This is a genomic window from Pseudomonas hygromyciniae (assembly GCF_016925675.1).
Classification (GTDB): domain Bacteria; phylum Pseudomonadota; class Gammaproteobacteria; order Pseudomonadales; family Pseudomonadaceae; genus Aquipseudomonas; species Aquipseudomonas hygromyciniae.
Genome location: NZ_CP070506.1, coordinates 3,682,635 through 3,740,305, shown reverse-complemented (window position 1 = coordinate 3,740,305; position 57,671 = coordinate 3,682,635). Strand labels below are relative to the sequence as shown.

General features: G+C 61.5%; 37 protein-coding genes and 6 pseudogenes (2 of these 43 cut by a window edge). 25 read left to right on the top strand and 18 right to left on the bottom strand.

Annotated features, from left to right (window positions below):
* Together ocd and ctlX are read right to left on the bottom strand one after the other, a co-directional pair.
* Window positions 1-590, bottom strand: partial view of an ornithine cyclodeaminase gene (gene ocd, locus JTY93_RS16465; RefSeq protein WP_205478357.1) — the 5' portion only. 457 nt of this gene lie to the left of the window's left edge; only the first 590 of its 1,047 coding nucleotides appear in the window; the start codon lies at window positions 588-590; its stop codon lies off the left edge, out of view.
* Between the two features lie 11 nt (window positions 591-601).
* Entirely contained in the window at window positions 602-1,528 is a 927-nt protein-coding gene (gene ctlX / locus JTY93_RS16460) for a citrulline utilization hydrolase CtlX (RefSeq protein ID WP_169994761.1), read from the bottom strand.
* Between the two features lie 286 nt (window positions 1,529-1,814).
* Between ctlX and JTY93_RS16455 the strand changes: the two genes are divergently transcribed.
* Window positions 1,815-2,705 (top strand): GNAT family acetyltransferase, encoded by an 891-nt coding sequence (locus tag JTY93_RS16455; RefSeq protein ID WP_205478355.1) that lies wholly within the window; start codon window positions 1,815-1,817, stop codon window positions 2,703-2,705.
* Window positions 2,706-2,830: 125 nt separating this feature from the next.
* Here JTY93_RS16455 and JTY93_RS16450 read toward each other — a convergent pair whose 3' ends face one another.
* The 5 genes from JTY93_RS16450 to JTY93_RS16430 form a co-directional block, all read right to left on the bottom strand.
* Window positions 2,831-3,850, bottom strand: coding sequence for a branched-chain amino acid aminotransferase (locus tag JTY93_RS16450; RefSeq protein WP_205478353.1), 1,020 nt, complete (start codon window positions 3,848-3,850; stop codon window positions 2,831-2,833).
* 196 nt (window positions 3,851-4,046) lie between these two features.
* Window positions 4,047-5,426, bottom strand: coding sequence for a dihydrolipoyl dehydrogenase (lpdA, locus tag JTY93_RS16445; protein WP_205478351.1), 1,380 nt, complete (start codon window positions 5,424-5,426; stop codon window positions 4,047-4,049).
* 4 nt (window positions 5,427-5,430) lie between these two features.
* Window positions 5,431-6,699, bottom strand: a complete 1,269-nt coding sequence (locus tag JTY93_RS16440) for a dihydrolipoamide acetyltransferase family protein (protein WP_205478349.1) — start codon at window positions 6,697-6,699, stop codon at window positions 5,431-5,433.
* On the bottom strand, window positions 6,700-7,758 hold the full coding sequence (locus JTY93_RS16435) for an alpha-ketoacid dehydrogenase subunit beta (RefSeq protein WP_169994754.1): 1,059 nt from the start codon (window positions 7,756-7,758) through the stop codon (window positions 6,700-6,702).
* 1 nt (window position 7,759) lies between these two features.
* Window positions 7,760-8,995 (bottom strand): 3-methyl-2-oxobutanoate dehydrogenase (2-methylpropanoyl-transferring) subunit alpha, encoded by a 1,236-nt coding sequence (locus JTY93_RS16430; RefSeq protein WP_169994752.1) that lies wholly within the window; start codon window positions 8,993-8,995, stop codon window positions 7,760-7,762.
* A gap of 196 nt (window positions 8,996-9,191) precedes the next feature.
* Between JTY93_RS16430 and bkdR the strand changes: the two genes are divergently transcribed.
* From bkdR to JTY93_RS16415, 3 genes are all read left to right on the top strand, one after another.
* Window positions 9,192-9,677, top strand: coding sequence for an Lrp/AsnC family transcriptional regulator (bkdR, locus tag JTY93_RS16425; protein ID WP_205478347.1), 486 nt, complete (start codon window positions 9,192-9,194; stop codon window positions 9,675-9,677).
* Between the two features lie 418 nt (window positions 9,678-10,095).
* Window positions 10,096-11,721, top strand: a complete 1,626-nt coding sequence (locus tag JTY93_RS16420) for a methyl-accepting chemotaxis protein (RefSeq protein ID WP_205478345.1) — start codon at window positions 10,096-10,098, stop codon at window positions 11,719-11,721.
* A 46-nt stretch (window positions 11,722-11,767) separates the two neighbouring features.
* On the top strand, window positions 11,768-12,991 hold the full coding sequence (locus JTY93_RS16415; RefSeq protein ID WP_205478359.1) for an HD-GYP domain-containing protein: 1,224 nt from the start codon (window positions 11,768-11,770) through the stop codon (window positions 12,989-12,991).
* A 15-nt stretch (window positions 12,992-13,006) separates the two neighbouring features.
* Here the strand turns inward: JTY93_RS16415 and JTY93_RS16410 are convergent.
* Window positions 13,007-13,871: pseudogene (locus JTY93_RS16410) on the bottom strand (MBL fold metallo-hydrolase).
* Window positions 13,872-14,042: 171 nt separating this feature from the next.
* Between JTY93_RS16410 and JTY93_RS16405 the strand changes: the two are divergent.
* The 5 genes and pseudogenes from JTY93_RS16405 to JTY93_RS16385 all read left to right on the top strand — a co-directional run bounded on the left by JTY93_RS16405 (window position 14,043) and on the right by JTY93_RS16385 (window position 21,540).
* On the top strand, window positions 14,043-15,287 hold the full coding sequence (locus tag JTY93_RS16405) for an NAD(P)/FAD-dependent oxidoreductase (RefSeq protein WP_205478342.1): 1,245 nt from the start codon (window positions 14,043-14,045) through the stop codon (window positions 15,285-15,287).
* A gap of 9 nt (window positions 15,288-15,296) precedes the next feature.
* Window positions 15,297-16,101 (top strand): annotated as a pseudogene (locus JTY93_RS16400) (sulfite exporter TauE/SafE family protein).
* A gap of 656 nt (window positions 16,102-16,757) precedes the next feature.
* Window positions 16,758-17,934, top strand: a pseudogene (locus JTY93_RS16395) (porin).
* 212 nt (window positions 17,935-18,146) lie between these two features.
* Window positions 18,147-19,310: a nitric oxide-sensing protein NosP gene (gene nosP / locus JTY93_RS16390; RefSeq protein ID WP_205478339.1), complete on the top strand. Its 1,164-nt coding sequence runs from the start codon at window positions 18,147-18,149 to the stop codon at window positions 19,308-19,310.
* Entirely contained in the window at window positions 19,279-21,540 is a 2,262-nt protein-coding gene (locus JTY93_RS16385) for a hybrid sensor histidine kinase/response regulator (RefSeq protein WP_240344520.1), read from the top strand. Before nosP ends, JTY93_RS16385 begins: the two co-directional genes overlap by 32 nt.
* A gap of 202 nt (window positions 21,541-21,742) precedes the next feature.
* Here JTY93_RS16385 and JTY93_RS16380 read toward each other — a convergent pair whose 3' ends face one another.
* Both JTY93_RS16380 and JTY93_RS16375 read right to left on the bottom strand, forming a co-directional pair.
* The gene (locus JTY93_RS16380) at window positions 21,743-22,408 is read right to left on the bottom strand and encodes a response regulator transcription factor (RefSeq protein ID WP_029296512.1); all 666 of its coding nucleotides are present in this window, start codon (window positions 22,406-22,408) and stop codon (window positions 21,743-21,745) included.
* 27 nt (window positions 22,409-22,435) lie between these two features.
* The gene (locus tag JTY93_RS16375) at window positions 22,436-22,990 is read right to left on the bottom strand and encodes a PQQ-dependent catabolism-associated CXXCW motif protein (RefSeq protein WP_205479948.1); all 555 of its coding nucleotides are present in this window, start codon (window positions 22,988-22,990) and stop codon (window positions 22,436-22,438) included.
* A gap of 275 nt (window positions 22,991-23,265) precedes the next feature.
* On the opposite strand from JTY93_RS16375, the gene JTY93_RS16370 reads away from it, so the two are divergent.
* The 4 genes from JTY93_RS16370 to JTY93_RS16355 all read left to right on the top strand — a co-directional run bounded on the left by JTY93_RS16370 (window position 23,266) and on the right by JTY93_RS16355 (window position 33,234).
* The gene (locus JTY93_RS16370) at window positions 23,266-23,892 is read left to right on the top strand and encodes a response regulator transcription factor (protein ID WP_205479946.1); all 627 of its coding nucleotides are present in this window, start codon (window positions 23,266-23,268) and stop codon (window positions 23,890-23,892) included.
* Window positions 23,893-24,110: 218 nt separating this feature from the next.
* Entirely contained in the window at window positions 24,111-26,357 is a 2,247-nt protein-coding gene (locus JTY93_RS16365) for a two-partner secretion domain-containing protein (RefSeq protein WP_205519038.1), read from the top strand.
* The gene (locus JTY93_RS16360) at window positions 26,263-31,572 is read left to right on the top strand and encodes a beta strand repeat-containing protein (RefSeq protein WP_205518885.1); all 5,310 of its coding nucleotides are present in this window, start codon (window positions 26,263-26,265) and stop codon (window positions 31,570-31,572) included. Before JTY93_RS16365 ends, JTY93_RS16360 begins: the two co-directional genes overlap by 95 nt.
* Window positions 31,573-31,575: 3 nt before the next feature.
* On the top strand, window positions 31,576-33,234 hold the full coding sequence (locus JTY93_RS16355; RefSeq protein ID WP_205479942.1) for a ShlB/FhaC/HecB family hemolysin secretion/activation protein: 1,659 nt from the start codon (window positions 31,576-31,578) through the stop codon (window positions 33,232-33,234).
* A 110-nt stretch (window positions 33,235-33,344) separates the two neighbouring features.
* Here JTY93_RS16355 and JTY93_RS16350 read toward each other — a convergent pair.
* Window positions 33,345-33,994, bottom strand: a pseudogene (locus JTY93_RS16350) (pentapeptide repeat-containing protein).
* Between the two features lie 61 nt (window positions 33,995-34,055).
* Complete coding sequence (gene exaA, locus JTY93_RS16345) at window positions 34,056-35,993, bottom strand: quinoprotein ethanol dehydrogenase (RefSeq protein ID WP_205518884.1); 1,938 nt, start codon at window positions 35,991-35,993, stop codon at window positions 34,056-34,058.
* Window positions 35,994-36,247: 254 nt separating this feature from the next.
* Here exaA and pedF point away from each other — a divergent pair, with 254 nt between their 5' ends.
* From pedF to JTY93_RS16305, 8 genes are all read left to right on the top strand, one after another.
* Window positions 36,248-36,709 (top strand): cytochrome c-550 PedF, encoded by a 462-nt coding sequence (gene pedF / locus JTY93_RS16340; protein ID WP_029298463.1) that lies wholly within the window; start codon window positions 36,248-36,250, stop codon window positions 36,707-36,709.
* Between the two features lie 3 nt (window positions 36,710-36,712).
* The gene (locus tag JTY93_RS16335) at window positions 36,713-37,468 is read left to right on the top strand and encodes a quinoprotein dehydrogenase-associated SoxYZ-like carrier (protein ID WP_205480292.1); all 756 of its coding nucleotides are present in this window, start codon (window positions 36,713-36,715) and stop codon (window positions 37,466-37,468) included.
* On the top strand, window positions 37,465-38,391 hold the full coding sequence (locus JTY93_RS16330; RefSeq protein WP_205480300.1) for a quinoprotein relay system zinc metallohydrolase 1: 927 nt from the start codon (window positions 37,465-37,467) through the stop codon (window positions 38,389-38,391). The genes JTY93_RS16335 and JTY93_RS16330 overlap by 4 nt, the downstream gene beginning before the upstream one ends.
* Window positions 38,392-38,419: 28 nt before the next feature.
* Window positions 38,420-39,940: an acetaldehyde dehydrogenase ExaC gene (gene exaC, locus JTY93_RS16325; RefSeq protein WP_205480302.1), complete on the top strand. Its 1,521-nt coding sequence runs from the start codon at window positions 38,420-38,422 to the stop codon at window positions 39,938-39,940.
* A 632-nt stretch (window positions 39,941-40,572) separates the two neighbouring features.
* Window positions 40,573-40,644: a pyrroloquinoline quinone precursor peptide PqqA gene (gene pqqA, locus JTY93_RS16320; RefSeq protein WP_003243383.1), complete on the top strand. Its 72-nt coding sequence runs from the start codon at window positions 40,573-40,575 to the stop codon at window positions 40,642-40,644.
* 103 nt (window positions 40,645-40,747) lie between these two features.
* Complete coding sequence (gene ercA, locus JTY93_RS16315; protein WP_029298454.1) at window positions 40,748-41,911, top strand: alcohol dehydrogenase-like regulatory protein ErcA; 1,164 nt, start codon at window positions 40,748-40,750, stop codon at window positions 41,909-41,911.
* On the top strand, window positions 41,895-43,286 hold the full coding sequence (locus tag JTY93_RS16310; protein WP_205480304.1) for an ATP-binding response regulator: 1,392 nt from the start codon (window positions 41,895-41,897) through the stop codon (window positions 43,284-43,286). Before ercA ends, JTY93_RS16310 begins: the two co-directional genes overlap by 17 nt.
* 369 nt (window positions 43,287-43,655) lie before the next feature.
* A complete protein-coding gene (locus tag JTY93_RS16305; protein ID WP_092239001.1) occupies window positions 43,656-45,134 on the top strand; it encodes a DASS family sodium-coupled anion symporter in 1,479 nt (492 codons plus the stop codon).
* 401 nt (window positions 45,135-45,535) lie between these two features.
* Here the strand turns inward: JTY93_RS16305 and JTY93_RS29750 are convergent.
* Window positions 45,536-46,690 (bottom strand): annotated as a pseudogene (locus JTY93_RS29750) (integrase core domain-containing protein).
* A gap of 360 nt (window positions 46,691-47,050) precedes the next feature.
* On the opposite strand from JTY93_RS29750, the gene JTY93_RS16295 reads away from it, so the two are divergent.
* Together JTY93_RS16295 and JTY93_RS16290 are read left to right on the top strand one after the other, a co-directional pair.
* A complete protein-coding gene (locus JTY93_RS16295; protein WP_205480663.1) occupies window positions 47,051-48,712 on the top strand; it encodes an MFS transporter in 1,662 nt (553 codons plus the stop codon).
* Window positions 48,709-49,860: an HlyD family secretion protein gene (locus tag JTY93_RS16290; RefSeq protein ID WP_205480652.1), complete on the top strand. Its 1,152-nt coding sequence runs from the start codon at window positions 48,709-48,711 to the stop codon at window positions 49,858-49,860. The genes JTY93_RS16295 and JTY93_RS16290 overlap by 4 nt, the downstream gene beginning before the upstream one ends.
* Window positions 49,861-49,971: 111 nt before the next feature.
* Here the strand turns inward: JTY93_RS16290 and copD are convergent, their stop codons facing one another.
* A complete protein-coding gene (gene copD / locus JTY93_RS16285; protein WP_205480647.1) occupies window positions 49,972-50,820 on the bottom strand; it encodes a copper homeostasis membrane protein CopD in 849 nt (282 codons plus the stop codon).
* 3 nt (window positions 50,821-50,823) lie between these two features.
* Window positions 50,824-51,189, bottom strand: coding sequence for a copper homeostasis periplasmic binding protein CopC (gene copC / locus JTY93_RS16280; RefSeq protein ID WP_205480644.1), 366 nt, complete (start codon window positions 51,187-51,189; stop codon window positions 50,824-50,826).
* A gap of 114 nt (window positions 51,190-51,303) precedes the next feature.
* On the opposite strand from copC, the gene JTY93_RS16275 reads away from it, so the two are divergent.
* Window positions 51,304-51,924: a TetR/AcrR family transcriptional regulator gene (locus JTY93_RS16275; protein ID WP_029298440.1), complete on the top strand. Its 621-nt coding sequence runs from the start codon at window positions 51,304-51,306 to the stop codon at window positions 51,922-51,924.
* Window positions 51,925-52,035: 111 nt separating this feature from the next.
* Here JTY93_RS16275 and preA read toward each other — a convergent pair whose 3' ends face one another.
* The 3 genes and pseudogenes from preA to hydA all read right to left on the bottom strand — a co-directional run bounded on the left by preA (window position 52,036) and on the right by hydA (window position 56,266).
* Window positions 52,036-53,310, bottom strand: coding sequence for an NAD-dependent dihydropyrimidine dehydrogenase subunit PreA (gene preA / locus JTY93_RS16270; RefSeq protein ID WP_205480627.1), 1,275 nt, complete (start codon window positions 53,308-53,310; stop codon window positions 52,036-52,038).
* Window positions 53,311-54,679 (bottom strand): annotated as a pseudogene (locus JTY93_RS16265) (NAD(P)-dependent oxidoreductase).
* A gap of 147 nt (window positions 54,680-54,826) precedes the next feature.
* Entirely contained in the window at window positions 54,827-56,266 is a 1,440-nt protein-coding gene (gene hydA / locus JTY93_RS16260; protein WP_154908045.1) for a dihydropyrimidinase, read from the bottom strand.
* A 600-nt stretch (window positions 56,267-56,866) separates the two neighbouring features.
* Between hydA and JTY93_RS16255 the strand changes: the two genes are divergently transcribed.
* Window positions 56,867-57,671, top strand: partial view of an NCS1 family nucleobase:cation symporter-1 gene (locus tag JTY93_RS16255; RefSeq protein ID WP_205480527.1) — the 5' portion only. Its footprint extends 683 nt past the window's final position; only the first 805 of its 1,488 coding nucleotides appear in the window; it begins with the start codon at window positions 56,867-56,869; its stop codon lies off the right edge, out of view.

Sequence of the window (57,671 nt, the reverse complement as noted above, 5' to 3'; positions counted from 1 at the left end):
ATATCGGCGCCTTTGACCGCTTCGGCAACGCTCGCGGCCAGGATTACTTTGATCGCCGGGAAGGCCTTGAGGTTGTTCGCCAGCTTGTGCATGGCCTTGGTATCGATATCGAACAGGCGGACTTCGTTGATGCCCAGCAACGCATGGAACGCCACGGCCTGGAATTCACTTTGCGAACCGTTGCCGATCAGCGCCATGCTGCGGCTGTTGTCGCGGGCCAGGTAGCGGGCGACCAGGGCCGAAGTCGCGGCGGTGCGGATCGCGGTGGTCAGGGTCATCTCGCTGAGCAGTACCGGCTTGCCGGTGTCCACATCCCCCAGGGCACCGAACGCCATGACGGTGAGCATGCCGCTCTGGGTGTTTTTCGGGTGGCCGTTGACGTATTTGAAGGCATACAACGAAGCATCCGAGACCGGCATCAGCTCGATCACGCCCTCGGGCGAGTGGTTGGCCAGGCGTGCGCATTTTTCAAAGTCGTTCCAGCGCAGGTAGTCGGCGCGGATGTACTCGGCCATCTCGGTGATGCAGGTTTGCAGGCCTTTTTGCGATACCAGGTAGCTGAGGTCGTTGACGTCGATATAACGGGTCATGGAAAAACTCCTTATTGGAATGAGGCGCGGGCCGGAAGATGCACTTCGGCCAACATGCAGCGGGCACTGCCGCCGCCGATGCGTTCGATATTGTCGATATTCACCACCACCGGGTGGGTGTGGCGCTCCACATGCTGGCGCTGCGCAGGCTTGAGCGAGCGCCAGGCGCTGGCGGACATCACCAGCAGCGGCTGGCCGTCGCGGTCGTGGACCTCCAGCATGTTGCCGGCGAAGGCTTCCAACTGGTCGAAGTCCAGGGCCAGGATGTCTTTGCCGGTGTCGCGCAGGGAACGTTCCAGGCCCTGGCGTTCGTGGGCCTCAGGCAGCGCGTCCAGGCACACCACGGATAGGTCGCGGCCCACGCTCATCATCACGTTGCTGTGGTAGATCGGTGCGTGATGGCGGTCGACGGCATGGAAGGCGCAGACCTGATAGTCCAGGCGCTCGGCGAACTGGCGCAGGGCATCGCGGTGGGTGCGCCCGGAGTGACAGGCGTAGCTGATGCGATGCTGGCGGTCGAGGACCATGCTGCCGGTGCCTTCGAGGAACATGTTCTGTTGTTCCAGGTGGCTGAAATCGATGGTGTGTTTGATCGCGAAGCGTTGCTCCAGCACTTGCAACACGCCTTTGTTGCGCTCCAGACGGCGGTTCTGGCCTTCCATCGGGTACAGCACCAGGCTGCCGTCGGCATGGCTGCTCCACCAGTTATTGGGGAAGATCGAATCCGGGGTATGGGGCGCGGGCGTGTCCTGTACCACCAACACTTCCACGCCATGCTCGCGCAGGGTGTCGACGTAACCGTCGAACTCCTCCAGCGCTTTGTGCTGTGCGGCGACTGGATCTAATGGCGCGCGCTGGAAACGGTTGTTGATCGCGGTGTCCGGGTTAAAGGCAAAGTGCGCCGGGCGGATCATCAGGACAGTATTGGTGGTTTGCATGGGGGGCACGGGTCCATGGGGGTTGGGCATGGAGGCTATTTTGTGCGCTCTGGCGGCAGAATCCCGGCTGAAACAGGGAGCGGCCCAGCCGGGAAAGCTGAAAAGAGGGGTATGGCAGCGGAATCGGCTGTAGCGTCGAGCGCCGCTCAAAATGTGGGAGCGGGCTTGCTCGCGAATACGGTGGGTCAGTGGTGGATATGTTGACTGATCCACCGCATTCGCGAGCAAGCCCGCTCCCACATTGTTATCGTGGGTGCCGTTATAACGCTGTCCGTCAGGAGGAGTCATGTCTACCGCCGTTCGCCTTGCTCAAGCCTCGGATGCCGAAGGCATCAGCCAGGTCATCCTTGCCGCCCTGCACAGTAGTAACGCCGGCGACTACCCGGCGGACGTGATTGCCCGGGTGGCGAGCAACTTCACACCGCAGGCGGTGCTGCACTTGCTTGCCCGCCGCACCGTGCTGGTGGCAATCCGCGAGCAACTGATCGTCGCCACGGCCGCCCTGGACGCCAATGTCGTGCGTTCGGTGTTCGTCAACCCGGCGCTGCAAGGACAGGGTATCGGCCGCCAACTGATGGTCGATATCGAACAGCGGGCCCGTGAAGCGGGGGTCACGGTATTGAGCGTACCGTCGTCGCTGACCGCCGAGCCGTTCTATACCAAGCTGGGGTTCCACACCGTACGGGATGTGTACCACGGCAACGAGCGCACCCTGGTGATGGAGAAGGCATTGTCGTCGCGCCACCCCATCGGGGTTTACCGCGATCGCCTGCATCGTGCCCAGGTCGCGGCGTTATGGCAGGCGGCGTTTGGCTACGACACCGCCCATAACCGGCCGGAGTTGGCGATTGATAAAAAGCTGGCGGTGGCTGATGGGCTGTTTTTTGTCGCCACCCACGGCAAGGCTGTGATCGGCACCTTGATGGCAGGTTACGACGGGCATCGTGGCTGGTTGTATTCGGTGGCCGTGCATCCCGACTATCGCCGGCAGGGCCTGGGCGCGTCGTTGGTGCGCCATGGGGAACAGGCATTGATTGCCTTGGGTTGCCTGAAGATCAACCTGCAGGTCAATCCGGGCAATGAGAAGGTGGTGGGGTTCTACGAGGCGCTGGGGTATGGCGTGGAACCGAGGATCAGCATGGGCAAGAAGATTGCGCAGAACCTGCCCAAATCCTGAAACCACCCGTAAGCAAATGTGGGAGCGGGCTTGCTCGCGAATGCGGTGGATCAGTCAACGTCATCAGTGACTGACCCACCGCATTCGCGAGCAAGCCCGCTCCCACATTTTGTTCTGCGCTCGGCTTAGACCTTGACGATCCAGCCCGTCGGAGCTTCAACGTCGCCGGACTGCACGCCGGTCAGCTCTTTGTAGAGCTTCTGGGTGACTGGGCCGACTTCTTTTTCGCTGTAGAACACGTGCAGCTTGTCTTTGTACTCGATCCCGCCGATAGGCGTGATCACTGCCGCCGTACCGCAGGCGCCGGCTTCCTTGAAGTCTGCCAGTTTGTCGATCAGCACGTCGCCTTCGACCACTTCCAGGCCCAGGCGGGTCTTGGCCAGTTCGATCAGCGACAGGCGGGTGATGCCTGGCAGTACCGACGGCGAGTTCGGGGTGACGAACTTGTTGTCGTGGGTGATCCCGAAGAAGTTGGCCGAACCGACTTCCTCGATTTTCGAGTGCGTGGCCGGGTCCAGGTAGATGCAGTCGGCGAAGTTGGCTTTTTTCGCCAGGGAGCCGGGCATCAGGCTGGCCGCGTAGTTGCCACCGACCTTGGCGGCGCCGGTGCCGTTTGGCGCGGCGCGGTCGTAGCCGGAGATCAGGAAGTTGTGTGGGGTCAGGCCGCCCTTGAAGTAGGCGCCGACCGGGATGCAGAAGATCGAGAAGATGAACTCGGGCGCGGTACGCACGCCGATGTTGTCACCGGTGCCGATCACGAACGGGCGCAGGTACAGCGCGCCGCCGGTGCCGTACGGCGGGATGAAACGCTCGTTGGCGCGGACCACTTCCTTACAGGCTTCGATAAAGGCTTCGGTCGGCACTTGCGGCATCAGCAGGCGCGCGCAGCTGCGTTGCATGCGGGCGGCGTTCTGGTCCGGGCGGAACAGGTTGATCGAGCCGTCCTTGCAGCGATAGGCCTTCAGGCCTTCAAAGCATTGCTGGCCGTAGTGCAGGGCAGTGGAGCCCTCGCTGATGTGCAGCACGTTGTCGTCGGTCAGGGTGCCTTCTTGCCAGGCGCCGTCTTTCCAGGTCTGGAGGAAGCGCTTGTCGGTCTTGATGTAGTCAAAACCCAATTTGTCCCAATTGATGCTTTCGTTACTCATGACACCCTCTATCTCTTCGCAACCGCCTGGTCGAAGGCAGGCTTTCGGTTTATTTCCGGATGGGCGCAACAATACTTCATTCTTGGCTTGTGTGGGAGCGGGCTTGCTCGCGAATACGGTGGGTCAGTGGTGGATATGTTGACTGATACACCGCATTCGCGAGCAAGCCCGCTCCCACATTTGGATCGCATTGACTTTACAGGTGCAGCGCATGCCCCAGCGCCCGCAGGGCGGCTTCCTGCACCGCTTCACCCAGGGTCGGGTGGGCATGGATGGTGCCCGCCACATCTTCCAGGCGCGCGCCCATCTCCAGGCTCAGGCCAAACGCCGTGGACAGCTCGGACACGCCAACCCCCACCGCCTGCCAGCCGACAATCAGGTGATTGTCGCGGCGTGCCACCACCCTTACGAAGCCCGCTTTGGACTCCAGGGTCATGGCCCGGCCATTGGCCGCGAAAGGGAAGCTCGAGACGATGCAGTCCAGGCCCGCGGCCTTGGCTTCGTCCGGGGTCTTGCCGACCACCACCAGCTCCGGGTCGGTAAAGCACACCGCCGGAATCGCCGCCGGGTTGAATTCCCGGGATTTACCGCTGATCAGCTCGGCCACCATCTCGCCCTGGGCCATGGCCCGGTGCGCGAGCATGGGTTCGCCGCTCAGGTCGCCGATGGCCCATACGTTGCGCATGCTGGTCTGGCAGCGGTTGTCGATCTTGATCGCCGCACCGTTCATCGCCAGGTCCAGGGCTTCCAGGTTCCAGCCCTGGGTGTTGGGTTTGCGACCCACGGCGACCAGCACCTGGTCGGTGTCCAGGGCCAGGGTGCCGCCCTGCGGATCGCGCACTTGCAGGCTGCCACCTTCAAACCCGGTGACGCTGTGCTTGAGGTACAGCTTGACCCCCAATTGCTTGAGGGATTCGGCCACCGGTTGTGTCAGTTCGGCGTCGTACGCTGGCAGGATGCGGTCCTGGGCTTCGACCACGCTGACCTCGGCACCGAGCTTGCGATAGGCAATCCCCAGTTCCAGGCCGATATAACCGCCACCGACCACGATCAAGCGTTTTGGCACACGGGTCGGCGCCAGGGCTTCGGTGGAGGAGATGATCGGCCCGCCAATCGGCAGCATCGGCAGGTTGACGCTTTTCGAGCCGGTGGCCAGCAGCAGGTGCTCGCACTGGATGCGTTGGTCGCCTACGTCCACGGTCTTGCCGTCGACGATCTTGGCCCAGCCATGGATGACCTGGACCTTGTGCTTTTTCAGCAGCGCGGCAACCCCGGTGGTCAGGCGATCGACGATGCCGTCCTTCCACTCGACGCTCTTGCGGATGTCCAGGGTCGGCACGTCCACGTCGATGCCCAGGGCCGAACCCTGGCTCAGGTGCACGGTTTGCTGGAACTGTTCGGCCACGTGAATCAGCGCCTTGGACGGAATGCAGCCGATGTTCAGGCAGGTGCCGCCCAACGCCTGGCCTTCTACCAGGATGGTCGGGATGCCCAGTTGGCCGGCGCGAATGGCTGCCACATAACCGCCAGGGCCGCCGCCGATAATCAGCAGCGTGGTTTGCAATGTCTGAGTCATGCCCTTACTCCAGGAACAGGCTGGCGGGTTGTTCGAGCAGGCCACGGATGGCCTGGATGAATTGCGCCGCGTCCATGCCATCGACCACCCGGTGATCGAAGGAGCTGGAGAGGTTCATCATCTTGCGGATCACGATCTGCCCCTTGATCACCATTGGCCGCTCGACGATGCGGTTGACCCCGACAATCGCCACTTCTGGCAGGTTCAGCACCGGGGTGCTGACAATCCCGCCCAACGCGCCGAGGCTGGTCAGGGTGATGGTCGAGCCCGACAACTCGTCACGGCTGGCCTTGCCATTGCGCGCGGCAGTGGCCAGGCGGGTGATTTCCTCGGCGGTGCCCCACAGGCTGCGCGCCTCGGCGTGACGCACCACCGGCACCATCAGCCCGACATCGCTCTGGGTAGCGACGCCCACATGTACCGCGCCGAGGCGGGTGATGACCTGGGCTTCGTCGTCGTAACGCGCATTGATCTGCGGGAAGTCGCGCAACGCCACGACCATCGCCCGCACCAGGAATGGCAACAACGTCAGCTTGCCGCGGCTGGCGCCGTGTTTTTCATTGAGGTGTACGCGCAAGTCGTCAAGTGCCGTCACGTCGATCTCTTCGACGTAGCTGAAGTGCGCAGCGCGGCGGGTGGCATCCTGCATGCGCTGGGCGATCTTGCGGCGCATGCCGATCACCGGAATCTGCTCTTCGTCGTTGCGTTCGGCGTACGGGTTGGCGCCCGCCGAGGCACGCGTGGTGCCCTGTTGCAGATAGGCCTCGAGGTCTTCATGCAGGATGCGCCCGGCCGGGCCCGAGCCCTGGACCAGGCGTAACTGGATCCCGGCATCCAGCGCATGCTTGCGCACGGCGGGGGAGGCCAGCGGACGCTCATCGGCGTCGCGGGCCACCGGGGCTTGGGCCGCAGCCACCACCGGCTTGGCGGCCGGTTTACTGTCCACCACGGGCGCCTTGATTTCGGCTTTTGGTGCCGGCGCGGCTTGTTCAACCACCGCCGACAATGCCGACTCCTTGGTATTGCCCGCGCCTTCGACTTCAATGCTGATCAGGATGCTGCCCACCGCCATGACTTCACCCGGCTCACCGCCCAGTGATATCACCTTGCCGTGGACCGGCGAGGGAATATCCACCATCGCCTTGTCGGTCATGACATCCGCCAGCACCTGGTCTTCCACGACCATGTCGCCGACCTTGACGTGCCATACCGACAGCTCAACCTCTGCGATGCCTTCGCCAATGTCCGGCATCTTGATAACGTGCGTGCCCATTCAGACCTCCATGACCCGTTGCAAAGCCGCGCCCACACGGGACGGGCCAGGGAAATACGCCCACTCTTGCGCGTGCGGGTAGGGGGTGTCCCAACCGGTCACACGTTCGATCGGCGCTTCCAGGTGGTGGAAGCAGTGTTCTTGCACCAACGACACCAGCTCGGCACCAAAACCGCAGGTACGCGTGGCTTCATGCACCACTACGCAACGGCCGGTCTTTTTCACCGACTTGACGATGGTTTCCAGGTCCAGCGGCCACAGGCTGCGCAGGTCGATGACCTCCGCGTCGATCCCGGTTTCTTCGGCGGCCACTTGCGACACATACACCGTAGTGCCGTAGGTCAGCACGGTGACGGCCGAACCTGGGCGCACGATGGCGGCCACATCCAGCGGCACGGTGTAGTAACCGTCCGGCACCTGCGCTTGCGGATGCTTGGACCATGGCGTTACCGGGCGGTCGTGGTGGCCGTCGAACGGGCCGTTGTACAGGCGCTTGGGCTCGAGGAAGATCACCGGGTCATCGTTCTCGATGGAGGCGATCAGCAGGCCCTTGGCGTCATAGGGGTTGGACGGCATCACCGTGCGCAGGCCGCAGACCTGGGTGAACACCGCTTCGATACTCTGGCTGTGGGTCTGGCCGCCGTAGATGCCGCCGCCGCAGGGCATGCGCATGGTCAACGGTGCGGTGAACTGGCCGGCCGAGCGGTAACGCAGGCGCGCCGCTTCGGAGATGATCTGGTCGGTGGCCGGGTACACGTAGTCGGCGAACTGGATTTCGGCCACCGGGCGCAGGCCATAGGCACCCATGCCCACGGCCACACCGACGATGCCGCTTTCGGAGATCGGTGCGTCAAACACCCGCGAGGTGCCGTACTTGCTCTGCAAGCCTTCGGTGCAACGGAACACGCCGCCGAAGTAGCCGACGTCCTGGCCGAACACCACCACATTGTCGTCGCGCTCAAGCATCACATCCATGGCCGAGCGCAGGGCCTGGATCATGGTCATGGTGGTCGTGGTCATGGCGGTTTCCAGCTCGATTTTGTTGTTGTGATCGTTCATGTCAGATCCCCAACTCTTGACGCTGGCGCTTCAAGTGCTCCGGCATCTCTTTATAGACGTCTTCGAACATGCTCGCGGCGCTCGGGATCTGGCCACCGGCCAGGGTGCCGTACTGTTCGGCTTCTTTCTGCGCGCTGAGTATTTCGGCTTCAAGTTCGGCAGTGACCGTGGCGTGTTCCTCTTCGGACCACTGGCCAATCTTGATCAGGTGCTGCTTGAGGCGGGCAATCGGGTCGCCCAGCGGGAAGTGGCTCCAGTCATCGGCAGGCCGGTACTTGGACGGGTCATCGGAGGTGGAATGCGGGCCGGCGCGGTAAGTGACCCATTCGATCAGGGTCGGGCCGAGGTTGCGGCGCGCACGTTCGGCGGCCCAGGCAGAGGCGGCGTACACGGCAATGAAGTCGTTGCCGTCCACGCGCAGGGAGGCGATGCCGCAACCCACGCCGCGTCCGGCAAAGGTCGTGGCTTCACCGCCGGCAATTGCCTGGAAGGTGGAGATTGCCCACTGGTTGTTGACCACGTTGAGAATCACCGGCGCGCGATACACGTGGGCGAAGGTCAGAGCGGTGTGGAAGTCCGATTCGGCGGTGGCGCCATCGCCGATCCAGGCTGAGGCGATCTTGGTATCGCCCTTGATCGCCGAGGCCATGCCCCAGCCCACGCCCTGTACGAACTGGGTGGCGAGGTTGCCCGAAATGGTGAAAAAGCCATAGTCCTTGACCGAGTACATGATCGGCAACTGGCGGCCCTTGAGCGGGTCGCGCTCGTTGGACAGCAGTTGGCAGATCAGGTCTACCAGCGGCACTTCACGGGCCATCAGGATGCTTTGCTGACGGTAGGTGGGGAAGCACATGTCGTCGATGTTCAAGGCCAGGGCCTGGGCGCTGCCGATGGCTTCTTCGCCAAGGCTTTGCATGTAGAACGACATTTTTTTCTGGCGCTGGGCGACCACCATGCGGTTATCGAAGATCCGCGTCTTGAGCATGGCACGCATGCCTTTACGCAGGATCTCCACCGGTACACCTTCAGCCCATGGGCCCAGGGCTTGGCCCTGATCGTCGAGCACGCGAATCAGGCCCTTGGCTAGGTCGGCGGTGTCGGCGGGTTCTACGTCAACGGCGGGTTTGCGCACCGTACCGGCGTCGGTCAGACGCAGGTAGGTAAAGTCGGTCTTGCAACCTGGACGGCCAGAAGGCTCGGGAACGTGCAGGCGCAGCGGTTCGTATTGCTGGGTCATGGCTTTCTACGCTCGATCTTGTGGATTTCTTATAGTGGGCGCGCTTAGCTGACAGTCATTCCCCGGGTAGGAGAAATCTTGTCCTACAACAATCATAGGCCGGGCCGGGGAGAATATTTATCTCTGTTTGGTTGCGCCTGAGATCATTTGAGGATAAAAAATCTGCATAAACATAATAAACAGGTGGTTTTGTCTCATGCGCAAGCTGGACCGTATCGATATCGGGATTCTCAACAGCCTCCAGGAGAACGCCCGCATCACCAACGCCGACCTCGCACGCTCGGTCAATCTGTCGCCCACGCCGTGTTTCAACCGGGTCAAAGCGATGGAAGAACTGGGCCTGATCCGTGACCAGGTCACGCTGCTGGACGCCGATTTACTGGGGCTGCACGTCAACGTGTTTATCCACGTCAGCCTGGAAAAACAGAACGAACTGGCCTTGCAACAATTCGAGGGGGCGATTTCCGACCGGCCAGAGGTGATGGAGTGCTACCTGATGGCCGGCGATCCGGACTACCTGATCCGGGTGCTGCTGCCCACTATCCAGGCGCTGGAGCGCTTTATGATGGATTTCCTGACCAAGGTGCCGGGGGTGGCGAACATCCGCTCCAGCTTTGCGCTCAAGCAGGTGCGCTACAAGACCGCGCTGCCATTGCCGGCCAATGGCCTGAGCCTGGGGTAAACCGCGGGATTTCCAACACATAACTACTATTATTCGCTCGCAGGGCAAACAGTCGCGCTAACCATCGAATGGAGGTGTCAGGCGAACGAGAATTCATTATAAATCTGCTTATCCCAGCGGGCGGCAATGTACCTGCTAAGCTCATGTTTTGGCTGGAACGAGTCATGGAAAATGAGAAATTAGTCCATCTAGCTATCTATGACTCTCGCCGTGCCCACTTGTCTGTTGTCGTTGCGGCATATTCCTTGGTCTACTTGACTTATATAAGTAGTTAGCTAAGTAGTGTTTTGCGTGGGGATTTCTATTTGTCGATCCCATAAAAGCTCAATGGGCCTACATTTTTTTCACAGCATGGTCCACACACTGATGCCATTAGGGCTGCAAAAGCCCTTGAGCCAATAAGCCTAGGGGAGTTGCCATGTCAATGAGATCGATAAGGTTGAACTCACGTACCACCCTGTGCTTCGGGGTGGTCTGCCTGTTGCTCTTGATACAAGGAGCAATGACCCTGGTAAAAGTCGACAAGGTTTATTCTTCCACTGTGCAGATAGAAACTGACTGGCTACCCAGCATTAGGATGGCTGGAAAGATGGAAAATTCGCTATTGAAACTTCGTTTGGAGTTGCGCAGGTTTGCCCTGGATGATAATCGACTAAGTTCAACTTCGAGCGGTGCGGTGAAAGAGGCTGTTAATGCATTAGCTAAAGCGGCGAACGATTATGCTCCCTATATCTCTAGTTCCGAAGAAAAAAGTAAATATGATGAAGTCTTAAAAGGCTTGCAAGGTTATAACGCAAAAGTCGATGAGTTACTGGCCATGGACAGTTCTCATTCGGCGGCGGACCTGAGTGTCTTTTTTAAAGACTACACCAGCCCCTTGGCACTCAAACTCCAGTCTTTGATGGGTGAACTGGTGGCCATCAACGAGGCGGGTGCACAGCGTGCGGTGACTGCAGCCGCCGATGAACATGGTGCTGCCCGTTTATTCACATTGATATTGATGGCGGCTTCGGTGCTATTGACCATCGTGGTCGCGCGACTGTTCACCAAAAGTATCATCGCCCCGGTTAACGAACTGCTGGCAGCGACGGCGAAGATTGCCCAGGGAGACTTGCGTGTCGCCATTCAGATCAGCGGCAAAGACGAACTGACAGACCTGCAACAGTCCACCGCCGCGATGCAGATGAGTTTGAAAAGTACGCTGCAGCATATATCCGAAGCGTCCGGCCAATTGGCGTCGGCTGCTGAAGAGATGAGTTCGATCACCAAGGAGTCCAGTGCCGGCATTGAACGTCAGAGCATGGAGACCGATCAGGCCGCCACCGCGGTCAATCAAATGACGGCGGCGGTAGAGGAAGTGGCGCGCAATGCCGTGTCGGCCTCCCAATCGACCCAGGATTCCCAGCGTTCGGCAAAAGTCGGCCAGGAACGGGTGACCCAGACCATCGCCTCGATTGAGAAGTTGAGCGCCACGGTCCAGCAAACCGGAATCGAAGTGGAGGGCCTGGCCAAGCAGGCCCAGGACATTGCCCGGGTGGTGGAAGTCATCCGCTCCATTGCCGAACAAACCAACCTGCTGGCTCTGAATGCGGCCATCGAAGCGGCCCGGGCCGGCGAGCAGGGGCGCGGTTTTGCGGTGGTGGCCGACGAGGTCCGGGCGTTGGCCCACAGAACGCAGACCTCCACCCAGGAAATCGAGCAGATGATTGCGAAGATCCAGGTCTGTTCCAGCGAGGCGGTGCTGTCGATGGGGTTGAACCGCACTGAGGCCGTGGACTCGTTGAAGATTGCCCATGAGGCAGGGACGGCGATTACCCAAATCACCCGGGCTATTGAGGATATCAACGAACGCAACCTGCTGATCGCCACGGCATCGGAAGAACAGGCCCATGTTGCACGCTCCGTCGACCAGAACCTCATCAGCATCCGTGACCTGTCCATCCAGAGTTCGTCAGCCGCAGGCCAAACCTCTATCGCCAGTAATGAACTGTCGAAGCTGGCGATTGATCTCAAACAGATTGTCTCGAAGTTTTCGGTGAGCTGAGTCGAGGCTGGCAGGTTGTTTGACGTTGATCAGAGAGGTAATGCCTATGTTGAAGTGCATTCCTGCTTCGCAAGCCAGGTTGGGCATGTACATCCACAAGCTCAATGGCGCCTGGACCGGCCATGGCTTCTGGAAAAGCAGCTTTTTGCTGATCCATCTGCAAGATCTCCAGCGTTTGCAGCGCTCACAGGTCCAGAGCCTCTGGATTGATACGCAAAAGGGTGAGGACGTGCTCCCGGGCGAACTGCAGAGTTCGCCTGTGGATTTGCCAACAGTCTCTGTGCCAGCCCGATCTGTGGTGGCCCCGCGTGTCGACATGAAGGCCGAGGTGGCGCGTGCCGTAAAGGTGTGCGCCTTGGCCAAGAGCGCCGTTGTCGAAATGTTCAATGACTTGCGCATGGGCGGGGCAATCGAACCGGCTCGTGTGACGAGCCTGGTGGAGGAAATTTCCCAGTCGATTTTGCGCCACCCCCATGCCCTGATCAGCCTGGCCCGCTTGAAGCGGACCGATGAGTACACCTACATGCACTCGGTGGCGGTCAGTGGCTTGATGATTGCGTTAGCCCGCCAGTTGGAGCTGGTGCCGGAACTGGTCCAGGAGGCAGGGCTGGCAGGGTTGTTCCACGATGTCGGGAAAATGGCGATCCCTGAGGGCATTCTAAGTAAAGCCGGCAAGCTTACTGACGCGGAATTCGAGATTGTGCGCAACCATCCGCAGGCCGGGGCGGACATGTTGCGCAACAGCCCGCATATCAGCGCCTTGGTGCTGGATGTGTGCCTGCATCACCACGAAAAGTGCAACGGCGAGGGTTACCCCCATGGGCTGAGTCACGATCAGATCAGCCTGTTCGCGAAAATGGGCGCGGTGTGTGATGTGTACGATGCCGTGACTTCAGAGCGTCCCTACAAGCAGGGTTGGGGGCCGGCCGATGCCATCCAGAAAATGGCCGAATGGAAAGGCCATTTTGATGAGCGGGTGTTCCAGGCCTTTGTGCGCTGCGTGGGGATTTACCCGGTTGGCGCCCTGGTGCGTCTGGAGAGCGGGCGTATCGGCGTGGTGATCGAGCAAAGCCAGAAGTCGTTGCTCACACCGATGGTCAAAGTGTTCTTTTCGGCCCGCTCCCGCTTGCCGATCATCCAGGCTGTGGTGAACCTGGCTGAACAGCGCGACAGGATTGTCGGCCGCGAGAATATCGAGGACTGGGGGTTCAAGCAGATCGACGAGCTGTGGTCGGGCTTGCCTCAGTCCAAGGGTTCCTACTTCAGTTGAACCTGGCGGGTCGTGTCACAGTTGGTTGAGCGGGATTTTCAGGTACACCACGCCATTGTCTTCCGCCGGCGGCATGTTCCCCGCCCGCACGTTCACCTGGATCGCCGGCAACAACAGGGTCGGCATCCCAAGCCCGGCATCGCGCTGGGTGCGCATCTGCACAAACGCCGCCTCGTCCACCCCGTCATGCACATGAATATTGCCCGCACGCTGCTCGGCCACGGTGGTCAGGCATTTGGCCGCGCGGCCTTCAGGCGGATAGTCGTGGCACACATACAGGCGCGTCTCGCCGGGAAAGGCCAGCAACGTGCGCATCGAGGCATACAACTGGCGCGCATCACCGCCGGGGAAGTCGCAGCGGGCGGTGCCGACGTCGGGCATGAACAAGGTGTCGCCCACCAGGATCATCTGATCGTCGATCAGGTAGGCCATGTCCGCCGGGGGTATGGCCGGGCACGTGCAGGGCCTGGGCCTTGAGGTTGCCGATGTGGAAGATCTCGTCGGGGGCGAACAGATGGTCGAACTGCGAACCGTCGGCCCGAAACTCCGGCTCCAGGTTGAACAGGTTCTTGAACACGTCCTGGACTTTGCTGATGGACTGGCCAATTGCAATCTTGCCGCCCAATTGCCGGCGCAGGTAGGGCGCGGCGGACAGGTGATCGGCATGGGCGTGGGTTTCCAGCAGCCATTGCACCTGCAGGCCCTGTTCACGCACGAAGGCAATTACCCTGTCGGCCTGGGCCGTGTCGGTACGCCCCGAGGCCGGGTCGTAGTTGAGCACCGAATCGACGATGGCGCAGGGGCTGGCGTGCGTTTCATAGACGACGTAGGTGTAGGTCGACGACGCCTCGTCCAGAAAGGATTGAATCAACGCGGGCATGACGGTTGTCCTGGGTAGCTGATAGCAGCTTACATTCAAGGTGATTTCCACATAGGCTTGCGAGCTTAAGTGAAACAAACGATCCGAGGCAAAGGATCGATTGAGAGTGGGACGTGACGCCATGCGGCAGCGACCCTTGTGTGCATTGTTGAAATAAGAAAGGCCAGGACTATGAACGACCAACACTGGGGACCGACCATCAGTGGCGACATCGTGGTCATCGGCGGCGGCTCGGCGGGCATCGGCCTGCTGGCCAGCCTGCTCAAGCGCGACCCGCAGCTCAATATCATCCTGATCGAACCCAGCGCCGAACACTACTACCAACCCGCCTGGACCCTGGTGGGCGGCGGCGCCCATGACATCCGCAAAACCATGCGCCCCATGGCCCGGGTATTGCCCGATGGCGTGACCTGGGTGCAGGCGGCGGTCAGCCAGGTGCTGCCCGACGAGCAGGCCTTGGTGCTCGACAGCGGCCAGCGCGTGACCTGGAATAACCTGATTGTCTGCCCCGGCCTGCGTCTGGCCTGGGAGAAAATCGAAGGCCTGGAGCAGACCCTGGGCCACCACGGCGTCACCTCCAACTACAGCTACCAGCACGCGCCCTACACCTGGCAACGGGTGCAGCAGCTCAAGGGCGGCAAGGCGATCTTTACCCAGCCGGCCATGCCGATCAAATGCGCGGGTGCGCCGCAAAAGGCCATGTACCTGTCTTGTGACCACTGGCTCAAGCAGGGTGATCTGGACAATATCGACGTCGAATTCAACCTGGCAGGGGCCGCGCTGTTTGGCGTGGCGACCTTTGTCCCGCCGTTGATGAAGTACGTCGAGAAATATGGCGCGCGGTTGGCCTTCAATTCCAACCTGATCAAGGTCGATGGCCCGGCGGGCAAGGCCTGGTTCGAGGTCAAGGACGCCGAGGGCAATGTCAGCATCGAGGAAAAATCCTTCGACATGCTGCACGTCGTGCCGCCGCAAGTGGCCCCGGATTTTATCCGCCACAGCCCATTGGCAGATGCCGCCGGCTGGTGCGAGGTCGATCCCCACAGTCTGCAACAGGTACGTTACCCGCACATCTTCGCCCTGGGCGATGTGTGCTCCACCAGCAACGCCAAGACGGCCGCCGCCGTACGCAAGCAAATCGTGGTGGTGGCCGAGAACCTGCTGGCCTTGCGCAAACAGGCGCCGTTGCCGCTCAAGTACGACGGTTATGGCTCCTGCCCGCTGACGGTGGAGAAGGGCAAGGTGGTGCTGGCCGAGTTCGGTTACGGCGGCCGATTGCTGCCGACCTTTGCCCTCGACCCAACTGTGGCGCGGCGTTCGGCGTGGTTCTTGAAGGCCACGCTGCTGCCGTGGTTCTACTGGAACGGCATGCTCAAGGGCCGCGAATGGCTGACCCGTCTGGCTAAGGTGGAGTGAGAGAACCCTATGCTGCTGGCAAGTTTTTTTTGGTGTGTTGATGGGCCTGGTCATGGGGTTGACCGGGGCCGGGGGCGGGATTCTCGGCGTACCGGCGTTGGTGCTGGGGTTGGGCTTGACCATGACCGAAGCGGCGCCGGTGTCGTTGTTCGCGGTCGGTGCGGCAGCGGCAGTCGGTGCGGTTGATGGCTTGCGCCATGGCCTGGTGCGTTACCGTGCGGCGCTGTTGATCGCGTTGCTGGGCGCGCTGTTTTCGCCGCTGGGGGTGTTCTTCGCCCATCAGTTGCCGGACAAGATCCTGATGGGCCTGTTCAGCGCGCTGATGGTACTGGTGGCCTGGCGCATGCTGCGGCGCGAGAAGGTCGAGGCCGGCCCCAGCGACCATGGCGCAGCCTCCTGGGGGCAAAAGAACTGCATGCTCGATCAGCACACCGGGCGTTTTTCCTGGACCGCCAAGTGCACAGCGACCTTGGCCGCCCTGGGCGCAGTGACTGGTGCGGTGTCGGGCCTACTGGGCGTGGGTGGCGGCTTTCTGATCGTGCCGGCGTTCAAGCAACTGACCGATGTGCAGATGCGCGGGATTGTCGCCACGTCGTTGATGGTGATCAGTCTGATCTCGTTGATTGGCGTGGTCGGCGCGTTCCATGCCGGAGTGGTGATCGACACCTTAGGCTGGGTGTTTATTGCAGCCAGCATCGTCGGCATGCTCATCGGCCGGCGCCTGGGCTCGCGGGTGCCGGCGCGGGCCTTGCAAATCGGTTTTGCCAGCCTGTGTGTGGTGGTAGCCGGCGGGATGCTGTTCAACGCCCTCTAACCTGCGCACCGCCTAACCTGTAGGAGCGAGCTTGCTCGCGAAAGCGGTGTATCAGTCGATAAATGTACTGGCTGATTGACCGCATTCGCGAGCAAGTCGAATCGTCGCACCGCCGCTCCCACAAGGGAATGTAGCTTCGCACTCGGGCTCTGCTGTTGCTCTGGCTTTTGATCCTAGGCGCCCCGTCAAACCACGATGGCCGCAGGCAGGTATTGCGTAGTGGGCACCCCGGCAGGATGCCGGGGTAGCCGCGACACGGCCATGGATGGCCGATCGCGGCGGGCCCACGGAGCAATGCCTGACTGCGGGCATGCCGAGCCTAGGCGAGGCACCGAGTGGTGGGGCAAGAGCCCTTTTGGTTACTTTTGGGGCTCTTTTCCAAAAGTGACCCGCCGTCAGGGCGGAACCCTAAGTGGCCGTGACCACAGCAACGGATATGTACACACACCAAGAAGATAGCTGTGTAGATACCTATGCCCCGCGTGATCGTTAACGACCTTCGCGAGCAAGCTCGCTCCTACAGGTGTAAGCCTTAAGTGGCGGGCCTTTGCTGCCGCCCAAAGCACCGCGCATTCGCCTCCAAGGCAGCGTTTAACCGCGCAGCCTGCCTTTCGATAATCGCCTCCGACACCCAGACCCCCGTCGCGGAGCGCGCCATGCATAACAATAAGAACTTCCCCCGTCGTTTGTTGCCAGCCTTTATCGCCAGCCTCGGCTTGAGCTCCCTGGCCCAGGCCGAAATCGTGCTGTACGACAAGGACGAGACCACTTTCTCCACCGATGGCTATATCAACGCCTTCTACGTCAACAGCGATGTGGACCGGGCCGGTGAGCAGTACGACCGGCGCCAGTCGCGGGTGAAGATGGGCTTTTTGCCCAACTACCTGGGCTTCAACATGGGCAAGCAGGTCGATGACCTCAAGCTCGGCGCCCGCGCTTCGTTCTGGGTGACCATCAACGACAGCGAAACCAACGGCACCGACACCGCCATCGACGTCCGCCAGTTCTACGGCACCGTGGCCAACCCCGAGTGGGGCGAAGTGCTGATCGGCAAGGACTTCGGCCTGTTCGCCCGTTCCAATATCCTGCTCGACGAACTCCTCGCCGGTTACGGCCAGGTCAGCGACAGCCTGGGCCTGGTGGACGGCGGCGGGGTGTCGTTCGGCAATATCGGCAGCGGCTACCCGTACCCGTTCCCCACCTCGCAGATCACCTACCGCACCCCGGTGATGGACGGCCTGCGGGTGGCCGTGGGCATCATGGACCCGGTCGACACCAACGACAGCAGTACGCTGGGCAAGGCCTACCAGAAGAACCCGCGCACCGAGAGCGAGATCACCTACCAGTTCGACGTGGGCGGGGCGAAGATTTACAGCTGGCTCAACGGCAGCTACCAGACGTCGGACAACACCGACTCCACCGTCGAATCGGTGACCTCCAAAGGCCTGGGCTACGGCGTGCAGGCGAAGATGGGCGGCTTGTCGCTCACCGGTTCCGGCTTCCAGGCCAAGGGCATCAACCCCCTTCTTCACCAACAACGCCGGGGAAGCCACCTTGCGTAATGTCGACAGCAACGGCTACCTGCTGCAGGGTTCCTACAAGCTGGGCAAGAATCGTCTGGCGCTGTCCTACGGCAAGACCAAGGACGACGGCAACGGCGTGGTCGGCAGCGGCGCGGATTATGAAACCCGTGGCATTGCCCTGTTCCATGACATCAACGACAACCTGAAGCTGGTGGCCGAGTACAACCAGTTCGAGATCAGCGGCCACGACACCAGTGCGCAGAATGAAGATACCGATACCTTTGCCGTAGGTGCGGTACTGACCTGGTAATGATCTGGAATGGGATCAAAATGTGGGAGCGGGCTTGCTCGCGAATGCGGTGGATCAGTCAAATAAATACTGAATGACATACCGCTTTCGCGAGCAAGCCCGCTCCCACATTTTTTGATCTCATCCCATCGAAGGCCCCGACCCAGTACCCAAGTAGCATAGGTCGCCACCGTCCGCGTTCGTACACTTGAACTTAAACGGGGGAGATGACCATGCAACAGGTGCACAGCGAAGGCGTAGTCACCGCCATGTCCCAGGCCAGCGATGCCCGGCAAGTGGCTGACGAACTGGCCAGCCAGTTGTTGCACCCGTACCTGGGTTTCGTGCTGTTCTTCTGCTCCGCCACCTACGACCTGCAGGCCCTTGGCCAGGCTCTGCAACAGCGTTTCGGTGGCATCCGCGTGGTAGGTTGCACCAGCGCTGGCGAGATCACGCCCCAGGGTTACGGGCGCAATTGCGTGACGGCGGTAGGGTTTGACCATGCGCACTTTTCCATCGCCACCGAACTGATCGACCAGGTCGAGCACTTCAGCCTGATCGACGCGCAACAAATGGTCGAACGCCTGGTGGGCGGCTGTCGCAGCAATACCCTGGCGCCGATCAAGGGCAACAGCTTTGCCTTGACCCTGCTCGACGGCCTTTCCAGCCGTGAAGAAATGGTCCTTGCCGCCTTGAGCGCGGCGCTCGGTGATATCCCGCATTTCGGCGGCTCGGCCGGTGATGACAACCACCTGACCCACACCCACGTGTATTTCGACGGCGCCTTCCACAGTGGCGCTGCGGTAGTGGTGCTGGTCAATACCTGGCTGGATTTCGAGGTGTTCACCACCCATCACATCCTGCCCCGTGCGCAGAAACTGGTGGTGACGGGGGCGGACAGCGCCTCGCGGCGGGTGTTTGAGCTGAATGCCGAACCTGCCGCTGAAGAATACGCGCGGCATATCGGCGTGGCGGTGGCGCAACTGGACCACCGGATTTTCGCCGCCCACCCGCTGGCGGTGCGCATCAACGACCAGTACTACGTGCGCGCAATCCAGCAGGTCCACGATGACCTGAGCCTGAGCTTCTACTGCGCAGTGGAAAACGGCATCGTCCTTACCGCCATGACCCCAGGCCCGATCCTGCCCAACCTGCAGACCCTGTTCGATGGCCTGCAAGCGCGTCTTGGCGACCTGCTGCTGACCATCGGCTGCGACTGTTTCTTGCGGCGCCTGGAGCTGGAAGAACACGGCACCCTGGAGCCGATCGGCGCCTTTTTGCGCGAGCAGCGGGTGATCGGGTTCAACACCTACGGAGAACAGTTCAATGGCATGCACATCAACCAGACCTTTACCGGGGTCGCCATTGCCCGTGGTCGAACCCCTGGACAGCGCTGAACTGCGCGCGCAAATCAGCGCCCTGCAGCAGGACAATTACAAGCTGGCGCGGATCAACGCCGCGCTGATCGAGCGCGTCGAGTCGGGCGCAACCCGTGGCAACGACCCCTATGCGGCGTTCCAGCATTCAGTGGTGCTGGCCGAGCAGGTGCGCGAACGTACCGATGCGCTCAACCAGGCCATGGCCGAACTCAAGGCCAGCAACCATCTGCTGCGCGATGCACAGCTGCGCGCAGAAACCGCGCACCAGCATTTGATCGATGCCATCGAGAGCATTTCCGATGCCTTCGTGCTGTTCGACCAGCACCAACATATCGTGTTGTTCAACAGTCGCTTTCAGGGATTCTGGAGCAACAGCCCGGTGCAGATTGTCGCGGGCATGGGCTTGCGCGAGGTCAAGCGGCTGATGACGGTCAACGGCCTGTTCACCGAAGAAGCCCACGGGCATGCCGAGGAAACCCTGTTCTACCGCCTGGATAACGGGCGTTGGCTGCAAGTCAGCGAGCGGCCGACCCAGGACGGCGGGCGGGTGATTCTGTTTACCGATATCACCGACGTCAAACTGGCCGAAACCCTGCGCCGGGAACAAGCCGTCGCGCAGAAATCCCAGGAGAGTGAACGCTGGATCCGGTTGATCACCGACCATGTGCCAGCGTTGATTGCCTACCTCAATGCCGACCTGGTCTACGAGTTCACCAACAAGGTCTACGAGCAATGGTATTGCTGGGCCCAGGGCGCGATGCTCGGCAAAAGCCTGCGCCAGGCCCACAGCGAACAGCATTACCAGCGCCTGGAGGCCTACGTGGCGCAGGCGTTGGCGGGGGAGAGCGTGACGTTTGAGTTCGCCGAAACCAACATCAACAACCAGGAGCGCTACATGCTGCGCTCCTATGTGCCCAACCGCCTGGGCAGTGGCGAGGTGGTGGGGATCTTTGTGCTGATCCGCGACATCACCGAGCGCCGGCGCACCGCCGAGGCCCTGCATCAGGCCTATCAGAACCTGGAGCTGCGAGTACGTGAGCGTACGGCGGAACTGACCGCGCTCAACGACCAACTGCTGCAGGAAATCGACGAGCGCCGCCGCGTGGAGTCGCGCCTGCGTGAAGCCAAGCTGGAAGCCGAACAGGCCAACCTGTCGAAAACCAAGTTTCTCGCGGCGGTCAGCCATGACCTGTTGCAGCCGCTCAATGCGGCGCGCTTGTTCACTGGCGCCTTGCTGGAACGGCGCGACCCGGTGGCCAACGAGACCTTGGTGCGCAATGTCAGCAACTCCCTGGAAGATGTGGAAAACCTGCTGGGCACCCTGGTGGATATTTCCAAGCTCGACGCGGGGGTGATCAAGGCCGATATCGCGCCGTTTGCCTTGAGCGAACTGCTGGACAACCTCGCCGCCGAATATACGCAAGTGGCGCGCAGCGAAGGCTTGCAGCTGCATTTCATTGGCTGCTCGGCCCTGGTGCGCAGCGATATCCAGCTGCTGGCGCGGATCCTGCGCAACCTGTTGAGCAACGCCATCCGCTACACCTACGAAGGGCGCGTGGTGCTGGGCTGTCGGCGTGAGCATCAGCGCTTGTCGATCCAGGTCTGGGACACCGGCATGGGCATCGCCGAGGAGCGCTTGGAGGAGATTTTTCAGGAGTTCAAGCGCGGCGACGTGCAACGCCCGGACCAGGATCGGGGGTTGGGCCTGGGATTGGCGATTGTGGAGAAAATCGCCAGGATCCTCGGGCACCGGATCAGCGTGCGCTCGTGGCCGGGCAAGGGCTCGATGTTCAGTGTGGAGGTGCCGCTGAGCAGCAGCGCACCCAAGGCCTTGCCGATGCCGGTGATGAGCGAGCCGATGCTGGAGCGCTTGCAGGGCGCACGGGTGTGGGTGCTGGATAACGACGCGGCGATCTGCGCCGGCATGCGCACCTTGCTTGAAGGCTGGGGCTGCCAGGTGATTACCGCCTTGTCCGAGCAGGACCTGGCGCGGCAGGTAGACAACTACCATGCCCAGGCGGATCTGCTGATTGCCGACTATCACCTGGATGATGAACAAAATGGCGTGGACGCGGTGGCGAGGATCAATGCGCGGCGAGCCAGCGCGATCCCGGCGATGATGATCACCGCCAACTACAGCAACGAGCTGAAACTGCAGATCCGCGAACTGGGGCACACCTTGATGCACAAGCCGGTACGGCCGATGAAACTCAAGACGGCCATGAGCCACCTGCTAGGCCGCCCCTGACACATCCTGTGACAGGCAGGCTTGTTGTGGCGAGCGGGCTTGCCCCGCGCTGGGCTGCGCAGCAGCCCCAAAAAAACTCACTGAGTTCTGTCAGGCACACCGAGGGCACAGGTTTTGGGGCTGCTACGCAGCCCAGCGCGGGGCAAGCCCGCTCGCCACAGCAAGCCCGCTCGCCACTACAAACAGGCTCTTACAGGGAGGCTTAGCGCCGCAGGTAGGACCCAAAGTCGATATCCCCGGCACTGAGGATCGCCTGCACCCGGTTATGCACATTCAACTTGCGCAGAATCGCCGAGACATGGGCCTTTACCGTGGTTTCGGCGATTTCCAGGGTGTAGGCAATCTGTTTGTTCGACTCGCCCTTGGTCATGCGTTCCAGCACCAGCAACTGCTTGCGGGTCAGGGCCTGGAGCAGTTCCGGGGCGAAGGCCGGGTTGTCGTGCATGCGCCGCTGGCCGGGGTTTTTCTGGGTGCGGATGATATCCGGCGGCAGGTACACGTTGCCGTTGAGGATCTGCTGGATCGCCTCGGTCATCTGCGCCCGTGGCGAGGACTTGGTGATAAAGCCGACCGCTCCGTAGGTAATGGCCTGTAGCACGATCTGCTTGTCTTGCTCGGCCGAGACAATCACCACCGGAATCGTCGGCGCTTCGTTGCGCAGGTTGATCAGGCCATTGAGGCCGTGCATGCCGGGCATGTTCAGGTCCAGCAGGATCAGGTCGAGGTCGTCGTGCTCCTGGGTCAGGGCCAGGGCGCTGTCCAGGTCGGCGGTTTCCATCACTTCGCTGCCGGCAAAGCCGTCGCTGATGACGTTATGGATCGCTTCGCGAAACAGCGGGTGATCGTCGGCAATCAGAATTTTATACATGGCCGTTCACCTTTTTATTGTGGTGGTTCAGTGGGCAAGCTCAAAGGGCTCAGGGTGTGCCGCGGCGACTGGCAGCTGTGCGGCTTCCCACGCGTCCAGTCCATCGCGATACCAATACACAACGCTATAGCCCAAGGCTTTGGCCCGTTTTACCGCGTTCCAACTCAGCCAGCAATCGGAGCGGCAGTAGAACACCAAAGGTTGCGCCAGGTTACCGCCGCTGTAGGTGTACAGGTGGCGGGCGAAGTAGCTTTGCCATTCGGGCGTCAACTCTCCATCGCCGGTATTGGCCAGCCAATGGCTGCCGGGCACGTTGGCGTGGGGCTGGTCTTCGATGAACTGGCCGTGCAGCCACTGCCGGCGATAGACGTCGATCAGCACCGGGCGTGGCTGTTGTGTCAGCAGGGCTTGCAGGGCAGGGGTGTCGACGATGGTCGCGCCCGGCAGGTGATCTGGCGTGGGGCTGCGGTAAAGGTTGATGCGGTAGCCGTCGCGGGAAAACAACGGGCTTGGCGCCTCGGCAGCCGCCAACAGCGGGGTCAGCGACAGCACGGCAACCAGGGTCAGTCGGGCGGGCAGCATGGCAGGTACGATCCTTATAGTTATGCGCCCATTACATGCCAGTCGCGCTGCCTTGGGAATGCGACGATAGACAGCAAAACCAGTACCAAAGTAGTAAATCGCCGGTCGCTTGCGGGCTCTAGCATGGCAGCAACGATCATCCCCGGGAGTTGTACGATCATGCGAATTCTCAAGGCGCTGCTCTTGCCGTTTTTGCTGATCCTGAGCCTGATCGGGGTCGATAAGCTCCACGGCCCGCGACCGGCGCCGCTACTGGTGATGCCGGTGCATGCATCATGAATATCCTGCTGGTGGACAAGCACGCCGTCGTGCGGCTCGGCTACGCCAGCCTGTTACGCGCATTGCTGCCGGGTGTCGAGGTGCGTGAGGCGGGCAGTGGCGAAGAAGCGCTGGCACGGGTGCAGGAGGCGGTGCCGAACCTGGTGATCACCGGTGTCGGCCTGCCAGGCATCAGCGGCCTGGAAACCACCCGTCGCCTGCGCCAGCGCCTGCCGCAATTGCGCGTGTTGTTTTTCAGCCAGCATCAGGAGTTGCCCCTGGTACGCCAGGCCCTGGAGGCCGGGGCGTCGGGCTATATCACCAAGGGCGCAACGCCTGGGGTGATGACTGAAGCGGTGCAGCGCATCCTCGACGGCCATACCTACATCGAACAGGCCCTGGCCACCGAGCTGGCTTACCATCCGGTCGATCACCGCCTGCAGGGCATGACGGCGCGTGAGCTGGAGATTTTCCTGATGCTGGCCAAGGGCACGCCTACCCGTTCGATCGCTGATCAACTGAGTATCAGCAGCAAGACCGTGTCCAATCACTTGACGTTGCTCAAGAGCAAATTACAGGTGACCTCCCATGCCGAAATGGTGCACGTGGGGATTGATATGGGGTTGGTCAGGGCCGCGGGATGATCAATAGTTGATCGGGATTGATAGCGTTAGATTATGGCTTTAATGTTTTTGATGTTGGCGCTCAATTGATCGGAGCAAAATGGATCCAAAATATGAAAAAAAACCTCGATTAGATGAGTTTTATCATCCCAAGGCGCTTACAAATTCACCGTATCCATGCAGAATTGTCCTACAAGTAATGGCATCGTGCCATTTATTGCTCAGGGACGACCTCAATCATGAACCGCATTTTCAGTGTGATCTGGAATCACAGCCTTAGCGCGTGGGTGGTTGCCAGCGAAAACGCCAGCCGACAAGGCAAGCGCGGCAGCGTTGGTGCGGTTCATGACGTGGAACATACCGAGCTGTGCGCCCCGTTGCGCACCTTGCAGTTTGCGATTGCGCTGATACTCGGCGGTGCCACCCTGGTGCCTGCGTCCGCGCTGGCATCTGGCTTGCCTACCGGTGGTCAGGTAGTGCTGGGCAATGGGCAAATTCTTACGCCCGACCAGCAGCAGATGGTCATTAATCAAACCACGCAAAAACTCGCCATCGATTGGCAGAGCTTCAACATCGGTGCCGACAAAAAAGTCACCTTTGTCCAGCCCGGCAAGGACTCCGTGGCCCTGAACCGCGTGGTCGGCAGTGATGGCTCGAAGATCATGGGCCAACTGAACGCCAACGGGCAGGTGTTCCTGGTCAATCCCAATGGCGTGCTGTTCGGCAAGGGCTCGTCGGTGGATGTCGGTGGCCTGGTGGCCTCGACCCTGGATATAACCAACAGCGACTTTGCCGCCGGCAACTATAAGTTCCAGGGCCAAGGCAGTGCCGGCAATGCCAGTGTGGTCAACCAGGGCTCGATCAAGGCCGGCGACGGCGGCGCGGTGGCGCTGCTGGGCGGGACCGTGAGCAACCAGGGGGTGATCGCCGCCAAGCTGGGCAACGTGGCCCTGGCCGCCGGCAATAAAGTGACATTGGACTTTGCCGGTGACGGCCTGCTCAACGTACAGGTCGATGAAGCCACCAAGAATGCCCTGGTGGAAAACCGCCAATTGATCCAGGCCGACGGCGGCCAGGTGATCATGACCGCCAAGGCCAGCGACGCGTTGCTGCAAACTGTGGTCAACAACACCGGGGTGATTGAAGCCCATACCCTGGGCGAGAAGGGCGGCAAGATCGTCCTGCTCGGCGGTTTTGACGGTGGCACGGTGCAAGTGGCCGGCACCCTGGATGCCTCGGCGCCGAGCGGCGGCAACGGTGGGTTTATCGAGACCTCCGGTGCCCACGTCAAGGTGGCCGACAGCGCAAAAATCACCACGGCAGCGGCCAAGGGCAAGACTGGCAACTGGCTGATCGATCCGACTGACTACACCATCGCCGCTACCGGTGGCGACATCACCGGGGCCGCTGTCAGCGACCGGCTGAAAACCACCAATATGACCGTTGCGACCGTCGCCACCGGTTCTAGCGCGGGCAATATCAACATCAATGACACGGTGGTCTGGAACGCCAACACCCTGACCCTGACCGCCCACAACAACGTCAATATCAACAAGGAAATGTTCGGCTCCGGCAGCGCCAAACTGGCCGTGGAATATGGTCAGGGTGCGGTGGCAGCGGGCAGCACCAGCAGCATCAATATCAAGGCCCCGGTCAACCTGGCGGCAGGGCAGAATTTCAGCACCAGGCAAGGCAGCGACGGCACGCGTGTGGACTACACCGTGATCACCAGCCTCGGTGCGATGGGCAGCGTCACCGGCCTGGACCTGCAAGGGATCAATGGCGCGTTGAACGGCAACTTTGTGCTGGGCAGCAATATCAATGCCGCAGCCACGGCTACCTGGAATGGTGGTACGGGGTTCGATTCCCTGGGCACGGTCGCAGGCGGGGCGTTTACCGGCACGTTTGATGGCCTGGGCCATAGCATCAGCAACCTGAGCATGAATCGCACCACCACCGATGCCGGCTTGTTTGGCGCTGTAAGTGCCACCGGCGCGGTGCGTAACGTGGGGTTGACCCATGTGTCGATCGCGTTGACGGGCACGCTGGTCGATGTCTTCCCGTCGATCTACGCCGTTGGCGCCTTGGTGGGTTACAACCGTGGGTGGGTCGACAACAGCTACGCCAGCGGTGCGGTCACCGGCACCAACTATGTACAACTGGGCGGCCTGGTGGGCACCAACACCGGTATCGTCAGCAACAGCCATACCTCAGGCACCGTGACGTCCACCAACTACGCCGGCGCGGCGGGGCTGGTCTCGTTGAACACCGACACGGGTATTGTGCGCAACAGCTATTCCACGGCGAATGTGATCGGTTTGCGCGGGGCGGGGCTCGGTGGCTTGGTGGTGCGCAACGAGGGGCGCATCGAAAACAGCAGTGCGACGGGGAGTGTCACCAGTACGACCAACGCGCAGTACAACGGGGGGGCTGGTTTCGGCCAACCGGGCGACGGGGGTCATCACCAACAGTTACGCCACGGGTAACGTTACCGGTGGCGGCACGGCGGGTGGGCTGGTGGGTAACAACTTCTTGGGCGGGCAGATCACCAACAGCTACGCCACCGGCAATGTGGGTATCAACGGGGTCGGCAGCGGCGCGTACAACGGTGGTTTGGTTGGGGTCAATCGGGGCAGTTTGAGCAACGTCTACAGTACTGGCTCGGTGACCGGTGCCCTCACCAATACGGCCAACAATGGTGGGCTGGTGGGGCTCAATGCCGGAGGCACCATCGTCAATGCCTATTCGGTGGGCAAGGTCACCGGCTCCGCTTCGGGTGGCCTGATTGGCCGGCACAGCGGTGGTTCGGTCACCAGCGGCTACTACAACACGACTGTCAACCCAGGGCTTTCAGGCTGGGGTAACGACATCAGTACTGGTGATGTAGGTACAGGTACCGCAGTGGGCTTGAGCTCCGTGCAAATGAAGCAGACCTCCAGCTTCCAGGGCTTCAATTTCAGCGCTTCACCCGGTGCCACAGGCAATGCCTGGGTGATGGTCAATGCCGACAGCAGCGGCATCAACAGCGGCACCAGTGGCACGCTGCCAATGCTGGCCAGCGAATACTCCACGACTATCACCAACGCCCATCAACTGCAGTTGGTGGCCATGGACCTCAATGCCACATACACCCTGGGCCGCGATATCGTCGCCGGGGCCACGGCGGGAACGACTGATGTGTGGAATGGCACTTTTGTGCAACTGGGCGATGTCAATCGAGTGCTGTATTTCGCGGGTAGCTTTGACGGCCAAGGGCACGTGATCAAAAACCTGAAGATTGACCGCGGCAATCAGCAATTTAACGGGCTGTTCGGTGTAATCTCCCAGACGGGGCGCGTCAGTAACCTGGGGCTTGACGGCGGCAGTATCAGCGGCGCGCTGTACACCGGCTCCATTGTCGGTTACAGCTTCGGGACACTGGCGGGCACTTTCTCCAGTGCGACGGTGACAGCTGAGGCCTATGCGGGTGGCTTGGCGGGGTATCAAGTAGGAGGCAGTCTTTCCAACTCCTATTTCAGCGGCTCTGTGACGGCCACGGCTGACATGGCGGGCGGTTTGGTTGGGCTACTGGATGGCGGCAGCTTATCGAACAACTTCGTCAGTGGCCGGGTGACGGCTAACTCGGGAAGTGGGTTCGCTGGTGGGCTTATAGGTGGCTACTACGGTAATGCCGTTTTTTCCAAAAATTTCTGGGACACCAACGCGACGGGGCAGCTTTATGCCGAGGGCGATTCGTTTGCAATTCCGACGCAAGCCGGTGGACTGACCACAACACAAATCCAGACCCTATCCACCTTTTCCAACGCCGGCTGGGACCTGGACAAGACCTGGGTGGTTTACAACGGTGGTTCTGGGCCGCTGCTGCGCAGCTTCATGACCCAGTTGAACGTGGTGGCTGGCGACATCACGAAAACCTACGACGGCACTGCCTACGGCGGCGCCTATACGCCAAACCTTGACGCCGACGGTCGACTGACCGGCTCCCTGGTGTTGGGCGGCACTGGCGTCGGTGCGATCAATGCTGGCGACTACAGCCTGAAATTGAGCGGACTTGCCTCGACAGGTGGGCAGTTTGGCTATTCGATCAACTACATCGACGGCACCTTGTCGGTGAACAAGGCCACCCTGAGCACGGCCGGCACCACGGTCAACAACAAAGTGTATGACGGCACCACTGTCGCCACCCTGGGCGGTCATACGCTGTTCGGGCTGGTTGCCGCAGACATCGACAAGGTGACGTTGAGCGCTGCCTTTACCAGCAAAGACGCTGGCACTGGCATCCAGGTTGACCTGGGCCTGGGCGGCATCGCGGCAGGCAACTACAGACTCGATACCAGCAGCCCGCTGAGCGCCAATATTACCCCCAAAGCCTTGAGCGTCACTGGCGTGATGGCCGACAGCAAGATCTACGACGGCACGACCTCCGTCAGTCTCCAGCCGTTTGCTCAGCTCAGTGGCCTGGTGGTTGGCGAATCCGTGAGCATGACCTTGAGCGGTCAATTCGCCGACGCCAATGCCGCCAACGGGAAAAACGTGCAGATCAACGTGGCCCTGGGCGACGCCGGCGGCCTTGCCCGCAACTACAACATAAACCCTCTGGACATCAGTCCGGTGCTTGCCAACATCACCCAAAAGGTCCTCACCATCAGTGGCCTGACGGCGAACAAGGTCTACGATGGCAGCGCTTCGGTGGCCTTGAGCGGTGGCACCCTCAATGGCCTGGTGGGCACGCAGACCCTGGGGTTTGACGCTATCGGCAATTATGCGGACAAACATGCTGGTGTCGGCAAGGCCGTGACGGTTGCCGCCGTGACCTTGAGTGACGGGTCGGGGCTTGCGCAAAACTACAGGCTCAGCCAGCCGGCCGCTCTGAGCGGTGACATTTTCAAGGCAGTCATCAGTGGCATCAGCGGCTTGACTGCACTCAGCAAGGTCTACAACGGTAATGCCAACGCATCACTCAGCCCGGTAGGTGCGACGATCAACGGAAAAATCAGCGGGGATGACGTGGTGTTGGCCAGCGCCGCCGGCCAGTTCGCCGACAAGAATGCCGGCAATGGCAAGACGGTCCTAATCAGCAATATCACCCTGTCAGGCAGCGACCTGGGCAACTACACCTTCGTCAACAACACGGCCACGACCACGGCCAGTATTACGCCCAAGGCCCTGGCCATCATCGGCATGAGCGTTGTCGACAAAGTCTATGACGGTCGCCTCTCGGCCACGCTGAGCGGCGGTTCCCTGAGTGGTTTGGTTGGGAATGAAACCCTCGGGGTGACAGGCCTTACCGCCACCTTTGCGGACAAAAACGTCGGCACCGACAAGGTCGTGACGGCCAGCGGTACAACCCTGGTCAATGGTGGCAACGGCGGCCTGGCCAGCAACTACAGCCTTGCCAATCCAACGGGATGGACTGCCGATATCACCGCCAAGACCCTGACCGTTTCCGGGATCACCGCCAATAGCAAGACTTACGACGGCACCACGGCGGCCACCTTGTCCGGTGGCGTGCTCAGCGGTTTGGTCAGCGGTGAAACCCTGAGCCTCCAAACATTGGCCGGGGTGTTCCTGGACGCCAACGTCGGTAATGCCAAAACGGTCACCGTCAGCGGCGGCGGCTTGGCCGATGGTACCGGCTTGGCCAGTAACTACATCCTGCGCAGCCCCACGGGCTTGAGCGCCGATATCAGCGCCAAGACCCTTATCATCAGCGGCCTGCAGGCCAACGGCAAGGTGTATGACGGCAACAACCTCGCCAGCCTCAGCGGTGGAGTGTTGGATGGTTTGGTGGGCAGCGAAACCCTCGGCGTCACCGGCCTCAGCGCTACGTTCAGCGATAAAAACGCCGGCACCGGCAAGACCGTGACCGCCAGTGGCGCTACCCTGATCGATGGCAGCAACGGCGGCTTGGCGAGTAACTACAGCCTCAGCAATCCCATGGGCCTGAGCGCTGATATCAGCGCCAAGGCCCTGACGCTCACTGGCGTGACAGCGGGCGGTAAGGTCTATGACGGCACTAATGCGGTGACCCTCAGTGGTGGTGTGTTGGATGGCCTGGTGGGCTCCGAGAGCCTTGGCGTGACAGGCCTTGGTGCAACGTTCGACGATAAAAACGCGGGTACCGGCAAAACCGTGACCGCCAGTGGCGCCACCCTGGTCGATGGCAGCAACGGCGGCCTGGCGAGCAATTACAGCCTCAGCAATCCAGTGGGCTTGAGCGCCGATATCAGCACCAAGACCCTGACCATCAGCGGCCTGCAGGCCAACGGCAAGGTGTATGACGGCAACAACCTCGCCAGCCTCAGCGGTGGTGCGTTGGATGGCCTGGTGGGCAGCGAAACCCTCGGCGTCACCGGCCTCAGCGCTACGTTCAGCGATAAAAACGCCGGCACCGGCAAGATCGTGACCGCCAGTGGCGCTACCCTGACCGATGGCAGCAACGGCGGCTTGGCGAGTAACTACAGCCTCAGCAATCCTGTGGGCCTGAGCGCTGATATCAGCGCCAAGGCCCTGACGCTCACTGGCGTGACAGCGGGCGGCAAGGTCTATGACGGCACTAATGCGGTGACCCTCAGTGGTGGTGTGTTGGATGGCCTGGTGGGCTCCGAGAGCCTTGGCGTGACAGGCCTTGGTGCAACGTTCGACGATAAAAACGCGGGTACCGGCAAAACCGTGACCGCCAGTGGCGCCACCCTGGTCGATGGCAGCAACGGCGGCCTGGCGAGCAATTACAGCCTCAGCAATCCAGTGGGCTTGAGCGCCGATATCAGCACCAAGACCCTGACCATCAGCGGCCTGCAGGCCAACGGCAAAGTGTATGACGGCAACAACCTCGCCAGCCTTAGCGGTGGTGTGTTGGATGGCCTGGTGGGCAGCGAAACCCTCGGCGTCATCGGCCTCGGCGCTACGTTCAGCGATAAAAACGCCGGCACCGGCAAGACCGTGACCGCCAGCGGCGCCACCCTGGTCAATGGCAGCAACGGCGGCCTGGCGAGTAACTACAGCATCAGCAATCCTGTGGGCCTGAGCGCCGATATCAGCACCAAGGCCCTGAACGTCACCGGTATCACCGCGGGCAACAAGGTCTACGACGCCACCACTGGCGCGGTGCTGAACCTGGCGGGTGCCGGTTTCAACGGCTTGGTGAGCGGTGACGATGTATCTGTGCTCTCGGCCAATGGCCGCTTCAGCGACAAAAACGCGGCCACCGGCAAAACCGTGAATATCAGCGATATCACCCTGGCCGGTGTGGACTTGGGCAACTATCAGGTCAGCCGCACGGCAGCGACTACGGCCGATATCACCAAGGCGTTACTGAACGTCACCGTGGGCGATACGAGGGTCCCGCAAGGCCAAACCCCCGCGTTCGAGGTGGCCTATAACGGGCTGCTCGGCACTGACAGCGTGGCTTCAGACCTGAGCGGCAGCCTGCTGCTCAGCGCCCCCTCGAGTGCCAGCGCCGGCGAGTATCAGGTCAGTGCTTCGGGCCTGTCTGCCACCAACTACGAGATCGCTTACATCGATGGCCTGCTGACGGTGGATGCACCGCCGTTGGCACCGCTGCAAACCGTGGTCGAAGTCGTTGAGCCATTGCGCAATCTGCCCAAGCCGACACAGGCCCCGGTAACCAGCGGGCTGCAACTGCCCAATGACCTCTATACCCTCGTTGACCAAGGCTTGCGCCTTCCAGAAGGACTCTGATTCATGCGTCTGCGTTTAAACCCGATTGCGCTTGCCTTGCTCACCGCGACAGGTGGGATGGCCCACGCTGAAATCGCCCCGGATGCCGGGCAGTCGATGCGTGAAATCCAGAGCCAGCCACTGAGCCTGCCGCCCAAACAGACCCTGGAATTGAACCTGCCAGCGGCGCCGGACACCGCGGTGAAAGTCACCGGGCCGACGTTGCAGGTCAATGGCTTTACGATTACCGGCAATACGGTGATTGCCGACGATCAATTGCTGGCGCTGCTGGTCGACCTGCAAAACCGTGTGGTCAGCCTCGGTGAATTGCAGGCCGGTGCGGCGCGTATCACTGCGTTGTATCGCCAGCAGGGCTACCCGCTGGCCCGTGCGTATTTACCGGCGCAGGAAATCGACAAGGGCGTGGTGAGCATCAGCGTGCTCGAAGGGCAGTACGGCCAGGTCAGGATCAACAACCAATCCCGCGTGCGCGATGGCGTGCTGCAGGCGCCGCTGTCGGCGCTGGACCCGGGTGAGGCCGTACGTGCAGCGCCGCTGGAGCGCAGTTTGCTGTTGCTGCAGCAGACCCCTGGCGTGGCCGTCCAATCCACCCTGCAACCCGGCGCGGTGGTGGGTGCCACGGACCTGGTGGTGGATGTCAAGGATGCCCCGCTGGTCTCCGGCCAGGTGGACCTGGACAACTACGGCAACCGATTCACCGGCGAGTATCGCCTGGGCGGGACATTGAACCTGGCCAGCCCCTTGGGCCTGGGCGATCAGGCCAGCGTACGGGTGATGGGCAGCGACGAGGACCAGCATTACTACCGCGCGGCTTATCAACTGCCGGTCGGCCCGTGGTCGACCCAAGTGGGCGTGGCCTATTCGGACATGGACTATCAACTGGCCAAGGACTTCGACGAACTGGACGCCAAGGGCAATGCGCGGATTGCCAGCGTGTTTGTCCAGCAGCCGCTGATTCGCACCCGAGCCTTCAGCCTGAATGCGCAACTGCAATACGACCACAAACACCTGCGCGACGACATCGATCTCTACGATTCAAGCAGCAAGAAACAGGCGCGAGTAGTGACTGCCAGCGTGGACGGTAACCTGCGCGATAACCTGCTGGGCGGTGGCGTCAGTGCGTTCTCCCTGGCCTGGAGCGAGGGCAGCCTGAACCTGGACGGGGCCTTCGACAAACTGTTCGACGGCTTGACCGCCAAGACCGCCGGGCGCTTCCAGAAGATCAACCCCAGCGTGGTGCGCCTGCAACGCTTGAGTGAGCGTTTTAGCCTGTATGGGCAGGTCCAGGGCCAGTGGGCGGACGGCAACCTCGACTCATCGGAGAAGATCAGCCTGGGTGGCGCCTATGGCGTGCGGGCCTATCCCCAGGGCGAGGCAGCGGGTGACCAGGGGTATGTGGCCAATCTGGAACTGCGCTATGCATTGACTGAGCAGTGGAACCTGCTGACCTTTGTCGATCACGGCTCGGTGCGTTTGATTAAAGACACGTGGTCGGACGGGGAAAACCATCGCAGCCTCTCGGCGACCGGTGTGGGTGCCAACTGGAGTGCTTCGGGCTGGCGCCTGAGTACTGTTGCGGCCTGGCGGGTCGGCAATGCGGACCCGCAAAGCGACGTGTCGCGCACGCCACGGGTGTGGGCACAGGTGAGTAAAGCCTTCTAGGCCAAAGCCTCGGCGAACACAGGATAAATCGCCCCTTGTAGGAGCCGGCTTGCCGGCGATGGCGGCCGAATTGGCTGCGCAGGACTCAGGGCCCTCATCGCCGGCAAGAGTTAGCGGTCCCAGGTGGTGGGGCAATCCTTGCAGCCTTCCATATTGGCATCCTGGAAATTGGCATAGTGCTGGCGGGTGCCGGTGAGGGTGGCCTGTTCCAGGTTGCTTTCACCGAACTTGGCTTCTTGTAGGTTGGCATCGCTCAGGTCCGCGCCTTGCAGGTCAGCCTTGCTCAACCAGGTCATTTCCAGGTCCGCCGCACGCAGGTTGGCCTTGTGCAGCTTGGCCCCCGACAACCGCGCAAATTGCAGGTAGGCGGCGCTGAGGTTGGCGTTTTCAAATTGCGCGCCCTGGGCAAACATGCCCCAGCCTTGTGCGGCCATCAGCGTCGCGCCGGTGAAGTCGGCCAGGCGCAGGTTGGCTTGTTGCAGGCTGGCGCGGGTCAGGTTGGCGCCTTGCAGTTGGGCTTTTTCCAGGTTGGCCAGGTCGAGGTTGGCGTGGCGCAGGTCGGCCTCGCGCAGGTCGGCGCCGGCCAGGTTCATTTTGCTCAAGTCCTGGTTACGCAGGTTGGCGCCCTTGAGGTTGGCACCGGGGCATTGGCTGTGGGGGGGGCGATGGTGCAGCCGTTGATGACCAGGGGTTGGTCGTCGCCGTCGTCGGCGTGGGCGATGGGTAAAGCCAGGAGTAGCACGAGGGGAAGGTAGTTCATGGCAAGACCTTGAGGGAGGGGGGCTTTGGGGGGAGGGGCCGCTGCGCGGCCCAACGGAGGACTAGCCCCCTCGCCACGGACAGCGACCCCTTGCCCTGGAGTGGATTATTTTTTGGGCGGTCTTGTTATCCCAGCTTGGGATCTTGAACACCCAGAACGACCCGCCTTGCGCCACCGGCTTGGTCAGCTCGGCCATGTCGCCGCCCCACAACGGCACCGCGCCGCCGTAGCCGACGGTCACGCCGATGTACTGCTCGCCATCCTGTTCCCAGGTGATCGGCGGGGAGACGATGCCGCTGCCGGTCTGGAACTTCCACAGCTCCTTGCCGGTTTTCGCGTCGAAGGCCTTGAAGAAGCCATCGCCCGTGCCGGTGAACACCAGGTTGCCCTTGGTCGCCAGCACGCCAGCCCACAGCGGCAGGGCTTCCTTGTGCTCCCATACCACCTTGCCGGTGGTGGGGTTCATTGCCCGCAGGGTGCCGACGTGGTCGTCATACATGCGCTTGATACGGAAGCCCATGCCCAGGTACGCCGAGCCTTTTTTGTAGTTGACCTCCTCGGTCCAGTATTCCTCTTTCCACTGGTTGCCCGGGATGTAGAACAGGCCGGTGTCCTGGCTGTAGGCCATGGGGTTCCAGTTCTTGCCTCCGAGGAACGGCGGCGAGACTTCCACCGGTTTGCCCTTGGTTTCACCTGGCAATGGCTTGGCCGGACGCTGGCCTTCGTTTTCCACGGGGCGCCCGGTCTTGAGGTCGATATGGCTGGCCCAGGTGATGTTGTCGACGAACGGGAAGGCGTTCTGCAGCTTGCCGTTGTTGCGGTCTACCACGTAGAAGAACCCGTTGCGGTCGGCGTGGCCGGTGGCCTTGACCACTTTGCCGTCCTTGTCCTTGTAGTCGAACAGCACCAGCTCGTTGTTGCCGGAGAAGTCCCAGGCATCGTTTGGCGTGTGCTGGTAGAACCATTTCACTTCGCCGGTGCTTGGGTCGACGCCGACCTGGCCTGAGGTGTAAAGGCTGTCGAAGTCGTGGGGGTTGCCGTCCTTGGAGGTGCGCGCCCAGGTGTTCCACGGGCCGGGGTTGCCGGCGCCGACGATGATCGTGTTGGTCTCGGCATCGAAACTGGCGCTCTGCCAAGGGGCGCCGCCGCCGTGGCTCCAGGCCTCGACCTTGCCGGTTTCGGTGGTCGGATCATCCGGCCACGAAGGCGCTTTCACATCGCCGGTGGTGGTGCTGTCCTTGCCATTGAGGCGGCCCATGTGGCCTTCGACAAACGGACGCATCCACACTTCTTCGCCGGTGTCCGGGTCGCGGGCAAACAGTTGGCCGACCACGCCGAATTCATCACCGGAGCTGCCGTGGATCAGCAGGACCTTGCCGGTGACCTTGTCTTTGATCAGCACCGGGGCGCCGGTCATGGTGTAGCCGGCGGCGTGGTCACCGAACTTTTTATTCCACACCACTTTGCCGGTGTTTTTGTCGAGGGCGATCAGGCGCGCATCGAGGGTGCCGAAGTAGATCTTGTCGCCGAAGATCGCTGCGCCACGGTTGACCACGTCACAGCACGGGCGAATGTTGTCGGGCAGGCGGTGGTTGTAGGTCCATAGGCGCTTGCCGGTCTTGGCGTCGAGGGCGAAGACCCGGGAGTAGGAACCGGTGACGTAGACCACGCCGTCGCTGACGATAGCCTGGGATTCCTGGCCGCGCTGCTTCTCATCGCCGAACGAGTAGGACCAGGCCGGCGTCAGCTTGAATACGTTTTTGTCGTTGACCTGGGCCAGCGGGCTCCAGCGCTGGGCATTGGTGCCCATGCCGTATTGCAGCACGTCCTTGGTGGTCAGGTGGTCGTTGGCAATGTCTTCCCAGGTGATGTTACGTGTCTGCTTGGAAGGTTCAGCCGCGGCGAAGCTCGCCGCACTCAAGGACAGGCTGCCGACCAGCAGGAAAGCCTGCACGGCAAGGCTCAGCGGCGAGAGGGCGGGTAGCGATCTTATTGTCATGGTTGCAGTTCCCAGTGGAGGTTTTGGCCTGCACAGGTTGCTGCGTCAACGGGGCGCGCGGATACGGAAAATGTCCCGGTGTGGCCGGGACAATTTCCCGAACCGCATCTGATTTAGCAGTGCCTCGCAAGCCTTACTACCAAGGGAGTAGACCCCGGCCACCAAAGCAGCATACGGCCCTTGGCGAGGCGTTCCTAAGATGGTTGCCATAGCCTCTGCAAAGGGGTTTTGCGTGCAATCCTGAGGGAAAAACAATGACAACAAAACGCAACGCCTTGCTGCTGGCTGGCCTCTTGGCCGGCGTGATCGGTACAGGCTCCGTCTGGGCCCATGGCAACGTGACACCCACGGCCGTGGAAACCAAGGGACTGACGCCGGTCAAGGATGCCGGCGTGACACTGGATGCCGATGGTTGGGCGGCGGTGAACCCGTATCGCCAGTCGCCGCAACGCGACAAGGCCGTGGAAGTCGGCGCTTCGGCCTATAACCAGAACTGCGCCGCGTGCCACGGCCTGGAAGCCAAGTCTGGTGGGATCGCGCCTGACCTGCGCATGCTTGATGAGGGCGATGCCGGGGACGAGTGGTTTGTGGAGCGGGTGCGCCATGGCGCAGTGCGCGATGGCCGGGTGTATATGCCGAAGATGGCCGATTACCTGAGCCAGGAAGCCTTGTGGGCGGTGCGCACTTATCTTGATAGCGTGCACGTCGAGGAGTAAGCCATGGGCTGGCGCGCACATTGGCTGTTGGCCTGCTGGTTGCCACTGGCCGCCTACGGGATGGACCCCGGCAAAGACCCGGTGCCGTCGGTGATGTGGAACTATTTCCACCAGCAGTTCCTGGACAACGCCCCGTTCGTCTTTGATGAGCGGGTCAAGCTGCTGGCGCCGCCATTTGCCGAGGATGCGCGCCAGGTACCGCTGGAAATCGACGCCCGCGCCTTCAAGGGCGAGGTGGTGAAAATCATCGCCTGGGCCGAACTCAATCCATTGCCGAAAATCGTCGATTTCCAGCCGGGCGAGGGTGTGTTGCCGTGGCTGGCGATCCGCATTCGTATCGAACAGGCCACGCCACTGCGCGCCGCCGTATTGACCAAGGATGGCCTGTGGCACGTCGGTTCGACCCTGATCGACGCCGCCGGCGGTGGCTGCACCGCCCCCAGCGTGGTGCGCAGCCAGCCGGGCTGGGAAGAGCATCTGGGCGAAGTGTTGGGCGGTCGTTACCCACGCAGCGATTTCAGCCGGTTGCGCCTGCAAGTGGCGCACCCCATGGACAATGGCATGGTCAGCGGCATCCCTGAGTTCTATATCAACCATGCCGAGCTGCGCGACGCCCAGGACCGAGTGTTGGCGCGCCTGGAATTGTTTGCAGCGGTCAGCGAGAACCCCGACCTGGCGTTTGACCTGCAAAGCCCAGGGCCAGTGCGCCTGGTGCTGCGCGACACCAGCGGCAGCCAATTCGAAGGGGCGATCCCATGAAGCTGCTCCTGTGGTTATTGCTGGGCCTGAGCCTGCCGGCGTTGGCGGATCTGGACTACGCCCTCAAGCCCCGGCAGATCGCCGCCGACACCTGGCTGCTGGAAGGCAGCACCGATAATTTCGCCAGGGACAACGGCGGCAATATCGTCAATACCGGGTTTATCGTCACCGAAACCGGGGTAGTGGTCATCGACACCGGCCCGTCCCGGCGCTACGGCGAGGCATTGCGCCAGGCGATTGCCACGGTCACCGACAAACCGGTGATCCAGGTCCTGTTGACCCATCACCATCCCGACCATGTGTTGGGCAATCAGGCATTCAAGGACGTGCCCATCGGCGCCCTGCAAGGCACCGCCACGCTGCTGCGCGAGCAGGGCGACGCTATGGCAGAAAACATGTACCGCATGGTCGGCGACTGGATGCGTGGCACCGAGGTACTGCTGCCGAGCCAAACCGTCACGCCCGGCGTGCAGAGCTTGGGCAGTCATCGTTTGCGCCTGTTGGCCTTGAGTGGCCACACGGGGGCCGATCTGGCGATTCTCGATGAAACAACCGGCGTGCTGTTTGCCGGCGACCTGGTGTTTTACCAGCGCGCCCTGACCACCCCCAACACCCCAGGCCTGTCGGTGTGGCGGGCGGATATCGCCACCCTGCAAGGCCTGCCTTGGAAGGTGATCGTGCCCGGCCACGGGCCTGTGGCAACCGACACCCAACCCTTCGCGCAAATGCGTGACTACCTGGGCTGGCTCGACCAGCTCATGGCCACCGGTGCCGCCAACGGCAGCGCCATGGGCGAGATGATCCGCAGCCCCATCCCCGAACGTTTTGCGGCCATCAGCCTGAGCCGCTACGAACTGATCCGCAGTGTCAGCCACCTGTATCCCCGCTATGAACGCGCTCAGATGCAACGGATAGATCAATAACAACATCCCCCCCGAAAGAGGCCTCATCATGATCTACGCACAACCTGGCACCCCCGGCGCCATCGTCACCTTCAAACAGCGCTACGGTAACTTTATCGGTGGCGAGTTTGTGGCCCCGGTCAACGGTGAGTACTTCACCAACACCTCGCCCGTCACTGGGGAAGTGATCGCTGAATTCCCGCGCTCCAGCGCCGCCGATATCGACAAGGCTCTGGATGCTGCCCATGCCGCCGCTGACGCCTGGGGCAAGACCTCGGCCCAGGATCGCTCTCTGGTGCTGTTGAAAATTGCCGACCGCATCGAGCAGCACCTGGAAGTGCTGGCGGTGACCGAGACCTGGGACAACGGCAAGGCCGTACGCGAGACCTTGAATGCCGACGTACCCTTGGCCGCGGACCACTTCCGCTACTTCGCCGGCTGCATCCGCGCCCAGGAAGGCGGCGCCGCCGAGATCAACGAGCTGACCACTGCCTATCACTTCCACGAGCCCCTGGGTGTGGTCGGGCAGATCATCCCGTGGAACTTCCCGCTGCTGATGGCCGCCTGGAAACTCGCCCCGGCCCTGGCCGCCGGCAACTGCATCGTGCTCAAGCCAGCCGAGCAGACGCCGCTGTCGATCATGGTGTTTGCCGAGCTGATCGCCGACCTGCTGCCGGCGGGCGTGCTGAACATCGTCCAGGGCTTTGGCCGTGAAGCCGGCGAGGCCCTGGCCACCAGCAAGCGCATCGCCAAGATCGCCTTTACCGGCTCCACCCCGGTGGGCGCGCACATCATGCACGCGGCGGCCGAGAACATTATTCCGTCTACCGTCGAGCTGGGTGGCAAGTCGCCGAATATCTTCTTCGAAGACATCATGCAGGCGGAACCGGCCTTTATCGAAAAAGCCGCCGAGGGCCTGGTGCTGGCGTTCTTCAACCAGGGGGAAGTGTGCACCTGCCCGTCGCGGGCGCTGGTGCAGGAGTCGATCTACGAGCCGTTCATGGCCGAGGTGATGAAGAAGATCGTCAAGATCAAACGTGGCAACCCGCTGGACACCGAGACCATGGTCGGTGCCCAGGCGTCCGAGCAGCAGTACGACAAGATCCTCTCGTACCTGACCATCGCCCAGGAGGAGGGCGCTGAACTGCTGGCCGGCGGCGCCGCCGAACACCTGGAGGGCGACCTGTCCAGCGGCTATTACATCCAGCCGACCCTGCTCAAGGGCCACAACAAAATGCGCGTATTCCAGGAAGAAATCTTCGGCCCGGTGGTGGGCGTGACCACCTTCAAGGACGAAGCCGAAGCCCTGGCGATCGCCAACGACAGCGAATTCGGCCTGGGCGCCGGGCTGTGGACTCGCGATATCAACCGTGCCTACCGCATGGGCCGGGCGATCAAGGCCGGGCGTGTTTGGACTAACTGTTATCACCTGTACCCGGCGCATGCTGCGTTTGGGGGTTACAAGAAATCCGGGGTTGGGCGTGAGAACCACAAAATGATGCTCGACCATTACCAGCAGACCAAGAACCTGCTGGTGAGCTACGACATTAATCCGTTGGGGTTCTTCTGATCTTTTGATTGAAATGCCAGCTTCCACCGTTTGATGGGTGGGCATCAGCCTGCCTGCTTGAAATGCAGTCAGGTGGGGGAGCTGGCTTGCCTGCGATGGTTCTTGGGGTTGGGTACATATCCGTTGCTTTGGTCATGGCGGCTTAGGGGGCCGCCCTTACGGCCAGCGTGTTTTAACGGGGCGCCTAAGATCAAAATCACAAGCAGAGCGAGGCGGCCTGACAGCCGGCCTGATCGTCGATTCGTGCGCGTCCCCCTTGTGGGAGCGGGCTTGCTCGCGAATGCAGTCTGTCAGTTGATAAATGCATTGACTGACACTCCGCATTCGCGAGCAAGTCGAATCGTCGCACCGCCGCTCCCACAGGGGAATGCAGCTTCGCGCTCTTCGAAAGTGACCCGCCGTCAGGGCGAAACCCTAAGCCGCCCTGACCGCAGCAACGGATATGTACACACCCAAAAGCGCGAGTTGCCTAAAGACTCCTGCCCATCGCAAGCAAGCCCCACCGTTTGCTCCACATACATCCACGACTAATGTCTGCCGCCGAGTCGTTCGAAAGTAGCATTCGCCCGCCACCCCACCCATGCATTAATGAACCCACCGGACTCTCCCGGCATAACAAGAGGATCGCCACCATGTGGACCAAACCCGCCTACACCGATCTGCGTATCGGCTTTGAAGTGACCATGTATTTCGCCAACCGCTGAAATTCCAGCGGGGATGGGGGCCACCCATTGGTCTGATTGCATTCGCCAGCGGATGCGTTAGTGTGGCCCGTATCTTCCAAAAACAATAAAAACAGGCTTACCAATGAGCCAGAGTCTCAGCCAACTGCGTAAATTCGTTTCCCCAGAAATCATCTTCGGCGCCGGCTCCCGGCACAATGTCGGCAATTACGCCAAGACCTTTGGTGCGCGCAAGGTCCTGGTGGTCAGCGACCCTGGCGTGGTCGCCGCCGGTTGGGTCGCGGATGTCGAGGCCAGCCTGCAGGCCCTGGGTATCGAGTACTGCCTGTACACCGCCGTCTCACCCAACCCGCGTGTGGAAGAAGTGATGCAGGGCGCCGAGGTGTACCGCGAGAACCATTGCGATGTGATCGTCGCCGTCGGCGGCGGTAGCCCCATGGACTGCGGCAAGGCCATCGGCATTGTGGTTGCCCATGGCCGCAGCATCCTCGAGTTCGAAGGGGTGGACACCATCCGCGTGCCCAGCCCGCCGCTGATCCTGATCCCGACCACCGCCGGCACCTCGGCCGATGTGTCGCAGTTCGTGATCATTTCCAATCAGCAGGAACGCATGAAGTTTTCCATCGTCAGCAAGGCGGTGGTGCCGGATGTGTCGTTGATCGACCCGGAAACCACCGCCAGCATGGACCCGTTCCTCTCGGCCTGTACCGGGATCGACGCGCTGGTACATGCCATCGAGGCCTTTGTGTCCACCGGGCATGGCCCGCTGACCGACCCCCATGCGCTGGAGGCCATGCGCCTGATCAATGGCAACCTGGTGCAGATGATCGCTAACCCGAGCGATATCGCCCTGCGCGAGAAAATCATGCTGGGCAGCATGCAGGCTGGCCTGGCGTTTTCCAATGCGATATTGGGCGCGGTGCATGCCATGTCCCATAGCCTGGGCGGTTTTCTCGACCTGCCCCATGGCCTGTGCAATGCGGTGCTGGTCGAGCATGTGGTGGCGTTCAACTACAACTCGGCGCCGGAGCGCTTCAAGGTGATTGCCGAGACCTTCGGCATCGACTGCCGGGGCCTCAACCACCGGCAGATCTGCGGGCGGCTGGTGGAACACCTGATTGCGCTCAAGCATGCCATTGGCTTCCATGAAACCCTCGGCCTGCACGGGGTGCGCGTGGCGGATATTCCGTTTTTGTCGCAACACGCCATGCATGACCCGTGCATCCTGACCAACCCCCGGGAGTCGAGCCAGCGTGACGTCGAGGTCGTCTATGGCGAAGCTCTCTGACGATCAACAACGGGCCCTGGCCGGGCTGCTGGGATTGGGCGATCACTCGGCGCGCAAGAGTCACTACCCCGAGCTGACGGCGCGGCTGGATGAGTTGGAGGCCGAGCGCAAGCGCTACATCCGTCTCAACGACGAACTGGAGCAACGGGTCGCGGCGCGCACCGATGAGCTGCTCGAAGCCAATCACAACCTGCAACAGCAGATCGCCCGGCGCGAGCGTATCGAACAGGACCTGCGCGACGCCCGTGACGCCGCCCAGGCCGCCAACCGCAGCAAGGACAAATACCTGGCCGCCGCCAGCCACGACCTGTTGCAACCGCTGAACGCCGCGCGTTTGTTGATTTCTACCCTGCGCGAGCGGGAGTTGCCCAGCGTGGAGAAAGTGCTGGTGGAGCGCACCCACCAAGCCCTGGAAGGGGCAGAGGATCTGCTGGCGGACTTGCTGGATATTTCCCGCCTCGACCAGGCGGCGGTCAAGCCGGATATTGCCCTGTATCGCCTCGACGAACTGCTGGCGCCGCTGGTCTCGGAGTTTCAGTCGGTGGCCGCAGCGGCGGGCCTGAATTTGCGCGTGCATATGGGGCGTTACGCGCTGCGTACCGACTTGCGCTTGCTCACGCGTATCCTGCGCAACTTCCTCAGCAATGCCTGCCGTTATACCGACGCCGGGTGCATCCTGTTGGGCGCGCGACGACGTGGTGATCGCTTGCGCCTGGAAGTGTGGGACACCGGCCGTGGGATTGCTGCCGACAGCCTGGAATCGATTTTCCTGGAGTTCAACCAACTGGACGTCGGCCGTGCGGCAGACCGCAAGGGCGTGGGGCTGGGGCTGGCGATTGTCGAGCGCATCGCGAAGATCCTCGGTTGCCAGGTGCTGGTGCGTTCGTGGCCGGGGCGTGGGTCGATGTTCAGCATCGAGGTGCCGCTGTCGGATGAAATGCCACTGCCTCTGAGCCAGGCAGCGCCCCAGGCCGGCACCGGCAACCCGCTGCCGGGGCGCCGCCTGTTGGTGCTGGATAACGAAGTCAGCATCCTGGAAAGCATGAGCGCGTTGCTGGGGCAGTGGGGCTGCGAGGTGGTGACTGCTACCGATCAGGCCGGCGCGTTGAAGGCGTTGCAGGGACGGGCACCGGAGCTGATCCTGGCCGATTACCACCTTGATCATGGCGTGGTCGGCTGCGAGGTGGTCAGGCAGTTGCGCGAGCATTTTGCGTTGAAGATCCCCGCCGTGATCATTACTGCCGACCGCACCGACCAGTGCCGCCGCTCGTTGCAGCGCCTGGAAGCGCCATTGCTCAACAAACCGGTGAAGCCGGGCAAGCTGCGGGCGGTGTTGAGCCAGCTACTAGGCGCCGCGCCCGACACGACTGCCTAAATGTGGGAGCTGGCTTGCCTGCGATGAGCATAGGTATCTACACAACTTTAGAAACTGACGCCCCCCCCCCTGTGGCGAGCGGGCTTGCTCGCGCTGGGCTGCGAAGCAGCCCTAAACCCTGCCAACGCGGTTTATCTGAAGAAACGCGGCGGGCTTTTTTGGGGCTGCTTCGCAGCCCAGCGCGGGGCAAGCCCGCTCGCCACAACTGCGCTATCTGCTTGAATTTATGCGATGCGGCAAAGTTGTGTAGATACCGATGCTGCGATGAGGGTGGCTCAAAACTGTCTGTGCCTTGATACCTGTCAAGACCCGCCGCGACGCTTTGCCTCATGCTGCAGGCCTTGATTGTCATGGCCGACGGAGATTTCCATGAGCGCCCCCGCAACACCTGCTGTTTCTTTCAAGCTGCCCATGGGCCTGGTGATCGCCGTGCTGGTGATGATCGGCGTGCTGCTCTTGCCGCTGCCCGCCGATTTGCCGGTAGCCGGCCACCGGATGCTGGCGATCCTCGCGTTTGCCGTGGTGGTGTGGATCACCGAAGCGGTGTCCTACGAAGCCAGTGCGATCATGATTACTTCGTTGATGGCGTTTCTGCTGGGCACCGCGCCGTCCTTGCAGGACCCCACGCACCTGATCGGTTCCAGCCCGGCGATCAGCATGGCGCTCACCGGGTTTGCCAACCCGGCCCTGGCCCTGGTGGCCGGGGCGTTGTTTATTGCGGCGGCCATGACCCACACCGGCCTGGACCGGCGCATCGCCCTGGTCACCCTGACCCGGGTCGGCACCAGCACCCGCGGGATCCTGGTGGGCGCGATTGCCGTGACCATCCTGCTCAGCCTGGTGGTACCCAGCGCCACGGCCCGCAGCGCTTGCGTGGTGCCGATCATGATGGGGGTGATTGCCGCGTTCGGCGTGGACAAACGCTCGAATATCGCCGCCGGGATCATGATCGTCGTGGCCCAGGGCACCAGCATCTGGAACGTCGGCATCCAGACCGCCGCCGCGCAGAACCTGCTGACCGTGGGCTTTATGGACAAGATGCTCGGCCAGCGCGTGTCGTGGATCGACTGGCTGATCGCCGGGGCGCCGTGGGCGCTGATCATGTCGGCGGTGCTGCTGTTCCTGGTGCTCAAATTGCTGCCACCGGAGAGCAACAGCATCCCTGGCGGCAAGGAAGCCGTGGCGCAATCCCTGGTGGATATCGGCCCCATGACCGGGCCGCAGAAGCGCTTGCTGACGGTCTCGGTCCTGTTGCTGCTGGCCTGGGCCACCGAAGGGCGCCTGCACAGCTTCGATACCACTTCTACTACCTACGCCGGCCTGGTGTTCCTGCTGCTGCCGGGCATCGGCGTGATGACCTGGAAGGACGTGCAATCGCGCATCCCCTGGGGCACGGTGATTGTATTCGGCGTGGGCATCAGCCTCGGCACGGCACTGCTCACCACCCAGGCCGGGCAATGGCTGGGCGCGCAGGTGGTGGGGCATACCGGCCTGGATCAACTGGGACCGCTGGGGGTGTTTGCGATCCTGGGCGCGTTCCTGATTGTGATCCACCTGGGCTTTGCCAGCGCCACCGCGCTGACCTCGGCGTTGCTGCCGATCCTGATTGCCGTGCTGCAAACCCTGCCCGGCGACTTCAGCCGGCTGGGCATGACCATGTTGCTGGGGTTTGTGGTCAGTTATGGCTTCATCCTGCCGATCAACGCCCCGCAAAACATGGTGTGCCTGGGCACCGGCACCTTCACCGCGCGGCAGTTTGCCAAGGTGGGCTTGCTGGTGACCTTGATTGGCTACCTGTTGATGCTGGTCTTCGCCGCGACCTACTGGAGCTGGCTGGGCTGGATCTGAAAATCTGAATCCGACTTGCTGTGGGAGATGGCTTGTTGGATCGCTGCACCGCCGCGATAGAGGTGTGTCAGTCGATAAATTTATTGGCTGACCTGCCGCCATCGCAGGCAAGCCAGCTCCCACAGGGGAATGCTGCTTCGCGCTCTGGCGTTACTGTTGCTGTTGCTCAGCTTTTGATCTGGCTTTTGATCTTAGGCGCCCCGTCAAACCACGATGGCCGCAGGCAGGTATTGCGCAGTGGGCACCCCGGCAGGATGCCGGGGTAGCCGCGACACGGCCATGGATGGCCGATCGCGGCGGGCCCACGGAGCAATGCCTGACTGCGGGCATGCCGAGCCTAGGCGAGGCACCGAGTGGTGGGGCATGTACGGGACAACCACATGGGTTACAAAAAAGTGCATTCACATAGGTGACACTTTGATTGAGACATAACCGTTCTTTGCATCTCTCGCATTCACATGGCCCAAGATCACCGGACCGAAGATTACATTCCATACCCCATCACCAATCATCTCCATTCCGATGGTCTGGTGACGAAGTAAATTGCCGATATAAACCCGCATGCCTCCTCGATTGATGATTCCGCTACTGTCGGCCAGGTAACTCTCAATATGGCTCGCATAGGTCATTTCCGGTAGCTTCTCCGGGTACATTCGAGTTGAAGGCGTATAGCAAGCGGCAGGCGTTTTTCTGGCCAAGCGCCTCGTGCCCACGCTCGTAATTGTAGTGCTGCAGGAAGCGATCAAAGTGGCGCTGCTGGGCTTCCCAGGCAATTGCCGACGGGTGAGGTAACGTGCTTTTCAGCGTTCGGTGCATACGCTCATGCCGCCCATTCTGATCTGGGCGACCTGGCTCGATCCGCTCAGGAATGATCCCAAGTCTCATCCACCAGATCGACAGCTGTGACAACCCCGCTCGACTGGTGCTGGCAAACGGTATGCCGTTGTCGGTACGAATGCGCTCTGGCAGGCCGTATTCGCGAAAAACCCTTTCGAAGGTTTGCTGGGTTTCCTTCAGATTGGTGCTGCTCATGCTCTGGCACGCCAGCAAAAACCGGCTGGCATGATCCATGATCGTCAGCGGATAACACCAAATCCCTGCTCCGGTCAGGTATTGGCCTTTGTAATCAGCGCTGAATAACTGGTTGGGATTTTCTGCCTTGCGTAAAGGCTTGGGATACACAGCCACCCGTCGGCGCAATGGCTTGGGGGGTAATCAAATCAGCTGCCTTGAGAATGTTGTAAATGGTCGTCTTCGAGGGCGGATCCTGATCTGGGAAACGCTGGATGAGACTATTCTGAATCTTTTTTCGGGCCGGGAATCGTCTCGCCACTTAAGCGAAATTCAACGATTGCCTGTTTCACAGCCAAGGGCACCACGTAGGTTTGGTTGTGGCGGCAGCGGCTACGCTCATCAAGCCCACTCGGGCCCTCTGCCTCGTAACGCCTGATCCACTTATACCCAGTCTTGCGGCTGACCTCATAGTCCCGGCACAGCTGGCTAAGGCTGTGCTTCTGGGACAGGTAATCGGCAATGAACAGTACTTTAAGGTCCATAGGTTTCAGCTCTTTTCCAGGGCATGGTCAGATCCTCGCGAAATCGACCCTGCCAGTTAAAAACTGTTACCTATGTGCGTGAACTGATTTGTAACCCATGTGGGTGAGTCATACCGGCAAGAGCGCTTTGGTTACTTTCGCGCTCTTCGAAAGTGACCCGCCGTAAGGGCGGAACCCTAAGCCGCCATGACCGCAGCAACGGATATGTACATCCCCCCAGTCCGCGGCGCCTGCATCGCAGGCAAGCCAGCTCCCACAAAAGCCTGCCCCCACAAAGATGACAAGATCAACCCCGCTCAGGTCTACTACGCTCTGAGTCAGGGTTTTACCGGCCTCGTGCGTCGGTCATCAAGGTCACGAATGGACAAATACACCCCGCATACCTGGCAACCCCACGAGCGTCCCAGCTTGCCGGGGTCGCCATCGACGCCCCATCACCCCACGCTCAAGCGCTGGGCGTTTGCCCTGGTTGGCGTGCTGGTGGCAATCACCGGTGGCCTGGGCAATGCCCTGGTGATCGCCAACCTGCCGTATCTGCAAGGCGCATTGGGCGCGACCACCGCCGAAATGGCCTGGTTGCCTGCGGCGTATGTGATGACCAACGTGTCGATGAACCTGCTGCTGGTGAAATTCCGCCAGCAGTTCGGCTTGCGCGCATTTACTGAAGTGTTCCTGGTGCTGTACGCGCTGGTGACCTTCGGCCACTTGTTCGTCAACGACCTCAGTTCGGCGATTGCCGTGCGTGCGGCCCACGGCATGGTCGGCGCGGCCCTCAGTTCCCTGGGCCTGTATTACATGGTCCAGGCGTTCCCCGCAAAGTGGCGGCTCAAGGCCCTGGTACTGGGCCTGGGTACTGCGCAACTGGCCCTGCCGATGGCGCGGCTGTTTTCCGAAGACTTGCTGCAGATCGCCGAGTGGCGTGGCCTGTACCTGTTTGAACTGGGCATGGCACTGACCTGCCTGGGCTGTGTATTCCTGCTCAAGTTGCCACCGGGCGACCGCTTCAAGACCTTTGAAAAACTCGACTTCCTGACCTTCGCCTTGCTCGCCTCGGGCGTGGCATTGCTGTGTGCGGTGCTGTCCCTGGGGCGTATCGACTGGTGGCTGGAAGCACCGTGGATCGGCGTCGCCTCCGCCTGTTCGCTGGTGCTGATCATGGCCGGGCTGGCCATCGAGCATAACCGCGCCAACCCGCTGCTGATGACCCGTTGGCTGGGCGGCGGGGTGATGATTCGCCTCGCTCTGGCCGTGATCCTGATCCGCATGGTGCTGTCCGAGCAGTCCACCGGCGCCGTGGGCTTTTTGCAGGCGCTGAATATGAGCAGCGAGCAGATGCGCACCTTGTATCTGGTGATGCTGCTGGGAGCGATCAGTGGCCTGGTGATCAGCGCATTGACCATCAACCCGGCACACTTGCTGATGCCCCTGGTGATTTCCCTGGCCCTGATGGCCACAGGCTCCGTGATGGACAGCTTCTCCAGCAACCTGACCCGACCAGAGAACATGTACGTTAGCCAGTTTCTGCTGGGGTTCGGCGGTACTTTCTTCCTCGGCCCGACCATGGTGCTGGGTATGCGCAATGTGTTGAGCAACCCGCGCAACCTGGTGAGTTTTTCGGTGCTGTTTGGGATATGCCAGAACCTTGGCGGGCTGCTGGGCGCGGCGTTGCTCGGCACGTTCCAGATCGTGCGCGAGAAGTTTCACTCCAGCATGATTGTCGAACACCTGACGTTGCTGGATCCACGGGTAGCGGCCCGGGTGCAGAGCGGCGGCTCGGCTTACGGCTCGGTGGTTGCCGATCCGGAGTTGCGCAACCTGCTGGGCATCCGCAGCCTGGCCACGGCGGCCACCCGTGAAGCCAATGTGATGGCCTATAACGACGTGTTCATGCTGATCGCGATCATCGCGATACTGACCATGTTGTGGATCTTTACCCGCAGCCTGTGGCTGATGAGCACCACCAAGAAAGCTGCCGCCAGTGCAGCGCCTTCCGTTCAACCTAGCGGCGCACTTTCTTCATGAGCGAACCTACGGCTACCACCACGACCACCAATGCCATTGCTTCCACCCCGGAGGGCACCACGCCGCCCGGAGCCACAATCACCGAACAGCGCTCGCTGGGCGTGCGCATCCTCTCGTCTTTGGGCTTTGCCGCGATTGCTATTGTCGGCGTATTGATTGTGTTGTACGCCTGGCAATTGCCGCCCTTCAGCAGCGCCGTGGAAACCACCGAAAACGCCCTGGTGCGCGGCCAGGTGACGATCATCGGCCCGCAACTGAGCGGTTATGTGTTTGAGGTGCCGGTGCAGGACTTCCAGTACGTCAAGGCCGGGGATCTGCTGGTGCGGCTCGATGACCGCATCTACAAGCAGCGTCTGGATCAGGCACAGGCGCAACTGGCGGTGCAGCAGGCGTCCCTGGCCAACGTGGTGCAACAGCGCAACAGCGCCGAGGCGACCATCAAGCTGCGCCAGGCCGCCCTGGCCGACAGCCAGGCCCAGGCCCGCAAGAGCACGGCCGACCTGCGACGCAATGAAGAACTGATCAGCGATGGCTCGGTGTCGCGCCGTGAACTGGACGTGACCCGCGCCGCCAACGCGCAGACCATTGCCGCCGTGGCCCAGGCCCAGGCCAGCCTGGAAATCGCCCGCCAGGACTTGCAGACGGTGATCGTCAATCGCGGCTCGTTGGAAGCTGCCGTCGCCAGCGCCGAGGCCGCCGTGCAGCTGGCGCGCATCGACCTGTCCAACACCCGCGTGCTGGCGCCACGGGACGGCCAGTTGGGGCAGATCGGCGTGCGTTTGGGGGCCTACGTCAACTCCGGTGCGCAGTTGATGGCGCTGGTGCCGAACCAGTTGTGGGTGATCGCCAATATGAAGGAAACCCAGATGGACCACGTGCAAGTGGGCCAACCGGTGACGTTCACCGTCGATGCCCTCAACCACCGCAAATTCCATGGCACGGTACAGCGTATCTCGCCGGCCACGGGCGCCGAGTTCAGCCTGTTGCAGGCCGATAACGCCACCGGCAACTTCGTCAAGATTGCGCAGCGGGTGCCGGTGCGGATCACCGTGGACCCGGATCAGGAGCAGAGCGAACGCCTGCGACCGGGGTTGTCGGTGGTGGTCAGCATCGACACGGCAGGCCGCCTGAAAAACAGCCCGCCCTGACATTCCGCACACCCCGTGTAGGAGCGAGCTTGCTCGCGAAAGTCGTCAACGATAACGCGGGTTGCCTGGGTAAACGCGTTGTCGGTGAGTTTTTCGCGAGCAAGCTCGCTCCTACAGCATCGGGGGCAGGGTGCCTAGCAGGGACACCGCCGCCACCGCGGCCACGCCTAACAGCCATTCGAGTTTCACACTGGCCTGCAGTTGCCCTACGCGCTGCTGGCAATGCTTGATCCGCAGACGATTGAGCAATGCCAGGCCCAGCATCCCCGCCACCAGCAGCACCTTGATCAACAGGATCAAGGCAAACCCGCTGAACAGCGGAGTCGGCCAGAACTGCCCGGTGAGCACACGGATATTGATCAGCCCGGTGACCAGCAAGCCGGCCACCAACAGATAACCGACACCGCTGAAGCGCTGCAGGATTTTCTCCAGTGGGTACAGGGCCGCTTGGCGCAGGATCAACACCAGCAGCAACAACCCGCCAAGCCAGGCACCGACGCATAGCAGGTGCACCATCTGGTTGAGAATCAGCAATTGCCCGCTGAGGCCACTGAGCATCGCGCCGTGCCCCACGGGGGCCAGGGTGGCCAGCAGCAGCGCACTGAGGAGCAGGCGCACGTGATGCCAGGGTGTCAGCAGGTTCAGCACCAGTAGGCCATTGAGCAACAGATGCAGGCTCCAGACCTGTCCGAAGAAGGTCTTGCCCAGCACCAACTGCACCGTCGCCAGGTCCAGCGCCGCCAGTTCACTGCCGGCCATACTGGCACTGATCAACAGCAGCCAGCTCACACCCGACCCCAGGGCCAGCCAGGCCAGCAGCGCGGTGATGCGTGACAACTGCCGGTCCAGGGCCGGCCGCGGGCTTGTGCCCACTAACCAGGGCCTGAGTACACAGGCCCCGAACATCAGCAAAACCACCATAAAGTGCAGGAAACGGCACAGCACCAGCAGGGTTGCCATGGGTTATTGGCCGACCTTGAAGCTGTAATTGCCTGCGCTTTTGTGGGTGTCGACCGAGACGGCTTGCCACTCGACCTTGTAGGTGCCAGCGGTCAACGGTGCGGCTGGGGTCACCACCAAGGTTTTCTTGTTTGCGTCTGGGGTTTCCAGGCCCTTGATTGCCACTTCAGTGCCGTCCTTGCTCAGGGAGACCTTGGTGAACGTGGTCTCGATACCTTCGGAGAACACCAGGCGCAGGTCAGTGGGCGCGGCGACGGTGCTGTCGGCGGCCGGCGTGGAGCTTTTCAGGTGGGCATGGGCAAAGGCGGCCGAAGCCCCCAGCAGCGAGGCCAGCAAGGTCACCGTGGTCAGGGTTTTCTTGATCAACATCGTGCAATACCTATCAATGGGAGAAGGGGCAGTGTACGAAGTTTCTACTTAGGCTGTCGCCCCGATCTAGAGCGGATGGTAGTCTTCCAGGCATGTCGTTGTCAGGGAGCCCCTATGGGCAATCACAAGATCGGTATCCGTCGGGTCAACGTCGAAAAGATTCTGCTGGCCGCTGAAAAGGTCTTCGCCGAGAAGGGCTATGGCAGCACCGCCATGGCCGACATTGCCGAACAGGCGCAACTGCCGCGCTCCAATCTGCATTACTACTTCAGCACCAAGAGCGAGTTGTACAGCGCGGTGTTGTTCGACCTGCTGGAAGTGTGGAAGCAGGACGCCCTGTGCTTCGAGATGTTCGATGACCCGCGCGTGGTCCTGAGCAGCTACATCCGGGCGAAGATGCAGCATTCGCGCAGCCGCCCGTATGGCTCGAAAGTCTGGGCCAACGAAATCATCCACGGCGCGCCGACCCTCGGCGAAGCGCTGGATGCGAGCCTGTACGACTGGGCCAAAATGAAGGAAGCGAAAATCCGCCAGTGGGTGGAAGACAAACGCATCCTCGCGGTGGAACCCTCGAGCCTGCTGTATATGATCTGGGCCTCGACCCAGCACTACGCCGACTTTGATCACCAGGTGATGATCCTCAATGATCATCAGGCGTTGTCGGATATGCAGTTCGAGCGGGCGGTGCAGACGGTGACCAGTGTGATTTTGCGGGGGATTGGGTTGGAGCCCTGAGTTTGTGGTGGGGATTGGGGCCTCATCGCAGGCAAGCCAGCTCCCACAGTTGATCGGGTTCACACAATCAAAATGTGGGAGCTGGCTTGCCTGCGATAGCGATTTAAAAGGCTACACCGCCTCTCGGTAAGGGTTGCGTGGATCCTGCGTCCAATTCAAAAACGGTTTGCCGGTGTCCATCGGCACCATCTCGATGCAGTCCGCCACCGGGCAGGTGATCTGGCACAGGTTGCAGCCCACGCATTCGTCGTCGATCACTTGGTACACATGGGTACCATCGGCCTGCTTGAGGCTGGCAATCGCCTGGTGCGAAGTGTCCTCGCAGGCAATATGGCAGCGTCCGCAGCCAATGCAGGCGGCCTGGTCGATCTTGGCGATCACTTGGTAGTTGATGTCCAGGTATTTCCAGTCTGTGGTATTACCCACGGCGCGCCCGGAGAAGTCCTGCAAGCTGCTGTAGCCTTGGCTGTCCATCCATCGCGACAAGCCATCCTTCATCTCGTCGACAATCCGAAAACCATGCAGCATCGCCGCCGTGCATACCTGCACCGCGCCACAGCCAAGGGCCACGAATTCTGCGGCATCGCGCCAGTTACCGATGCCACCAATCCCGCAGATCGGCAGGCCCTGGGTCTGGGGGTCGCGGGCGATTTCAGCGACCATGTTCAACGCAATCGGCTTGACCGCCGAGCCGCAGTAGCCGCCGTGGGTGCTCTGGGTGCCGACAATCGGCAAGGCGACCATGCGCTCCAGGTCCACACTGGTGATGGAGTTGATGGTGTTGATCAGCGACACCGCATCGGCGCCGCCCCGATAGGCGGCCCGGGCGGCCACGCGGATATCGGTGATATTGGGCGTGAGCTTGACGATCACCGGCAGCGAACAATAGGTCTTGCACCAGCGCGTGACCTGTTCCACATATTCCGGCACCTGGCCCACTGCTGCGCCCATGCCGCGTTCGGGCATGCCGTGGGGGCAGCCGAAGTTCAGCTCGATGCCGTCGCAACCGGTGGCTTGCACCAGCGGCAGGATGTTTTTCCATGATTCTTCGACGCACGGCACCATCAACGACACGATCAGGGCGCGGTCGGGCCAGTCCTTTTTCACCTGGGTGATTTCCCGCAGGTTGATCTCCAGGGAGCGGTCGGTGATCAGCTCGATATTGTTGATGCCCAGGACTTCGCGGTTGGCGCCAAAGTGCGCCGAGTAACGGGATGAGACGTTGACGGCTGCCGGGTCCTCGCCGAGGGTTTTCCAGACCACGCCACCCCAGCCGGCCTCGAAGGCGCGCACCACGTTGTAGGCTTTGTCGGTGGGGGGCGCGGAGGCCAGCCAGAACGGGTTGGGGGCTTTGATACCGGCGAACACAATCGATAGATCGGCCATTTACGCAGCCTCCACATTGAGCATGAGTTGAGCGTGCATGGCCTCGGCGGCCAGCTTGCCGTGTTGCACGGCCTGGACGGTGAGGTCCTGCCCGAGGCTGACGCAATCGCCGCCGGCATACACGCCGGGGATGCTGGTTTGCAGCTGTGCATCGACAAAGATCCGCTCGCCCTGGCGTTGCAGTTGCTGGGCCAGTGGGTCGTGCAAGGCCTGCTCGTCGAAGCCTTGGCCGATGGCTTTGAAGATTGCATCTGCCGCCAGCTCGAAGGTTTCGCCGGTGGTGTGCAGGCGGCCGTTTTCCAGGCGCGTGCGGGCAAAGCGCATACCGCGCACCTGGCCTTGGTCATCCAACAGCACGGCTTCGGGTTGGGCCCAGGTCAGCAAGCGCACCTGGTTGGCCTTGGCGATATCTTGCTCGTGGCCGGTGGCGCCCATGCCGGCAAGGCCCCGGCGGTAGACCAGGTTGACATCGCGCGCGCCCAGGCGGGCCATTTGCACGGCCATGTCGATGGCGGTGTTGCCGGCACCCAGCACAATGCAGCGATCGGCCAGGGGCATTTGGCTGAGATCATCGGTCTGGCGCAGTTCGCGGATGTAGTCGGTGGCGGCGAGCAGTCCGGGGGCATCCTCGTGGGGCAGGCCCAGATGCTTGCTGGCGGCCAGGCCCAGGCCGAGGAATACCGCGTCGAATTGCTGGTGCAGGTCGCTCAGGCTCAGGTTGTCGCCCAGGCGCTGGCCGTGGCGGATTTCGATGCCGCCGATCTGCAGGAGGAAATCCAGCTCCTTCTGGGCAAAGTCATCCACCAGTTTGTATTTGGCGATCCCGTATTCATTGAGACCACCGGCCTTTTCCCGAGCTTCGAAAATCACCACATCATGCCCATGCAAGGCACTGCGATGGGCGCAGGACAAACCCGCAGGCCCGGCGCCCACCACCGCGATGCGCTTGCCGGTCGCGGCGGCGCGTTGGAAGGGGTGTTGGTCAAAGTGCGCGTTGTCTACGGCGTAGCGCTGCAACAGGCCGATCAGCACCGGTGCGCATTCTTCGCTGTTGTTGCGCACACAGGCTTGCTGGCAGAGGATTTCGGTCGGGCACACCCGGGCACAACTGCCGCCGAGGATGTTGGCCGAGAGAATCTTCTGCGCTGCGCCCTGGACGTTGTCGGTGTGGATATTGCGGATGAACGACGGGATATCGATCTCGCTGGGGCAGGCATTGACGCAGGGTGCGTCGTAGCAATACAGGCAGCGCGAGGCTTCCAGCTGCGCCTGGCGGGCGTTGAGCGGCGGTGCCAGGTCGGTGAAATGGCGGGCGAGGGTGGCCCCGTCTTCATGGGGGGTGGGGAAGGTGGGTCAGGGTCTGGATCACGGTAGTGGCCTCACGGTTTTTTTTGCCTCTGGCGGGCATTGGTTTTTTGTGGTTTGCACTGGCCTCATCGCGGGCAAGCCCGCTCCCACCTTTGAACGGTGTGAACCCGATCAAGTGTGGGAGCTGGCTTGCCTGCGATTGGCGATGTCAGCGGTTTACAGCGGCTGGCTTGGAATGCTCAGCGCGCTTGCGCAACTGCTCGAACACCGCCGGGTACGCCGGCCGCTCGACATAGCGCCCGGCACCACGTTCGGCGCGCAAATCGCCATCGACCCACACCAGCTTGCCCTGGCTGATGGTGTGGCTGGGCACGCCGCGTACGGTCTTGCCTTCGAAGATGTTGAAGTCCACCTGCTGATGGTGGGTCTTGGCCGAGATGGTCCGCGTGCCCTGGGGATCCCACAGCACCAGGTCGGCATCGGCACCGACGCGGATCGCGCCCTTGCGCGGGTAGAGATTGAAGATTTTTGCGGTGTTGGTGGAGGTCAGCGCAACGAACTCCTGCATCGACAGGCGCCCGGTGTTGACCCCTTCGTCCCACAGCAGCGCCATGCGGTCTTCGATGCCGGCGGTGCCATTGGGGATCTTGCTGAAGTCGTCACGCCCGGCGGCCTTTTGTTCGGCGCAGAAGCAGCAGTGATCGGTGGCGGTGGTGTGCAGGTTGCCTGATTGCAGGCCACGCCACAGCGCCTCTTGATGCCCGCGCGGGCGGAAGGGCGGGCTCATCACGTAGCCTGCTGCGGTCTGCCAGTCGGGGTGCTGGTACACGCTGTCGTCCAGCAACAGGTGCCCGGCCAGGACTTCGCCATAGACCGCCTGGCCCTTGGCGCGGGCGTAAGTGATTTCGTCGAGGGCTTCCTGGGTCGAAACGTGCACCAGGTACAGCGGCGTGCCGATGGTTTCGGCAATGCGGATCGCGCGGCTGGCGGCTTCGCCTTCCACTTGCGAAGGGCGCGACAGCGGGTGGGCCTCGGGGCCGGTGATGCCTTGGGCCAGCAGCTTGCGTTGCAGGTGATAGACCAACTCGCCGTTCTCTGCATGCACGGTGGGCACCGCGCCCAGTTCCAGGCAGCGCTCAAAACTGGCGACCAGGGTATCGTCGGCGGCCATGATCGCGTTCTTGTAGGCCATGAAATGCTTGAAGCTGTTGATGCCGTGATGGGTCACCAGCTCGGCCATTTCCTCGCGGACCTGTTCGCTCCACCAGGTGATTGCCACATGAAACCCGTAGTCGGCCGCCGACTTCTCGGCCCAGCCGCGCCACTGGTGGAAAGCTTCCATCAACGACTGCTGCGGGTTGGGAATCACGAAGTCGATGATCGACGTAGTCCCGCCCGCCAGGCCCGCCGCCGTACCGCTGAAAAAGTCCTCGCTGGCCACCGTACCCATGAAGGGCAATTGCATGTGGGTATGGGGATCGATCCCGCCGGGCATCAGGTATTGGCCGCTGCCATCAAGTATCTCGGTGCCGGCGGGAACATCCAGGTTAGTGCCAATGGCGCGGATTAGAGCGTCTGCGCACAAGACATCGGCTTTATAACTTTCATCATGGGTAACAACGGTAGCGCCACGGATCAACAGAGACATGCCGAGTTCCTCAGAGGCTTGACCGGCTTATGCCAGTTCTAAGTGTTGTAGTACTGCTCACTGTGCAAGATCGATTCTTGTCTTGGGTGACAGGAATAGAAACTAGCCCGAGTTTTTCGAATGATCAAGATTATTTTTTTATAAGCATATATCTTTGATAAGTTGTTGAATATTAACGATAAAAAATGAAAATCACCAAAATGTAGCGCACTCTCACCATTTTGACGCACTTGACAGGTTCCCAATATGAGCAACATTTCCTATTGCAAATCAGGCGCTTGAGAGTTGCCTCTTGACGGCGGGCAGTAATAAAAAATAATTGTGTTGCACCAGATTGAGTCCTGATTGTTCGGACAACTTCTGCGTTATTTGGCCTGAGTAACGTTGAAAGTGCCGTGGGACTTTTCGGTAGAGAAAATAAAGCTGATAAACATCAGTCAGTTATATAAGCGGTACGGATGGGCCGACGGCCTGCGGCACGGTAATTGAGTGCGCTGCCGGTTGGCCGGGTCCGTGATGTCATGTTCATGCGGGACTACGGCCATCCAGCGTTGAGCGCCGGATGAGCAACAATAATTTTAAAAAAACCGTGGAGCGGCCATGCAACAGAACAGATCGCAAGTCATAGAACGCGACGGCCTGTATGAACTCGACGCCGGCAGCGACGTCCTCGACAGCCCCCGTTACAACCACGATATGGCGCCGACCAAGGTGCACGAGCGAACCTGGAACAAGTGGCACATCACCGCCCTGTGGGTCGGCATGTCGATCTGCGTGCCGACCTACACCCTGGGCGGGGTGCTCACCGCGTACTTCGGCCTGTCGGTGGGCGAAGCGCTGGTGGCGATCCTGCTGGCCAATATCGTAGTGCTCATCCCCCTGACGCTTAACGCCTTTCCCGGCACCAAGTACGGCATTCCGTTCCCGGTGCTGTTGCGCTCGTCCTTCGGCATTCTGGGCTCCAATGTGCCGTGCCTGATCCGCGCCCTGGTGGCCTGCGGTTGGTTCGGTATCCAGACCATGTTCGGCGGGCTGGCGATCCATTTGTTCCTCGGCTCGATTTTCGAGGGCTGGAAGAGCCTGGGCGGCACCGGCGAGGTGATCGGCTTCATGATTTTCTGGGTGCTGAACCTGTGGGTGGTGCTGCGTGGTGCCGAGTCGATCAAATGGCTGGAAACCCTGTCGGCGCCGCTGCTGGTGGCTGTGGGCGTCGGTTTGCTGGTGTGGGCGTTGCCCAATGTGTCCCTCAGCGAATTGATGGCGATCCCGCCCAAGCGTCCCGAAGGTGCGAGCCTGACGGGTTACTTTATGGCCGGGCTGACGGCGATGGTCGGGTTCTGGGCCACTTTGTCGTTGAATATTCCCGACTTCAGTCGCTATGCCAAAAGCCAGAAGGACCAGATCC

Excerpts from the sequence above, each read along its gene's own strand:
- ctlX (WP_169994761.1), bottom strand. The coding sequence starts at position 1,528 with ATGCAAACCACCAATACTGTCCTGATGATCCGCCCGGCGCACTTTGCC.
- JTY93_RS16455 (WP_205478355.1), top strand. The coding sequence starts at position 1,815 with ATGTCTACCGCCGTTCGCCTTGCTCAAGCCTCGGATGCCGAAGGCATC.
- JTY93_RS16450 (WP_205478353.1), bottom strand. The coding sequence starts at position 3,850 with ATGAGTAACGAAAGCATCAATTGGGACAAATTGGGTTTTGACTACATC.
- lpdA (WP_205478351.1), bottom strand. The coding sequence starts at position 5,426 with ATGACTCAGACATTGCAAACCACGCTGCTGATTATCGGCGGCGGCCCT.
- JTY93_RS16440 (WP_205478349.1), bottom strand. The coding sequence starts at position 6,699 with ATGGGCACGCACGTTATCAAGATGCCGGACATTGGCGAAGGCATCGCA.
- JTY93_RS16435 (WP_169994754.1), bottom strand. The coding sequence starts at position 7,758 with ATGAACGATCACAACAACAAAATCGAGCTGGAAACCGCCATGACCACG.
- JTY93_RS16430 (WP_169994752.1), bottom strand. The coding sequence starts at position 8,995 with ATGACCCAGCAATACGAACCGCTGCGCCTGCACGTTCCCGAGCCTTCT.
- bkdR (WP_205478347.1), top strand. The coding sequence starts at position 9,192 with ATGCGCAAGCTGGACCGTATCGATATCGGGATTCTCAACAGCCTCCAG.
- JTY93_RS16420 (WP_205478345.1), top strand. The coding sequence starts at position 10,096 with ATGTCAATGAGATCGATAAGGTTGAACTCACGTACCACCCTGTGCTTC.
- JTY93_RS16415 (WP_205478359.1), top strand. The coding sequence starts at position 11,768 with ATGTTGAAGTGCATTCCTGCTTCGCAAGCCAGGTTGGGCATGTACATC.
- JTY93_RS16405 (WP_205478342.1), top strand. The coding sequence starts at position 14,043 with ATGAACGACCAACACTGGGGACCGACCATCAGTGGCGACATCGTGGTC.
- nosP (WP_205478339.1), top strand. The coding sequence starts at position 18,147 with ATGCAACAGGTGCACAGCGAAGGCGTAGTCACCGCCATGTCCCAGGCC.
- JTY93_RS16380 (WP_029296512.1), bottom strand. The coding sequence starts at position 22,408 with ATGTATAAAATTCTGATTGCCGACGATCACCCGCTGTTTCGCGAAGCG.
- JTY93_RS16375 (WP_205479948.1), bottom strand. The coding sequence starts at position 22,990 with ATGCTGCCCGCCCGACTGACCCTGGTTGCCGTGCTGTCGCTGACCCCG.
- JTY93_RS16370 (WP_205479946.1), top strand. The coding sequence starts at position 23,266 with ATGAATATCCTGCTGGTGGACAAGCACGCCGTCGTGCGGCTCGGCTAC.
- JTY93_RS16365 (WP_205519038.1), top strand. The coding sequence starts at position 24,111 with ATGAACCGCATTTTCAGTGTGATCTGGAATCACAGCCTTAGCGCGTGG.
- JTY93_RS16355 (WP_205479942.1), top strand. The coding sequence starts at position 31,576 with ATGCGTCTGCGTTTAAACCCGATTGCGCTTGCCTTGCTCACCGCGACA.
- exaA (WP_205518884.1), bottom strand. The coding sequence starts at position 35,993 with ATGACAATAAGATCGCTACCCGCCCTCTCGCCGCTGAGCCTTGCCGTG.
- pedF (WP_029298463.1), top strand. The coding sequence starts at position 36,248 with ATGACAACAAAACGCAACGCCTTGCTGCTGGCTGGCCTCTTGGCCGGC.
- JTY93_RS16335 (WP_205480292.1), top strand. The coding sequence starts at position 36,713 with ATGGGCTGGCGCGCACATTGGCTGTTGGCCTGCTGGTTGCCACTGGCC.
- JTY93_RS16330 (WP_205480300.1), top strand. The coding sequence starts at position 37,465 with ATGAAGCTGCTCCTGTGGTTATTGCTGGGCCTGAGCCTGCCGGCGTTG.
- exaC (WP_205480302.1), top strand. The coding sequence starts at position 38,420 with ATGATCTACGCACAACCTGGCACCCCCGGCGCCATCGTCACCTTCAAA.
- ercA (WP_029298454.1), top strand. The coding sequence starts at position 40,748 with ATGAGCCAGAGTCTCAGCCAACTGCGTAAATTCGTTTCCCCAGAAATC.
- JTY93_RS16310 (WP_205480304.1), top strand. The coding sequence starts at position 41,895 with ATGGCGAAGCTCTCTGACGATCAACAACGGGCCCTGGCCGGGCTGCTG.
- JTY93_RS16305 (WP_092239001.1), top strand. The coding sequence starts at position 43,656 with ATGAGCGCCCCCGCAACACCTGCTGTTTCTTTCAAGCTGCCCATGGGC.
- JTY93_RS16295 (WP_205480663.1), top strand. The coding sequence starts at position 47,051 with ATGGACAAATACACCCCGCATACCTGGCAACCCCACGAGCGTCCCAGC.
- JTY93_RS16290 (WP_205480652.1), top strand. The coding sequence starts at position 48,709 with ATGAGCGAACCTACGGCTACCACCACGACCACCAATGCCATTGCTTCC.
- copD (WP_205480647.1), bottom strand. The coding sequence starts at position 50,820 with ATGGCAACCCTGCTGGTGCTGTGCCGTTTCCTGCACTTTATGGTGGTT.
- copC (WP_205480644.1), bottom strand. The coding sequence starts at position 51,189 with ATGTTGATCAAGAAAACCCTGACCACGGTGACCTTGCTGGCCTCGCTG.
- JTY93_RS16275 (WP_029298440.1), top strand. The coding sequence starts at position 51,304 with ATGGGCAATCACAAGATCGGTATCCGTCGGGTCAACGTCGAAAAGATT.
- preA (WP_205480627.1), bottom strand. The coding sequence starts at position 53,310 with ATGGCCGATCTATCGATTGTGTTCGCCGGTATCAAAGCCCCCAACCCG.
- hydA (WP_154908045.1), bottom strand. The coding sequence starts at position 56,266 with ATGTCTCTGTTGATCCGTGGCGCTACCGTTGTTACCCATGATGAAAGT.